We start from the raw sequence: 57671 nt of genomic DNA, 5'->3' as shown, positions 1-57671 counted from the left end.
TGGCGGCCTGAACGGCCACCGGCACTGGGGTACCTTGCACGGCCCCATTTCGAACGAAGGACACTATCATGCGTCATAAAATCAAAGGTCGGAAACTTCAGCGCAAGACCGGTCACCGTAATGCGATGCTTCGCAACATGGCTGCTTCGCTGATCAAGCACGAACAGATCCTGACCACGTTGCCCAAGGCCAAGGAAATGCGGCCCTATGTCGAAAAGCTGATCACGCTGGCAAAGCGTGGGGGCCTGTCGAACCGCCGTCTGGCCATGAGCCGCCTGGGTGACGAAACGCAGCTGAAGAAGTTGTTCGACATTCTGGCCGAACGCTACAGCGACCGGGAAGGTGGCTACAGCCGCGTGATCAAGGCTGGCTACCGCGGCAGCGACGCAGCGCAGATGGGCATCATCGAGCTGGTCGAACGCGACGTTGATGCCAAGGGCCAGGATTCGGGCCCGGTCATGAGCGAAGAGATGGATTACGAAGAAGCATAAGCGTTTCCAAGCGAACCATGCCAAACGGGGCCGGGGGGAAACTTCCGGCCCCTTTTGTTTGACTGGCGCAATCCGCGTGGCAAGGTTGCGGGCATGATCCGTTACACCCTCGCAGTTTTCACGCTGCTCACCGCCGTTCCACTCTTTGCGCAAAGCCAGCAAGAGGCTTTGGACACCCGTCACGACCGCGCATTGGCTGCGGGTTACAAGGCGCTCATGGTTTGCGGGGCCGTGAAGAATGCCGAGGCGCTGCGGAGCGAGCGCAATCTGCAAAGCGTGGAAAAAAACGAGCTGGTCGGGACCTATTCCGCGTTCGATCCAATTATTCCCACTCTGGAAACGAAAATCGAACATGGCCGGGTCAGCGTGGCTTTTGCAGACGATATGCCGCCGCGCATTGCGGTATCGGGTTTGGAGGGCGGTTGCAGCCTGCTGCCGATCGGTGCCAATACGGGAAGCCCGCCCAATCTGGTTTTGACCACATACGAAAATCGCCCTCCGGAAACCATGCCTTGGCCAGAAGGCAATGCGGTAGTGCCTATCGGAGGTAGTGCAGGATTACGGGCGCTTATCAGCCGAGCTTTCGATAAGCATTTCGGTGACGATACGAACACCACAGCAGTGGTGATCCTGCGCGACGGCAAGTTGCTTGTGGAACGTTACAAGCCGGGGTTCGGGCCGTTGGTGCCGCAGCGGACTTGGTCGGTGGCCAAGAGCATCGCGGCAACGCTGGTGGGTGCATCCGCCCAGCGCGGCGAGGTGCAGGTGGACAGTTCTGCGGGGCTTGGACTGGCCGAGAACGATGCGCGCCGGGCAATCACATTGGATCATCTCCTGCGCATGGCTTCGGGACGGTATTCGGACACTCCCGGCAACCGGACAGACCCGCTCTATATCGGCGGCGCTACGGTTGAAGAGTCAGCCGCGAACTGGCCGCTGATTTATCAGCCAGGCAGCGTCTTTCGCTATGCGAATAACGATACACTGATGGCCGTTGCAGCGATCAAGGACAGTTTTGACGAGCATTCGCCGCGCAGACTGTTCCACACTCTGGGTATGCACTCGACCATCGCCGAAACCGATTGGCAGGGAGACTACATTCTGTCGTCCCAAGTCTGGTCCACCGCCCGCGATCTGGCGAAGCTCGGCCAGCTATATCTGCAGGACGGTGTCTGGGACGGCCAGCGCATCCTGCCGGAAGGATGGACCGAATATGTGTCCAGCCCGTCCGGGCCGCAGCCTGATGGTCCGTTCGGTTATGGAGCGGGCTTTTGGTTGTTCAACAAGAGTGACGGCATTCCCAAGGACACCATCGCGGCAATGGGCAACCGCGGGCAGTTCATAATAATAGCCCCGAGTCTGAACGCGGTGATCGTTCGGAGGGGTGAAGATCCTGCCGGGTCGCGCTTCGACATTGCTCGCTTTACAAGAGATGTGCTTGAATCTCTTACAAAATGATCATTCACAAAAATAGCCACTTTTCTGAATATCGCCTGTAAACGTAATTCAGCGTCACCTCAGGGCGGATCGCCTAGAAAGCTCTCAACGCCGAGGCAATCCCGCCCCGGTACAAATGAGGAGAGCCTCAAATGACCAAGACAATCACAGGATTTGCGAAGGGTGGGATCGCAACCGCAGCCGTAGCCGCAATGGCACTGGCCGGAGCAACGCCGGCATCGGCAGGCGAGCGCGACCGCTATCGTGACCGCGACGGAATTTCCATCGGCGACATTATTGCAGGCGCAGTCATCATCGGCGGCATTGCTGCCGTGGCCAGCGCGGGTAATCGCAACCGCGGCTATGACTATCGCGACGGCCGTTATCGTGGCAGCGATGGCTATAACGGCCAGGATCGCTACGGCTATCGCGGCAATCCGCGCAGCGCGGTCAGCCAGTGCGTGAATGTGGCGCGCAGCCAGGCCCAGCGCTCAGGATATCGCTATGCACAGGTGACCGACATCCGTGATGTCGACAACACGCGCTATGGCTGGAAGGTGAAAGGCCGCATCATGGTCGATGGACGCTACAGCGGCGGACGTTACAACCGCAGCGGCTATTATGATCGCAACAACCGCTACAATAGCTGGAATAACCGCGATAGCGGCAAGTTCACTTGCTACATCGAACGCGGCCGGGTCGCCGGAATTGACTTCGACGGCATTCGCGGACTGCGTTGATCCAACACTCGCCGCAAGGCACCTCTCGGGCGGTTCAGGCTTCATTTAGCCTGGGCCGCCTAGCTGTATGAGATTGAGAAACGCGCGGCGGGTGGGGCCGTGTTTCAGGGGTAATTGCACAATGACCACTTTTGCCGAATTCGCCGCTGCTCCGGCCATGCTTGCCGCGCTGTCGCTTGGGGCGGGTCCAGTCTCCGCCGCAGACCTTCCGGTCGCGCCAGCATCATCCAGCTATGTCGCAGCGCCGCTGTGGGATGCAGCATCGGATAGCTCAGAATATCACCGCCGCTATCGCTATCGCCGCAACCGCGTTGACGCGGGTGACGTGTTGGCGGGCGTGTTGATCATTGGCGGAATTGCCGCTGTCGCCAGCGCGGCCAACCGTGGCCGTGACGACCGCTATCGTGACCGCAACCGTGACTATCGCAATACCCGCATGCCGCGCCGCAATGATACGCGCTATGACAATACGCGCGGGATCGACCGCGCGGTCAAAATGTGCGTCGACGCGATCGAGCGTGATGCGCGGGTGAACACAGTCGACAATGTCGCGCGCTCGGCACAGGGCTGGCGTGTCACCGGATCGCTCTACAATGGCGAGGGTTTCACCTGCTCGCTGGGTGCGAACGGCCGGATCGAGGCTATCGATTACGGGGCACGGACCAGCGGCCAGACGCAGCCGTATCGCTCGGGTCAGGGCGATTATGATGGCGCTGATTATCAGGCACCCGAAGACCAGCAGTATGACGACAACCGCTATCGCCAGGCATGGAATGATGTCGATAATGCTCCGGCAGATACGCAGGCTCAGACTCAGGCGCAGGCGCAGGCGCAGGGTCAGCCTGCCTATCCAGGCGGCCCGCTACCCGGCGATGCGCCGGTTGATCAGGCCGATAATGGCGATGTCGAATATGGCACCGCATATCCCGGCGCCATCTGAGGTCAGCCTATTCGCGATAGGAGGGTAGCGAAAGCTGCCAGCCTATCGCCGCCAGGCGGAGCGCAAATCCGGCCAGCGCGGCCACGATCCACACCACAACGCGCTCAAGCGTCAGCAGCTCGCCAAGCACCGTCAGGCTGGCCGAGAGCGCGGCTGCCGTCACGTAGAGTTCTGGCCGCATCAGGATCGATGGTCGCCCAGCGATCACATCACGCACAATACCGCCCACGCACCCGGTGATCACGCCCATCAGGAATGACGGGATCGGCGGCACACCATAGGACAGCGCCTTGGCTGTGCCGAGAACCGCATAGGCGGTCAGGCCCACGCCGTCGGCAATCGCCAGAAAGCGGCCCTCCCACCAGCGGGTCGGGGTGAACCAGGCGAGCAGCGCGATGCCCAGACATACGGCGGCTACCCAGCCGTCATGGATCCAGAATACCGGCGCGCCGATAAACAGATCGCGCATCGTGCCGCCGCCTAATCCGGTGATCAGCGCGAAGAACGCCATCGTCACAAAAGTCTGCTTTTCACGCGCCGCCACCAGCGCGCCGGTCAGCGCGAAGATCGCCACGCCTGCCAGATCGAGCCAGTCGAGCAGCGGTGTCAGTACCGCGGGGTTCATGCGGCGGGTCCGGGCCGGGCCTTGCGCCGCCGGAACATCAGGATGCAGCCAAGCAGCGACCCCAGTACCGACAGAATGGCGAAGGCGATCAGGGTGGGGTGGTGCGTGTCCTCACGCTCCTGCAAATCCATGATGTGCAGCCCCCAGACGAAATCGAAAACCCGCCACCAGCGGGTGCGGACCGCCTCGATGGCGCCGGTCTCAGTTCCGACATAAACATGGGTGCCATCGGCCAGCGCGACTTGCCACACGGGCTCGGGCCGGCGGAAGTCGAGCGGCACCTCGTCGGCGGCAAAATGGTTGGTCTCTGTGACCTGATCCCCGCCCGCAATCCGCTCGGCCACCAGCAGCCGTGCTTCGATATCGGTCAGCGGCGACATCCGCCCGCCATCGGCGCGAAAGCGGTCGGAGGTGCCGTCCATATAGGCAATGCGCGTCACGGTTTCGCCGCGCTCCACCTGGGTGGTTACAGCGCGCACGGGCTTGGTGCTGTCCGCTGGCAAGGTAATCGCGATCTGGGTGTCGGACGGTAAGGCCTGTTCGGTCACATCCTTGCGCAAATGATTGCCCCGCACTTCCTCGATGGGTTTGGCAACCATGACCAGCCCGGTTACGGTCCACATCAAGATCGGCACGCCGACCAGCCAGGCCAGCCAGATGTGCCATTTTGCGAAGCTACGCATCATCCGCTGACCTGCCATCATCATCCTCGCTTTGATGCGTAATACGGCCCCATGACCGTGCGGCTTCAGGAGTGCAACACTTGTCCGATCTGCGCCGCCGCCGCGATACAGTCATAGTCCGCCCAGCGCGGTCCGATCACCTGCAAGCCGCAGGGCAGGCCGCTGCTTTCGCCAATGGGCAGGACAGTGGAGGGCAGATTCGGAAAGCTGGCAAGTCCGGCAAAGGCCAGCGCCTTGCCCGCAGAGACTTCTGCCCCGTCAACGCTCACCGTGCCATCGAACACGCGGCCTTCGCGGTGCGGCACGGCCAGGACCGGGGCGGGCGGGGCGAGCACGAAGTCGTAATCCGCGAACACTTCCTCCCAAGCCATTTCGCAGCGCGCCTGCTCGTCGAGCAAATCAAACCAATTGGCCGCACTTGCCCGCTTCCCATCAGGGCCGGGCGCACCGCGCGCCATCGCGATGTTGAGCATCCGCATATAGCCCGATTGCTGGGCTGACAGGTTGGAGAGGCGGTCGGAGTGCCGGTCGATGCGAACTCCGGCATTCTCCAGCGCCTGAGCCGCCGCTTCGGTGGGCCCGCGAACCGCAGCATCGACCGGGCAATCGGGGTGATCGACCAGCAGCAGCATCCGGCAATCCTTCAGCGGCTTGTCCCGGCGTTGCAGCGGGATATTTGCTGTGACCGCAAGCAGTGCGGCCAGATCCTCGGCATTGCGGGCCAGTGGTCCGGCAATCGACAGCGCGCCGTCATGCGCAGCGCGCTCCGCCAGCAGCGGGTGATCATGACCCTGCTTGGATACCAGCCCCCAGCTCGTCTTATGCCCCCAGATACCGCAGAAATGCGCTGGCACCCGCACCGATCCGCCGATGTCAGTGCCATAATCGCAGGCGACCATCCCGCTGGCCACCGCCGCCGCTGCGCCGCCGGATGATCCGCCCGGACTGCGTGTGTGGTCGTGCGGATTGTTGGTGCGACCATAGACGGGGTTGTTGGATTGCCAGTCGGCCAGATCGGGCGGGACATTGGTTTTGCCGACCAAAATCGCCCCGGCGGCCTTGATCTGGCGAACCACCTTGGCATCGTGCTTCGCGATATTGCCGGTGAATTTCTGGTGGCCCCAGCAGCTGGGCAGACCCGCAATGTCGAAGCTTTCCTTGATCGTCATCGGCACGCCGAACAGCGGCTGGTTTTCACCTGCATTAGTGCCTGTCATCGCCTTGGCGGTATCACGCGCGCGGTCGAAATCGCACACCACCACAGCGTTGATATGAGCGTCGAGCTTCTCGATCCTGGCAATCGCGTGATCGACTGCTTCGACCGGTGACAGTGCTCCGGCGCGGATCTTCGCCGCCAATTCGACCGCACCCGCGCGCTCGGTCAGTTTCAGATAGCTCATCCCCGTCTCCCTCGTGCAGCGTGTTAGGTGGTGATCGGCGGCGCGGTCAATCGCGATGGGAGACATTGGCGCACGCCTGCGTTAAACCGACAGGCAATAAAGACAATTTTCCGGAGATGATCCCATGCGCAAAGCCATCCTGCCGTTTCTGCTGGCCACCGCCGCTTGCACCCCCGCCATGACCGAGACCGGCGCTGTCACCACCGTTCCTGCAGCCACCCACGATGGATACGATCTGCGCGCGCAATATGCCAAGCTGGCCGAGATCAGGATGGCGCCCGACACCAGCTACCTCAATGCCGAGGAACGTGATGTCGTTAATCTGCTGATCGAAGCATCCGATTTGATGAGCGAGATTTACCTGCGCCAGCGCTTCGCCCAAAACCCGGAAGTCCGCAGCGCCATTGCGCGCAGCCGTCATGGTGATCGCGATCTGTTGCTGACCATGTTTGACCGCTATTTCGGACCGTGGGACGATCTTGAAGAAGCTCATCCGTTCTGGGGCAGCGAGGCGATGCCCGAGGGGGCAGGGTTCTATCCCGCTGACCTGACGCGGGCCGAATTTGACGCCTATCTGGTGGCCAATCCCGGCGAGAAGGCGGCGCTGCTCAACCCCTATACTGTGGTCAAGCGGCAGGGCGCGCGGCTGGTTACGGTGCCGTACTCGGTCGAATATCGCGAATGGCTGGTGCCTGCTGCGGCGCTGCTCGAACGGGCGGCGGCGCGGACGTCCAATCCCAGCCTCAAGCGGTTTCTTGGCCTCCGCGCCAAGTCATTCCTCTCGGACGATTATTACGAGAGCGAGATGGCATGGATGGATTTGAAGGACACGCCCATCGAAGTCGCGATTGGCCCGTATGAGGTCTATACCGACCGGCTTTATGGCACCAAGACAGCCTTTGAGAGCTTCGTCACACTGCGCAATCCCGAAGCCAGCGCCGCAGTCGCGAAATACAAGAATTACCTGCGCGATATGGAGGGCAACCTCCCCATTGAAGATCGCTACAAGAACTTCACGCGCGGATTTGAAAGCCCCATCGCGGTTGCGGATCAGGTGCATGGCGGGGGTGACAATGTGCCCGGCGTGCAGACCATCGCCTTCAACCTCCCCAATGACGAGCGCGTGCGTGAGGCGAAGGGGGCCAAGAAGGTGATCCTCGCCAATGTACTGGGCGCCAAATATGATCGCATCCTGGCGCCCATCGGTGCGGTTGTGCTCAAGCCTGCACAGGCGGATCTGGTGGCCAAGAAATATATGGAGCTCAGCACGCTGTTCCACGAATTGTCGCACAGCCTGGGGCCCGGCTCGATCACTGTGGGCGGTCGCCAGACCACGGTGAACGAGGAGTTGAAAGAGCAGTATTCAGCGCTGGAGGAATCCAAGGCTGACGTGATGGGGATCTGGAACCTGCTCTATATGATGGAGCGCAACGAGATCCCGGCCTCCGAAAAGCCGCAACTGTGGTCGACTTACATGGCGGGCCTGTTCCGTTCGATGCGCTTCGGGATTGACGAGGCACACGGCAAGGGTGCGGCGCTGCAATATGGCTATCTGAAGGAACACGGCGCGTTTCGCTGGGATGCCTCCGCCAATCGGTACGAGGTGGATTACGCAAGGATGGAAAGCGGGCTGAAAGCGCTGCTAACCGACCAGCTGATGTTGCAGGCGACTGGCGATTATGCGGGTACCAAGGCATATTTCGCGCGCTATGGCGTGCTCGACGATGCGGCGCGTCAGGCAATCGCGGCGATGGATGCCATCCCGGTCGATATTCGCCCGATCTATCCTGACGGCGTGTAATCGGGTCTAGCGGGGGGCCAGTTCCACCGATGCGGTGCCGGTCCCCCAAACGGGCAGGTAAAGCCCCTGTCCGGCGGCCTTTACCTCGCCTGTTTTGACATCTTCGATGCTGGCGCGGATCAGCACATCGCCTTGGCGTGTGGTGTCGATGGCGTCTTCGATCTTGGCCATCAGCACGTCGTAATCGCTCTCGAAATTCTGCGCGAGGGCGGCGGCGATGGTCTGCGAGAATCCGGGCGACGCGGCGATCTTGAACAGCAGATCGACGCCGCTGCGATCGCTGTCGCCAGTGATTTGCAAGTCCTGGAATGTGACCTTGCGTGATCCGGCATTGGTGACGGGGGTGGCGGTCAGCCAGACCTGACCATTGACCTCGCCAAACTTGCGATCATCGCGCCGGGCGCGGAACGTCACACCCACAGCCACACGGCCACCGGTGGTGCCATAGACCTCTACACCCGCAAACCGCGCAATGACCGGTCCGATCCGGGGTACTTCAAAAGGCCGTTTCGAACGATTGACGAGCGCCTGCGCGATGACCGGCTCCAACTCGTCATAGTCGGCGATCACCGGGATGAAGAACAGCATCTTGCCTGGTTTTTCGGCAAGATTCGCCAGTGGAGGCAATGGTTTGCGCTCCGGGTTGGCTGGGCGATCACCCACAAAAGTTTCGGTCTGCGCCTTCATCCCCAGACGCAATTCCAGACGCTTGCCGCGCAAACTATAGCCGCCATATTGCAGCTGCTCGGGCGTAACCCGCATCCACACCGTCGGGTTCGATTCGTTGAGCTGGAGCGAGGTAAAGGCCTGACCCCACAGCCGCTCGATATCGCGTTTCAGATTGAGCTTGGCCAATTCGCGGGGGAGGGTGCGTTCCAACTGCGCGACCACGGCTTTCAGCTTGCCGTCCGCCCTGTCGGTAAACTCGATGCGTTGGCCAAGCAGGTCGACATGCGGTTTGTCGGTCCAGTCATATTTGATGTCGACCTTGGCCTTCGGGTTCCATTGGCTATCCAGCGACAGGCGCACCACTGCGCGAACGCGGGCGTTGCCAGTGGCGGTTTCCTGTTTGAAAATCCCGGCAATATCCTTGGCGCGCACCACTGCCCGGATCGGCATGGTCACGATAATATCGCGTCCGCGCCCGTCGATAGTCATTTTGCCACGGGTGACGGTGCCGACGATGTCGCATTTCACCTTCGGCGTCTTCAGCTTGACGAAGGCGACCTTGATCTTTTCCGAGGCGATGCAGGTCTGGCCCTTGCGGTTGATTGTCCACAGCGTGCGCGGCACTTCGCGCGCCAATTGCGCCGCCAGTCCCGATAGATCGGCAGTCACTGGCACTGCGATGATCGAACTTTGCGGCGCGACCTTAATGGCCTCATCGGCGCGCGGCGGCGGGGCAAACGGCGGTTGCTGCTGGCAGCCGGACAGGCCCAGCCCCGCAAGTGCTGCAACCGCCAGAAATCCGATTTTGCCCATTCTCATGCTGCGTAATGCCCCCTGATCGCGGATTACACGACAAGGGCGCGCATTGCACAGCTTTGCTGCAAGATCAGATGTGGATCGGCTTGCCCTGAACGCCCATCGCCGCTTCCTTGATCGCTTCGGAATGCGTCGGGTGGGCGTGGCAGGTATAGGCGATATCTTCGCTGGTCGCGCCGAATTCCATCGCTATCCCGGCCTCGGCAATCATGGTGCCGGCAACGCTCGCAATCGCCCACACGCCCAGCACGCGGTCGGTTTCGGCATCGGCAATGATCTTCACAAAACCATCAGGCTCGTGATTGGTCTTGGCGCGGCTGTTGGCCATCATCGGGAATTTCCCGACCTTGATCTTTGTCTTGTCACCGCCAGCCTTTTCCACGGACTCTTCCTGCGTAAGTCCGACACCGGCAAATTCGGGGAGGGTATAAACGACACCGGGGATCACATCGTGGTTCACAATGCCGGTCTGGCCCGCGATGTTCTCGGCGCAGGCGATGCCTTCGTCTTCGGCTTTATGCGCCAGCATCGGGCCGGGGATCACGTCGCCGATGGCCCAGACACCATCCACCGCAGTGCGGAAATCATGGTCGGTTTCAATCTGGCCGCGCTTGTTCAGTTCAAGCCCGATAGCGTCGAGGCCCAGCCCGTCAGTATTGGGACGGCGACCGATGGATACCAGCACGCAATCAGCCTCCATCGTCTCGCTGTCGCCGCCAGCGGCAGGTTCCAACGTCAGTGTGGCTGTCTTGCCCTTGATGCTGACGCCCGTGACCTTGGTCGACATCTTCAGCGTCATGCCCTGTTTCTTGAAGATCTTGGCAGCTTCCTTGCGCACATCGCCATCCATGCCGGGCAGCAACTGGTCCAGATATTCGACCACGGTGACATCGGCACCCAAGCGATTCCACACCGAGCCAAGCTCCAGCCCGATCACGCCGCCGCCGATGACGACCATCTTTTCCGGCACCTTTGCAAGTTCCAATGCGCCAGTGGAATCGACCAGGATCTGCGCATCGTTATCGACGTCAACGCCGGGCAGGGGAGTGACCGAGGAGCCGGTGGCAATAATCACATTCTTGGCGGTGACCGTCTCGTCACCGACCTTGACCGTATGCGCATCCTGAAAGGTGGCGTGGCCCTTTTTCCAGTCGATCTTGTTCTTCTTGAACAGAAATTCGATCCCGCCGGTCAGGCCCTTCACCGCATCGCGGCGCTGGGCGTGCATCTTGTCGAGATTGAGCTTGGGCGTCACATCGATACCCATTTCGGCCATCGTGCCATTGGCGGCCGCATCGAAGTATTCCGAGGCATGGAGCATCGCCTTGGACGGAATGCAGCCGACATTGAGGCAAGTCCCGCCCAGCGTCTCGCGGCTTTCCGCACAGGCGGTTTTCAGGCCCAGCTGCGCCGCACGGATCGCCGCGACATAGCCGCCGGGGCCGGAGCCAATGACAAGGACGTCGTAATCGTAATCAGCCATTCAATTGTCATCCCGGCGCAGGCCGGAATCTCCCTCGGTTAAGCCGTGCCTTGTGGCACGCTGCCCCAGCTTTCGCCGAGGCGACGGAAAGTTAAAGATCGATCAGCATCCGGGTTGGATCTTCGATCGCTTCCTTGATAATTTTGAGTGCGGTCACCGCTTCGCGGCCATCGATCAGGCGGTGGTCATAGGACAGCGCGATGTACATCATCGGGCGGATCACGATCTCGCCATTTACCACTACAGCTCGGTCTTCGATCCGGTGCAATCCGAGCACGGCGCTCTGCGGCGGGTTGATGATCGGGGTGCTCATCAGCGATCCGAACACGCCGCCATTGGAGATGGTGAAGGTGCCGCCCTTCATATCATCCATCGTCAGCGAGCCTTCCTTAGCGCGCTTCCCATAATCGGCGATGTCCTGTTCAATCCGCGCAAAGCCCTTTTGGTCTGCATCACGGATAACCGGAACCACCAGCCCATTGGGCGCACTGACGGCGACCGAGATATCAACGAAATCGTGATAAACAATCTCGTCGCCTTCGATATAGGCATTGACAGAGGGGACGTCTTTCAGCGCCAGGCAGGCGGCCTTGGCGAAGAAGCCCATGAAGCCGAGCCGGATGTCGTGCTTTTTGGCGAACAGGTCCTTGTACTTCGTGCGCGCCTCGATCACCGCCGACATATCGACATCGTTGAACGTCGTCAGCAGCGCGGCATTTTCCTGCGCACCTTTGAGGCGTTTGGCGATGGTCTGGCGCATTCGCGTCATCTTGACGCGTTCCTCGCGGCGTTCGCCAGCGGGCACCGCCGAAGCAGCGGCGACGGCGGGTGCGGGCGAGGGCTTAGCAGCGGGCGCATCGCCCTTCGCCTTGGCCGCGGCGATCACGTCTTCCTTGGTCAGTCGGCCATCCTTGCCGCTGCCCTTGATGGTCGAGGGGTCGACCCCGTGTTCCAGCACCGCACGGCGCACTGCCGGGCTGAGGGTTTGTGTCGCATCGCTGCCAGCATCCTTGGCCGCAGCGGGCGCTGCATCCTTGGCCTGTTCGGCAGGGGCCTCGGAGGGATTTTCGCGCGGCTTGGTGGTTTCAGGACCGGCCTGCGCAACCCCGTCTTCTATCGTTGCGATCAGCGCGCCAACTTCGACCGTATCGCCGACGGCAACAGCCTGTTCGCCCATGACGCCCGCCACGGGGGAGGGCACTTCAATCGCGACCTTGTCGGTTTCCAGACTGGCAATCGGCTCATCCACAGCGACCGGATCGCCGGGGTTCTTGAGCCATTCGCCGATGGTCGCTTCGGTCACCGATTCGCCCAGCGTGGGGACTTTGACTTCACTAGCCATAATAGTTCCTCAGGCCTTCTTGTTGGATTTGTTGGATTTCAGATTGCGTGCGGCGGCACCGCCATCGGACAGGCCCAGTGCTATAGACACCAGCCCCTCCTGCTGAACCTTGTGGCGGCTCGCAAACCCTGTGGCGGGCGAAGCCGCAACTTCGCGCCCGGCATAGAAGGGACGCATGCCGTCTTTGCCCGCTGCTCTGGCCGCGTCTTCGATCAGCCGGTCGACAAAGAACCATGAACCGTTGTTCTTGGGTTCTTCCTGACACCAGACGATGTCCTGCAGATTGGTCATGCGCTTCAAACGGATGGCAAGCGGTTCGCCCGGGAAGGGATAGATCTGCTCGATCCGCACGACCGACACATCATCCAACCCGGCCTCGTCCCGCGCCTGCATCAGGTCATAAGCGACCTTGCCGCTGCATAGTACCAGACGCCGGACCTTCTCATCGGCGATTTCTGTCACGTCGGACTTGATCCGCATGAAATGCGTCTCGCCCTGAAACTCTTCCGCAGTGGATTTCGCCAGTGGGTGCCGCAGCAGGCTCTTGGGCGTCATGATCACCAGCGGCTTGCGGAAGGAACGCAGCATCTGGCGGCGCAGCACGTGGAAATAATTGGCCGGCGTGGTGATATTGCAGACTTGGATATTGTCGTTCGCACACAATTGCAGAAACCGTTCAAGCCGCGCGGAGCTGTGTTCCGGGCCCTGACCTTCATAGCCATGCGGCAGCAGCAGGACGAGGCCGTTGGCCCGCAGCCATTTGACTTCGCCGCTGGCGATGAACTGGTCGATCATGATCTGCGCGCCATTGCCGAAATCGCCGAACTGCGCTTCCCACATCACCAGGCTTTTGGGATCTGCCATGGCGAAACCATATTCGAAACCCAGCACGCCATATTCGGACAGCGGGCTATCATAAACCTCGAACTTGCCGTGCGGCAGGGTTGTCAGCGGGATGTATTTGCGTTCGTCCTTCTGGTCGACCCAGACGGCATGACGCTGGCTAAAAGTGCCGCGTCCGGAATCCTGACCCGACAGGCGAACGCCGTAACCTTCGCTGACCAGACTGCCGAAAGCGAGTGCCTCCGCAGTGGCCCAGTCGAAGCCCACGCCGCTTTCGAACATGTCCGACTTTGCCTTGAGCACGCGGCCCAGCGTCTTGTGGATCGCCAGATCGTCCGGCACCGCCGTCAACGTGCGACCAAGGCTGTCGAACAATTTGCCGCCAATCGCGGTTTCGACATTGCGGCGCGCGGTTTCCGGATCGGCGGGCTTGTTAAGCCCGGCCCAGCGGCCACCGAACCAGTCGGCCTCGTTGGGCTTGTAGGTCTTGGACGCCGTGAATTCGTCTTCGAGATGCGTGTTGAACTCGCTGCACACCGAGTCGGCGTATTTCTCGTCGATCACGCCTTCTTCGCGCAGCCGCGCAGCGAAGATTTCGCTGACCTTGGGATGCGCGCGGATCTTGTCATACATCAGCGGCTGGGTGAATTTGGGCTCGTCGCCCTCGTTATGGCCGAAGCGGCGATAGCACCACATGTCGATCACGATATCGCGGCCAAAGGCGTGACGGTATTCGATGGCCAGCTTGCAGGCGAAGGTCACCGCTTCGGGATCATCGCCGTTGACGTGCAAGATCGGCGCCTGGACACCCTTGGCCACATCGGAGGGATAGGGGCTGGAGCGCGCGAATTGCGGGCTGGTGGTGAACCCGATCTGGTTGTTGATCACAAAGTGGATGCAGCCGCCGGTATTGTACCCGCGAATGCCGGAGAAGCCGAGGCATTCCCAGACGATACCCTGACCCGCAAATGCTGCATCGCCGTGGATCAGCACGGGCAAAACCTGCTCGTGCTTTTTCAGATCGTCACGAATGGCCTGCTGCGCGCGCGCCTTGCCCAGCACGACCGGATCAACCGCCTCGAGATGGCTGGGGTTGGGAACCAGGCTCATATGGACGGAGATATCGTCAAAGCTGCGGTCGGTGCTAGTGCCGAGGTGATACTTCACGTCGCCCGAGCCGCCCACGTCATCGGGGTTGGCGCTGCCACCCGAAAATTCGTGAAAGATCACCTTGTAAGGCTTGCCCATGACATTCGCGAGCACGTTGAGACGCCCGCGGTGTGCCATGCCGTAAATGATCTCGCGCACGCCCAGCTGGCCGCCATATTTGATCATGGCCTCCAGCGCGGGGATCATGCTTTCGCCCCCGTCGAGGCCGAAGCGCTTGGTGCCGACATATTTCTTGCCGAGGAATTTCTCGTACTGCTCGCCGCGGATCACTGCGCCCAGAATGGCGCGTTTGCCTTCGTCGGTAAACTGGATGACTTGCTCGGGGCCTTCGAGCCGTTCCTGCAGGAATCGGCGTTCCTCCACATCGGAAATGTGCATGTATTCGAGGCCTACCTTGCCGCAATAATTGGCCTTCAGCGTCTCATACAATTTGCCGACGGTAACCCAGTCGAAACCCAGCGCGCCGCCAACGAAGACCTCGCGGTCTTCCTGACCGTCGAAGCCGTGCCATTCCAGCGTCAGATCCTTGGGCGTTTCGCGGTGCGACAGGCCCAGCGGATCGAGATCGGCCGCCAGATGGCCGCGTACGCGAAAGATGCGGATCAGCAGCATGGCGCGGATGGAATCGTCCGCCGCCTGCTCGATTGCCTTGGGATCGGCAGGCTTGCCAGCCTTGTCGGCAGCGTTGGCTACCGCCAGTTTCATGGTCGTGGGATCAAGCGCCTGTGTCAGATCGGCATCGGCATCGGCCACCTCTGCCAGCCATTTGGGATTTCCCCAGCTGGGGCCGGGCTGCGGGCCTTCCTGATCGGAAAGCTCGGGCAGGAAATTCTGGCTCTCGTTACCCATGCGGGTCACCTTTCGCACCGATCCGTGTGTCGGCTCATGATGGCAATGCCTCAGCAGCGCGGATGGTCCCCAAAAAGGCTATCCGCGCGCTGAGTCAGACCAGTTCCTTCAGCAATGCGTCGAGCGTGGTGCCCAGTTCCGATGGCGAGGGGGAGACGCGGATGCCCGCCTTCTCCATCGCCGCAATCTTGTCGTCCGCGCCGCCCTGGCCGCCCGAAACGATGGCACCGGCATGGCCCATACGGCGGCCCGGAGGTGCCGTCTTGCCCGCGATAAAGCCGACCATCGGCTTGCTGCGGCCCTTCTTGGCCTGATGCGCGATGAACTCGGCGGCTTCTTCTTCGGCCGAACCGCCGATTTCGCCGATCATGATCATCGATTTGGTTTCGTCATCGGACAGGAACAGGTCCAGCACGTCGATGAAATTGGTGCCATTGACCGGATCGCCGCCAATGCCGACTGCAGTGGTCTGGCCCAGACCTACCATCGTAGTCTGATGTACGGCTTCGTAAGTCAGCGTGCCAGAACGCGACACAACGCCGACCGAGCCCTTCTTGAAGATCGAGCCGGGCATGATGCCAATCTTGCATTCGCCGGGTGTCAGAACGCCGGGGCAGTTGGGGCCGATCAGACGTGACTTGGAGCCCACCAGCGCGCGTTTGACACGCACCATGTCGAGCACCGGAATGCCTTCGGTGATCGCCACGATCAGCTCGATCTCGGCATCGATGGCTTCAAGGATCGAATCCGCAGCAAACGGCGGCGGCACATAGATGCAGCTGGCCGTCGCGCCGGTCGCGTGCCTGGCTTCGGCTACGGTGTTGTACACCGGCAGACCAATATGCTCGCTGCCGCCCTTACCCGGCGTCACGCCCGCAACCATCTTGGTCCCATAATCGAGCGCCTGCTGCGTGTGGAACGTGCCGGTATCACCGGTCATGCCTTGGGTGATGACCTTGGTGTCTTTGTTTACGAGGATAGACATAAATTTGACTCTCGTTTTGTCTAAGTGGTGCGCCTATCGGCGCTGAAATAAATGGTGAGGCCCAAGGCCAAAAGGCTTATCGCAATGGTGGGGATGGCATAAATAGAAATTACTGTGACTCGTTCCCACCATACGCCGAACACTTCAAGTATGCCAAAAAACGGCAGCAGACCGAGGAAAGTAAGGCTAAGTGAGGCAGCGATCGCATAGCGCTTGCGGCCAGACAGAAATAGCGCGAGCCAGCCACCCGCAAACATAACTGCAACAGCCAGATAAGCCTCAATTATTGTCATGCCAGCGAGCTATCCAGCCCTTTGCACGCATCAAGCAGTTCATTCACTGCATCAACGCTGACCTGGAAGCCCTTCTGGGCCTCGTCGTCCAAAGCAATTTCGACGATCCGTTCCACGCCATTAGCGCCGATGACCACGGGGACGCCGACATACAGGCCATCAACGCCGTATTGGCCGGTCAGATGCGCGGCGCAGGGCAGGACGCGCTTCTTGTCCTTGAGATAGCTTTCGGCCATCTGGATCGCAGCTGTCGCGGGGGCGTAATAGGCGCTGCCGTTGCCCAGCAGTCCAACGATCTCGCCGCCGCCGCCGCGGGTGCGCTTGACAATAGCGTCCATCTTTTCCTGCGTCGACCAGCCCATCTTGATGAGGTCGGGCACAGGAATGCCCGCAACTGTCGAATATTCGAGGATTGGGACCATCGTATCGCCGTGACCGCCCAGCACAAAGGCGGTGACGTCTTCCATGCTGACGTCGAATTCAGTGGCGAGGAAATGGCGGAAACGCGCGCTGTCGAGCACGCCTGCCATGCCGACAACCTTGTTGTGAGGCAGGCCGGAAAATTCACGCAAGGCCCACACCATCGCGTCCAGCGGGTTGGTGATGCAGATCACGAACGCGTCGGGACAATTGTTCTTGATGCCTTCGCCAACCGCCTTCATCACTTTAAGGTTGATGCCCAGCAGATCGTCGCGGCTCATGCCCGGCTTGCGCGGCACACCGGCGGTGACGATCACCACATCCGCGCCCGCAATATCGGCGTAATCACTGGTGCCCTTGAGATTGGCGTCGAAGCCTTCGACCGGGCCAGCCTGGCTCAGGTCCAGCGCCTTGCCTGCAGGCATCCCTTCGGCGATGTCGAACAGGACGACGTCGCCCATTTCCTTCATCGCTGCGAGGTGTGCGAGCGTACCGCCGATCATGCCGGAGCCGACGAGCGCTATCTTGGTGCGTGCCATGGTGGGGGAGGGTCCTTTCCTGCCGCGCGGGACAACGATGGATCAGGACCGTGTTCGGTGCGCCCATATCGTCCCGCGACAGGCAGGCAGCACCCGGTCAATTGCGAATGCGACCTAGGCCCGCACTGCGGCGATTGCAACCGCCAATAGAGACGCTGCCAAACATAATTTGCGATTAGTTCTCAATAGCAAATTGCGATTGTCCGGGCAGTCGCGCTTTGCCTGAATGACGGTCCGGAACGTGCTTCGTTCCCCGGCGTCTCACCCGGCCAGTCGGTCGCCCCAATCACCGGGGGCCGTGCCGCGTTCTTCGGCCAGCAGCAGGGCCGCCTGATAATCGGGCACGGCGCGGCTGAAATGGAAGCCTTGGCCCAGCGTACAGCCCGCATCGCGGACGGCGCGCACCTGATCGATGGTCTCCAGCCCTTCGGCGACGATCTCGATCCCCAGCGATTTGCCCATCTGCGAAACCGCGCGGATAATCGCATCGCTTTTGCGGCCCGCCTGCGGCCCCGAGACGAAGCTGCGGTCAACCTTGATCTTCGAAAACGGCCATTGGTTGATATAGCCCAGCGACGAATAGCCGGTGCCGAAATCGTCGAGCGCAAAGCGTACACTGGCAGCGGACAGCTCTTCGATGAACAATTCGATTGCGGGACTGTCTTCGAGGAACAGGTTTTCGGTAACTTCGAGTTCAAGCCGTTCAGGTGGCAGCTGCGCGTCCTTGAGCGCGCTTAAAATGCCCAGCGCCGCACCGGGAGCCTTGATCTGCATGGGCGACAGATTGACCGCCAGCTGGACATCATCGGGCCAGTTGGCGGCGACGCGTGCGGCGTGTCCGGTCAGCCAATTGCCCAGCGTGACGATGGCCCCGCATTCCTCGGCAATCGGGATAAACTCGTCTGGCGTGATCTCGCCGCGCTCAGGGTGGAACCAGCGCACCAGAGCCTCGAAACAACGGACCCTGCCAGTCGACAAATCGACAATCGGCTGGAAGTACACCGACAGCTCGTCGCGCCGCAAAGCCATGCGCAATTCGCTTTCCATATCACGGCGGTGCGCCAGCGCGCGGGTCATCGCCGGATCGAAAAAGCGCATCTGGCGGCGACCGTCGGCCTTGGCATGGAACAGCGCGATATCCGCGTGCTGCATCAGAGTTTCGGTGTCGGTGCCATCATCGGGGCTGGTGGCGATGCCGATCGACCCTTCGACTTCAAGCCGCAATCCGTCTGTGCGAATGGGCCGGGTCATCTCGCGCATAATCGCGCTGGCGAGCATGCTGGCCTCGCGGGGGTCCGAAAGCGGGCGGGCGATGACAAATTCATCCCCGGCAAAGCGCGCCACGATGCCGCGATCACCCAACAGGGCGGCAATCCGAATGCCCATTTCGTGCAGCACGGCATCGCCTGTGTGGTGACCGTGAAGGTCGTTGATTTCCTTGAACCGGTCGAGATCGATCCAGAACAGGCCAAGCTTCTGACCATCAGCCAGGCTGGCAAACATCGGGCCAATTTTCGCATCAAGACCGACCCGGTTGTCGAGACCCGTAACCGGATCCGTGAGCGCCAGCGTTTCCATCTTGTGCGCCATCTCGTCGCTGCGCTGCGCAGCGGTAATCGATTTGTTCAGCGTGCGGAAAATCGAGAATGTGATGCCGATCATGGCCGGGATCAGGCAGAACAGATTGATCGCCAGCAGGATCGATGCCGGAGTGCCCAGCGACACAGCCGCCGCCACGATAGGCAGGGTGGCCAGCAACAATTGCCCCAGTGCAATCCGCGGCCGTGCGGCATTGTGCGCGCTGATCCCGATGCCGTAGCCTATAGCGTTGGAGATCATCAGCACTTGCAGCAGCGGCGACAGATTCAACGTCATCGTCAGGCCGGCGAAAACACCCAGCGTCGCGGCATAGCTGAAAGCGCCGAAACGATAGGCAAACTCCAGCTTCCCGGTGGAAATGTCGTCAGGCTTATCGGCCATATGTATCGCATTGACGACACGCAGGATCGCGATGGAGCACATCAGGAAGGCAAGCGAACACAGCAGCGAATTGCCGGAGAGAAATGCCACCAGCGCGCCAGAGGCGACACCGTTAAAGGCTGCAATGGCGAGAGTTCGTGGCCGCGCGTAAAGCGAACGCACCAGCACGGTACGGGTTTGTTCGCTTAAAGCATTGCCATGCCCAAATAGAGCGGTAAGCCTATGGCTGAAAGGAAGAGACGGCGACGACCCCATACAATTGGAATATGCGGGAAACCCTCAGTTTTCAGTTAACGTCCGGGCACTTATCTTACAGGTGATCAATGGATCAGCGCACCAGCCGGATCAATTGCCCGTTCCAGACGGATGGCAAGCCCGCGATCAAGCGTTCGGCACACGCCCAGCCACCAGTCATATCCTTGGCTGTCACCGGCGAAATGGGCCTGCTCGGCCATGGCGCGCGCTTCTTGGGCAGCGCCCAGTCCGTGCTGCGCGAAATGCTTCAGCGCCGCGCGCATCATGACATCGAATGAGCTATCCGGGGCAGCAACATCGCCATTATCATTGGCAGCGCGGCCCAGCGCCTTGCGCGCCAGAGCGCGGGCAATCGGCGAATGCGCGGTGGAACGTGCGGCAGCGAAATGGACTGGCATGGTGAAAAGCTCCCGAAACCCTTGCAGGCAAGTGGCAGCGTATTAGCGGGCGCGAGCTAAGCTTGTGTTCCGCAGCATGCTTATGAAGACGTAAACTTTCTGCCGGAAGCCGCTGGCGTCACTCGGCTTTCTTGCCCGGCTCGGAAATCCAGCGGCCACTGCGCTGGTATTCGGCTTTCACATCGCCAGCCTTGGGCAGATTGTCCTGCGGCTGCGCGGCGGGTGAGGCCGGAGCACCGCCGACCGGCTTGTCGGGCGCCTTGGTCATGCCAAGTGCCGAATTGGGAGTCGGAACTGCCAAAGTGGTGACGGGACTGACGGTAGTATCAGCACCGCGCCGCGCGCTGGGGGCGGCCACAGGCTCACCGCCAAGATAGCTGGTCGAAAACGCCCCTGCCTGACCGGCGCGGCCTTTCCAGACATAGAAGCGATGCGCGCCAATTCTGCCGATATAGTCGAGGCTCGCCGCCCAATAGGGATTAACGTAATTAGTGTGATAATGCGTCGCCAGCCCGACTGTCGTCTGGACCTCTCCGGCCAGCGCGGCCAGACCAACCGACTGCGCACGTGCCCATGCCTGGCGCGAGGGGTGGCGCGCCATCGAACCATCGCAGGTGAAAGAGAACTGGCAGCCAGTTTTGCGTTCCGATCCCTGAAACACCACGCCGCAAACGCTGCTGGGGAAAGCAGGATGCGCGACCCGGTTCAGCACCACCTGCGCCACCGCCTGCTGACCGGTATAGCTTTCGCTCGCGGCTTCATAATAGACGGCCATCGACAGGCATTGCAGCGCGCGTGCCTTGTCCAGTCCGCTACCGGCGGAACGGAACGCGCGGGCGGTTGCCTCGGCCCCGTGGCTTTCGGTAAATTCCAGCGTTTCGTAGCTGCCCTCTGCGGCGCGCAATTCGGACAGGTCGCCGGCCAGACGCGGCGCATCTTCCAGATAATAGAACGCCGATCCGGGAAAGCTGAGGCCTGCGGTTTCAAACGGCATGGCAACGGGCTCGACGCGTTCATCAGCCAGGCCAACAGCCCGCGCGATCTCGGCCCATTCGCCTTGCGCGGCCACCGCCGGGATCAGCATGGCAGCGGCCAGCGCACCCCCGCGCAGCAGCATCTGGCGGCGGCGCAGGCGGCGTTGCTCGCGGCGCAGCGCAGCACGCGGCAGAGCGCGCCCCGCACCCTCGCTCGTCTCCGCCACTATCGCACTTAACGCGTTCATGTCTGCTCCTGTTGCCCCCTTATACGCCAAGCAGCCGCACACCCGAAGACCCCGAGTGGCGGCGTCCACCAGCGGGACAATGTGCGCCCCATAGCACGTTTTCCTTAATGAAGATGCTCTTGTGCGCCGCAGCATTCCTGCGTATAAATCGCTGCGTGTCATGGGTTGGCCCGCGCAATCGGGCCGGAAGAGGGAAGGGGGTGCCAATCCCCCGCTGCCCCCGCAACTGTGACCGGGGAGGTCTGCCTCAATTGCCACTGGGAAACCGGGAAGGCGGGGCACGACCATTGATCCGGGAGCCAGGAGACCTGCCTGTGACCGTCGTTCCGCAGCCGGGCGGGGTGTTCCGGGTGTAACGGGGATGGGCGCGATCCTGCGTCTTTCTCGTCATGGGCGGCATCACGTTCATGATGGAGGCCCCATGTATAAATTTCTGTTGTTTCTCACCGCGTCCGCATTGCCCGGCGTCGCTGCCGCGCAATCGGCCGATTCTGATCCTGCTGAGGCCGCGCTCGCTGAAATTGTCGAGCGGCAGGATGCGGCGCGGCAGCCTGTGGAACTGCCCGATGGCCGGGCTACGCAGCCCGTCACCTTGGACGCGGCCACGATTACCGTGACAGCCACAGGGCTTGGCACAACCATCCAGAGCACCGGCCAAGCAGTGGTCGTGATCGACCGTAAAGAAATCGAGCAGGTGCAGGGCGCTGATATTACCCGCGTGCTGCAACGCACACCGGGCCTCAGCCTGTCGCGCAATGGCGGCGCGGGCAGCTTTACCGGCGTGAACTTGCGCGGGGCGAATGCCGAGCAATTGCTGGTGCTGGTCGATGGCGTTCGGGTCGCGGACCCGGCCTCGCCTTCGGGCGGTTTCGACTTCGGCAATCTGCTCACCGGGACTGTCGGCAAGCTCGACTTGCTGCGCGGTTCCAACAGCACGATCTGGGGGTCTGACGCGATTGGCGGCGTGCTCGATATTGCGACATGCGGCGGCAGCGGCGTACAGGGAAGCTTCGAATATGGCGCGCGCGATACGCGCTTTGCACAGGCGGCGGGCGGGCTGGAAACAGGCGCTTTGGCGCTTGGCCTTACAGGATCGTGGTTCGCCACTGATGGCTTCTCCGCAGCGGCCAATGGCACCGAGCCGGATGGCTTTGAACAATTCGCGCTGGGCGGCAGTGTCTTTGCCGATGTCACCGACCAGCTCGAAGTGTTCGCTCATGCCAATTGGAGTGAAGGCACTCTCGACATCGACGGTTTTGCCGCGCCAAGTTTCACGCTGGGCGACACCGCCGAGACACAGGACACCCGCCGCCTGTGGGGCGATGTGGGCTTTGCATATTACGGCAATGACCTGACGCTGCGCGCTGCCTATTCGATGGCCGATACCGAGCGTGACAATTTCGACCCCGCCGCCGGTAGCGCACCGACTTTCGCCAGCGACGGTCATTCCGAGCGGGTGCAATTACGCGGAGAATACCGTGTGCTGGGCGGATTGTCGGTGGCGTTCGGCGGCGAGCGGGAATGGACGGCCTATTCCACCAGCTTCAACGCGCGTGAGGAAACCGGGATCAGCGGTGCCTATGTCCAGCTTGGCTGGGTGATGGGCCGGCTGGCCGCACACATCGGTTCGCGGATCGATGATCACGATATCTTCGGTACCAAGACCAGCTTTGGCGCGGATGTCAGCTATGGGCTGGGCAGCGATTGGCGGGTGCGCGCCAGTGTCGGTGAGGGGTTCAAGGCCCCGACACTGTTTCAGCTGCTGTCCGATTTCGGCAATCCGCGTCTCCGTCCCGAAGAAAGCACCAGCTTCGATATCGGAATTGAACAGGGGCAGCGTGGCCGCGGCACCCATCTTGCCCTCACTGCATTCCGGCGTGACAGCGCCGATCTGATAGCCTTCGTGTCGTGCTTCGGCGCGACCGGCGGGCTGTGCACCGATCGTCCGTTCGGCACCTATGCCAACACCGCCAGCGCCCGCGCGCAAGGTATCGAGGCCGAGGCTGGCATCGCAGTTGCCGAGGGCTTCCGGCTGTCTGCAGTGTATAGCCTGATTGATGCCGAAGACCGTATTTCCGGCAATGAACTTGCCCGCAGGCCGCGCCATAGCGCCACGCTGTTCGCGGATTACGAGGCTGCTTTCGGACTGCGACTGGGCGCTGATCTGCGGCTGGTATCGGACAGTTTCGACAATGCCGCCAATTCGATCCGGCTGGACAATTATGCCGTATTCGACCTGCGCGCCGCCATGCCTGTCAGCGACGTTTTCGAAGTGTTTGGCCGGGTCGAGAACCTGTTCGCCGAGAATTACCAGACCGCTGCGGGCTATGCCTCGCCGGGCCGCGGGGCGTTTATCGGGGTGAGGGCGGCAATGTGATGCGCCGCTGCGCCGGGGCCTTGCTGGCAGGAGCACTGCTTCTGTCCGGTTGCAGCGCCCCGGCATCCGCTCCGCCTGCCAATCCGGCGCAGCCCACCATCGTCAGCCTCAACCCGTGCACCGATGCGATATTGGCGGAGGTGGCGGCGCCGGGGCAATTGCTGGCAATTTCGCATTACAGCAAGGACCCGCGCTCAACCTCAATGGAGGCGCGGGTTGCGCAGGGCTTTGCCGCTACGGGCGGTACGGTCGAGGAAGTGCTGGCGCTGGCCCCCGATGTGGTGGTGGCGGGCAGTTTCATCCCCCCGGCAACGCGCGCGGCGTTGGAGAATCTTGGCATCCGCGTGGTCACATTTGGCATGGCAGGAACAGTCGCGGAGAGCGAGGCGCAAGTGCGCGAGCTTGCCGCGCTGGCGGGCGATGCCGCGGCCGGTGAGCGGCTGGTTGGACGGATCGAAGCGGCGCTGAAAGCTGCGGGTAGCGCGGGCGGGCCACCGGTGTCGGCTGTGCTGTGGCAGCCCGGCGGAATTGTGCCGGGCGAAGCTGCGCTGGTCAGCGAATTGCTGGAGCGCACGGGTTTTTCCAGCCTCAGTATGATGCGCGGCATGGCGCAGGCCGATTTTCTGGCGCTGGAGCAAGTGGCCGCCGATCCGCCGCAAGTGCTGCTGGTCGCGGGAAGCGAGGCAGGGCAGCGCCATCCAGTGTTGGACAAATTGCCGCAGGTGCGGCGCGAGCATTTCGATACGCAACTGCTCTATTGCGGCGGGCCGACCATCATCCGCGCGGCGCACCGGCTGGCGGCAATCCGGCAGTCTGTATCATGAGCCGCGCAGTGCTGATCCTGCTGGCGCTGCTGGCGCTGGCCTTCCCGCTGTCGCTTCTGGCGGGCCGCGTCTGGCTCGATCCCGCGAGCACGCCCAACGCCGCGCTGATCCTGGCCCAATTGCGTCTGCCGCGTAGTGTGCTGGCGCTGATCGTGGGTGCGGGGCTGGGGGCGAGCGGGGCGGCGATGCAAGGCTATCTGCGCAATCCGCTGGCCGATCCGGGTCTGTTCGGCATCGCACCCGGCGCAGCCTTGGGGGCGGTGGTGGCGCTGTGGTTTGGCTTCACTGCCAGCCCATGGTTGCTGCCTCTCTTCGCGCTGATCGGAGCGGGCGGGGCAATGGCTTTGCTGGCGGCGATAGCGGGCCGGACTGGAGGCATCGCGCTGTTCACTCTGGCCGGCCTGATGGTGGCCAGCCTTGCCGGAGCGCTCACCGCGCTGGCGATTTCGATGGCACCCAACGCCTTTGCGATGAGCGAGATTGTGATGTGGCTGAACGGCGCACTGACCGATCGCAGCTGGCGCGAAGTGTGGCTGGCCGCGCCGCTGGTACTGGCAGGGATCGTCCTGCTGTGGCGCAGCGGAAAATCGCTCGACGCCTTGACGCTGGGCGAACCCGTTGCGCGGTCATTGGGGGTGGAGCCGGGGCGCTTGTTGTGGCTGCTGATCATGGGCGTGGGTCTGACCGTGGGGGCCAGCGTGGCAGTGGCAGGGATCATCGGCTTTGTCGGACTGATCGTGCCGCATTTGGTCCGCCCGCTCACTGATCGCCGACCATCGCAGCTGATAGTGCCGAGCGCTTTGGCAGGCGCATTGCTGGTGCTGGTGGCGGATAGCGCAGTACGCGTGTTGCCGCTGGTCACTGAATTGCGGCTGGGCATCGGATTAAGCCTGCTGGGCGCGCCGTTCTTCCTGTGGTTGCTGCTGCGTATGCGCCGGGGGCTGACATGATGCTGACTGCCAAAAACCTGTCGGTGGCAGGCCGCCTGAATGATGTCACTTCGGCGCTTGAGCCGAGCCGCATCACTGCGATTTGCGGGCCTAATGGAGCAGGCAAATCAACGCTGCTTGATCTGCTGGCCGGACTTGAGAAACCCGACACAGGCAAGGTTCTGCTTGGCGAGACACCGCTGGCAACATTGTCCCCGCATGAGCGCGGGCGGCGGCTGGGCTATTTGCCGCAGACCGCGCAAATCGCTTGGGATGTACCCGTACGCAGCCTGGTAGAGCTGGGGCGGATGCCGCATGGCGATAACAATCGCGCGCCGGTTGATGACGCCATGACGGCGCTCGACATCACCGCGCTGGCTGACCGCCGTGCGCAATCGCTGTCGGGCGGGGAGACTGCGCGCGTGCTGCTGGCGCGGGTGCTGGCGGGGGAGCCGGAGTGGATCCTTGCCGACGAACCGCTCGCCGCACTGGATCTTGCGCATCAGCTTGCCCTGCTGCGCCATCTGCGCGCTGCGGCCGATGGCGGGACCGGCGTGGTGCTGGTGCTGCACGACCTCGCATTGGCGATGAACCATGCCGACCATGTGGTGGTGCTCGACCGTGGCCGGATTGCTGCCAACGGCACATGTAAAGACGCGCTCGACACACAGATTATCGAGCGCGTCTGGAAAGTTGCGGCCCATTGGATCGGCGAACCGGGCCAGCGGGCCTTGGTGACTTAAATCAGTTTGGCGCGCCGGCACCGCCGCCATCATCAGAAGTGCCATCGATCGCATCGGCATTCCCGATCAGGCCGCGAGCTTCCAGCATCGGCGTGACATCGGGCTGGCGACCGGCGAAATTCTGGAACATCTTGAAATAGTCCATCGTCCCGCCCGTGCTCAGCACGGTCTTGCGATAATGATCGCCATTGGCGCGGGTCAGCCCGCCATTGTCCATGAACCATTTGCGGCTGTCACGGTCCAGCATCTCGGTCCACAGATAGCTGTAATAGCCCGAGCTGTAGCCGGTCGGGTTGCTGAAGATGTGGTTGAAATAGCTGCTGCGATAACGCGGCGGCACCAGATCGATTTCCAGCCCCAGATCGGTCAGCGACTTGCGCTCGAACGCATCCACTTCCTCAGGCGTGTCGATGGCGGCGGCCTGCTGCGGTGACAGCGCGTGCCACTTCATATCGAGCAGTGCGGCTTCGACAACTTCGCCAAAATCATAGCCCTGGTTGAACTTGCCCGCCGCTTCCATCTTGTCGATCAGCGCCTGCGGGATGGTTTCGCCAGTCTCATGGTGCTTGGCGTAATTCGACAGCACCTCGGGATAGGTCGCCCACATCTCGTTCACCTGGCTGGGATATTCGACAAAGTCGCGCGCAACTGCCGTGCCAGAGAGGCTTTCATATTGCTGATTGGCGAAGAAGCCGTGCAGCGCGTGGCCAAATTCGTGGAACAGCGTGCCCACATTGTCGAAGCTGACCAGCTGGACCTCGCCCTCGGGCGCTTTGGGAATGTTGAGCACATTGTAGATCACCGGCTTGGTGTTCCACAATTTGCTCTGGTCGACGAAATTCGACATCCATGCGCCGCCGCGCTTTGACGGGCGCTGGTAGGGGTCGAAATAGAACAGGCCCAGCTCCGAACCATCACGGTCGAACACGGTATAGGTCCACACATCGGGGTGATAGACTGGCAGATCAGTTCGGCGCTGGAAGCGCAGGCCGTACAGTTTGCCCGCCGCGTAGAACACGCCGTCTTCCAGCACCTTGTCGAGCTGGAAATATTGCATCACCTCATTGTCATCGAGCTGATAGCGCTGCTGCTTCACCTTGTCGGCATAGCGATACCAATCCCACGGCTTGACCGCGAAATCGCCGCCATCGGCCTTGATCGCCTGATTAAGCATGGCAGCCTCGCGCCGCTGCGTTGCGGCGAGCGCGGGGACCATCTGGCCCATGAAATCGAGCGCGGTCTTGGGATTTTCCGCCATCCGGTCCCACATCGCATAGGTCGCCCAGTCCGGGGCACCGAACAGTGCGGCCTTTTCGGCGCGCAGCGTGGCGATCTTGGCCAGCAACACACGGGTGTCATTGGCATCGCCCTTATCCGCGCGGTGATAGCTGTTCATGAACAGCTGTTCGCGCACTTCGCGGTTTTCCAGGCTGGGCAGCAGCGGTTGCTGCGTGGTGTTCTGCAGTGCCAGCGCAAACTTGCCCGGCATCCCCTTTTCCGCCGCCAGATCGGCTGCGCTCTGGATCTCGCCAGCGGACAATCCGGCCAGCTGCGCGCGGCTATCGACGATCAGCGCGCCATCGACAGTGGCGTCGCGAACCTGCTGGCTGAAGCTGGTGGTGAGCGTGGAGAGCTGCGAATTGATCGCCTTCACCCGCTCACGCTGATTGTCGTTCAGCATTGCGCCGGCGTGGACCATGCCTTCGTATGTGTCTTCCAGCAAAGTGGCGTCTTCGACCGTCATCGCCATTGCGGCGCGGTTGTCATAGACCGCCTTCACACGGGCGAAGAGCGCCGGGTTAAGCGTTATGAAGTCGCCATGCGCAGTCAGCTTTGGGCTGATTTCCTCGTCAATGGCGTCAAGCCGGTCGGTCGTGTTCTGACCCGTCAGCGCATAAAACACGCGGCTGACACGGCCGAGCATCCGCCCGGATTTTTCCAGTGCGACAATGGTGTTGGAGAATGTCGGAGCAGCCGGATTGTCGATGATCGCCTGTATTTCGGCCTTTTGGATCGCCATGCCCTGTTCGAAGGCGGGCGTGTAATCATCTTCGCTGATCTTGCTGAAATCGGGTGTCTTGAACGGCAGGGTGCTGTCGCTGGCGAAATAGCCGGTGCCCTGTGGTATCGCAGCAGCGCTGGCGACTTCGGCCATCGGTTCGCCGCCGGGAGTGGTGGTGCACCCGGCCAGCAGGGCGGTGCCCAGTACGAGCGGGGCGGTGGTCGCCAGAATTCGCGATTTCATATTCTCTCCAGTCAGACTTTTTGCGTCAGGCGGCCAAGCGGCTGCCAGCGCGGGGAATAGCTTATGTGTGGCGCATGAAGACCGGATCGGCGCGCGTTGCAAGCCGCGCCGTGCCGCCCGTCGGGCCAGCTCTACTGTTTATCGAACGGTATGACTTCGCCGCGGTTCCGCTCAGCCTGTCGGCGCGCAGCTTTTGCCGCGTCTCCAAGCGCCTGCCGGTTGACCGTTACAAGCCGAGGGCGGCCGCCGTGTTCATCCACCACCAGCCACACTGTGCCCAGCGCGAAAAAGCCGCCCTGTTCGTTAACGGTCATGTCTGCCAGATCAAGGCGCGAGAGCACTTCGATCATCGCCGGATCGAAAATCTCGTCAAAAATCGCCTCGACAGTCTCGGGATCTTCAAGTTCGCGCCGGTCACCATTACCATCGATATATAGCAGCGGAATGCCCATTTCCTGCAGGATACGCGCCTTGTCACCGCGCTGCGCCGCCTCGCGCAAGGATGTGATCGCGGCGGCAAACTGGCTGGGGCTGGTGCCCGTGGCGCAGGATATTGCGCCGCCCTCCACCTGATCATGCGCGCGGTCAAATTCGACATCGCGCTCTGTCTGGTCGGACCAGACCATCAGCAGGCAATCCTCGGCCCGGCCTTCCGCAAGCGCTTGTGCTGGGGGCTGCTCGGTGACCTGCTCCGCCTTGGACTGGTCCACAGGGGAACACGCAGCCGCCATCAAGAGGATGGTCGGCAGCAGCAGCGGAAGGAAAGGAGGGTTGGGCATGGTCACTCGGTTGCACGATAGACCCGAACCAGCTCGTATTGCGAACCGCCGGGATGAAGATGGCTTTCATACAGAATATAGGAATCCGCACGCCATGCGCCAAGCGATTGCCCCATTGTTCGTGCACAAAACGGGGCCACCGGACCACTTGTGGCATTCAGCCGTGCCAGCGTGACATGCGGCGCATATTTGCGCGTCTCCGGCGGCAGTCCGGCGCGGATGCAGCAGCGTTCGGCCCGGCTTTGCAGCGCCAGCAGCTGCGGGGACGGAAATACGCCCGCCCACAAGGTGTGCGTGATGCCCTTGCGCTCAAAACACCCGGTGCCGGTCAGAGCGATATCAAGCGGGGCAAATCGCAGGTGCACAAAGGCGTCAACCAGATCTTCCGCTACGTCGATATCCACCTCGCCAAGATAACGCAGGGTCAGATGCAATTGCGCATCATCCTGCCAGCGTGCGCCCGCAACTCCGCCCATGATGGCGAGCAAGCCTTCCCGCACTTCGGGCGGGGGACGCAGGGCAAGGAACAGGCGCGGGTTCATTGGCCCGCTCTACCGCAAGAGATGTGGCCGCGCATCCCTTGCGAGCGCGGTCAGGCAGCGTGGGCGCGCACCTGGTTGCGGCCGCTGGATTTGGCACGATACATCGCGGCATCGGCACGGCTGAAAACATCGTCGATACGCTCTCCCTGATCAAAGTGGGTGAGCCCGATTGAGGCGGTGGTCTTGGCGCCCTGCAATCCGATCCGCCCCGCCACCAGCGCCACCATGAAACGGATCCGTTCGGCCAGCACGCGCGCCTGTTCTTCGCTGCCCACGGAAAGGACGATGGCGAATTCCTCGCCCCCCAGCCGCACGGCGAAGTGTCCTTTGCCGGGCAGCCTGTGCAGGATAGCGCGAAAAGTCTCGGCCACGCCCACCAGAACCCGGTCGCCCGTGACATGGCCAAACTGGTCATTGAGTTGCTTGAAATGGTCAAGATCGACCAGCAGCGCATATTTGCGGCGGCTGTCTTCGGGATCGATCAGATTGGTTTCGAACAGCGCGCGCCGGTTATAAAGGCCGGTCAGCGGATCATGTTTGGACAGATATTCCGCGCGATCCAGCGAACTTTGCAGCCTTTCACCAAGACGCCGGTTCTGGATCAGCATTTCGGCAGCATTCCACCGTTGGCGAGAGGCCGACTTGGCATAGAAGACAATTGCCGCACACATCCCCGCCAGCCCGGTGCCCGTTTGCAGGCCGATCGACGTCGGAGAATGCATCAGAGCTACCGCCAACGTGGCTAAAAACCCGGTCAGGAAAGCAAAGGATTGCGTTTTGAGCGAACCGACCATCGACAGCACCAGGCTGACCGCAACAAAGCTGCCGCCGCCCACCACAATCACTGCGGGATGCAATGTCGGCTCGTGGATCAAGGGCGCAATCTGAAACGCCCAGCTCGCGCCGCCCAGCGCTAATGCTCCGCTCAGCAGATGCAGCGCGAGGCGTTTCGCACGTTCATCATGCAGCGACTTGGCTAGATGCCGGAATGCCGCTGTGTTCAGACACAGTGCAATCAGGCGACCAATGACCGGAAGCACGAAAGCATCGGCATTTGGCATCGCAAAGGCGGCAATCGCAATGAAGAACCACGCGACGATATTGGCGACAAAGGCGCCATGCTCGGTCGCGACGACGGATGCCAGAATGACGTTGCGGCGCTCGGCCCGCCAGGCCTCGTCGCGCTTGTCGGGTCTCCCCAATTTGCCCATTCGCATAAAAAACGCTCCATCCAGAAAACCCTGAATGGAGCGTCGGTAGTTATGGGGCAGTTTGTGTCAGCTTGGTGGAACTACCTAAGCGTCAGCTTCGCGTGTCCTCGTAATTGGCTTCCATGAAGATGTTAGCGCGGCGATCACTGCGGTGTTCCAGCCCCTTTGCAACCTTGCCGGCCGCATGTTTGTAGGTCAGCTCTGCGGCAATGCCCTCATAGTCTCCGGCATCGATAGCCGCATTGAGGCGCGGGCTTTCGCGCTCGGAAACATTGCCGATGCCGACATTATAGACGAGGTCGAGCAGCGCATCGAATTCGTGCTGATGCAGCGGTAGATTACCGGCCAATTGGCGAACACCGCGCTCGGCTTCCTCGAGATCGCTCTCAAGGAACTGGATCACCTGGTCCTCGTCGATGCGGTCACCCACGGACAGATTGTCACCAGCGTCGATCAGATGGCCGACGCCAACGGTGGGGTAACCAGCGACATCGCGATAAACTGTATAACGAACGCCTTCTTCCTCGACCAAGGCACCTTTGAAGTCGTCGCTGGCCTTCAGCAGCGCAGCGGGCATTCGCACGCCGACATCGCTCTCCACCATTTCCATCATGGACTGATTGACAGGCGTGTCACGCTTGAGCGGCGGGCCGGTAAAGGCCGCCAATCCAACTGCGCCGGTAGAAAGCATCAGCGTTGCGCGCTTACGCGTTGAAAGGCGGGGCTTGACGTTGAAAGCAGTCTGCGCCGCCATACGAGCACGCTTCAGCTCACGGCGGTGCTGACGCTCACGGCGCAACGATCGCAGAAATCGCTTAACCGGCGAGCCTTGCTCCGGCTTGAGCGAAGTGTGCTTCCAATCAACCGTATCGAGAGGCCGGTTAAGGTCCTCCAGCAAAGCTTCAAGATTGGCAGTTTTTGGCTTGGAAGCAGGGTTGCGGGCGGCGGGCGTTGTCGGATCGTGCTGACTGTTCGCTGTTATTGCAGGCATAAGGTGGAAACTTCCGTATTATTTCAGGGTGTTCCAAAAGTTTTGGTAAACTGCCCCTGCGCAGATTGCGCACGGTCGCCAAAGTGGAACTGGTTACCTGATCAACGGATGAGGGGGGCTATTCGGTCCACGTTCTGCCGTCCCACGGCAACGCTTGGTGGCCCATTTGCGTGTTCAAGCGGCCTTTTTGACCTGATTGCGACCGCGGCCCTTCGCTTCGAAACAGGCATTATCGGCACGCAGCAGGGCATCATCCAATTTCTCGCTGAAACGCCATTCGGCAAGCCCGATCGAAGCGGTGATCTGCAGGTCGGGATAGTCTGTCATCTCACTCCCGATGGCAGCCAGCCGGAATCGCAAGGCTTCCGCAGCCAACGCTGCCGAAGTGTCGTCCAATCCCTTGGCGATCACCAGGAATTCTTCGCCGCCAAGCCGAAATGCGAGATGATCGTCGCGGGGCAAGTCATCCATCCACGCGCGCAAGGCATCAGCAGTCGCAATCAACGCATGGTCGCCCGCCGCATGGCCAAACTGATCATTGATCGTCTTGAACTTGTCGAGATCGATCATCAGCAGATAGCGCGGCGTAACCGAGCGCTCTGCCTGGGTCACTTCGAACAGCTTACGGCGGTTGAACAATCCGGTCAGCGGATCGCGCCAGCTGAGGAACTCGGCATGGGCCAGTGCTTCGGCCAGCTCTTCACTCAACTGACGATTTTCGACAGTTATCGTGGCGGCGCTCAGGATGTGGTGGCCGGTATTGGCACTGTAAGTGCGTACGCCGATCACCAGCATGGTGACGACCGCCACCAGTCCCGTAGAGGCTTCCGGCGTCAGCATCACAATCGCGCAGGCGGTCAGCCAGAAACACACCAGCATCGCATCGCGGGAGCGGGGCAGGGCCGCCAGCGTTACGGCGATTAGTGTAACCGCCACCAGCACGACAAGTTGAATCGCTGCGACCGCAGCAGGTGGAGCGGCGTGGGACTGTGGCACGAGCAGCAAGCCAAGCGTGATGCCGGTAAATGCCATTGCGACAAACAGAATGCCCCGTGCGCGCATCAGCGGCTGGTTAGCTTTCACCTTGCGCTCCAGCCTGCTGGCTGCATGGCGCGTAAACAGGAAAGATGCGGTACGCGCGGCCAACAGGCCAGCCATCATCAGTGGATCAGGAAGAAAGGCAATCGCGGCGGCAAGAAGAGACAGCGCCAGCAGGCTGGAGGTCAGTGCCCGTCGCTCCCGCTCAAGCATGGCAATCACGATCTCTCGCTGGACAGCATAATCATCCGCCACCGATGTCAGATCGGCACCGTCATATGTGTCAAAATCTGTACGCTCGCTTGGCACGGCGGGAGGATAATCCAATTCTTGTTCAGGTTACACGCCGTAATGTAGCTACAATTCGTTAACAAAATCAGGCCTGATGGTAATCATTTCCGGGGGCGCGCAAGTTACCGGACCAGCGCCTGTTACAAGCGCTGGTCCGGCCAATCTGTTCCTAAGATTACCAAATTCGCGCGCGGTCCGCTGGGGCGATATACATCGGATCGTCCCTGGTAACGCCGAACGCCTCGTACCAGGCATCGACATTGCGTAGCGGCGCGATGGTGCGATAGCGCGCGGGGCTGTGCGGATCTGTGGTGACCTGGTTGCGCAGGGAATCCTCGCGCGCCTTGCTGCGCCAGACCTGCGCATAGGCCAGGAAGAAGCGCTGATCGCCGGTCAGCCCGTCAATCACCGGAGCCTCCCTGCCGCCAAGCGATTTCTTATAGGCGTCATAGGCAACCAGCACCCCGGCCAGATCGGCGATGTTCTCGCCCATTGTCAGATCGGGATTGATGAAGCTGCCGGGCACCACTTCGAAAGCGGCATATTGCGCGCCGAACTTGGCGGCTTCAGCCTCGAACCGCTCCGCATCCTGCGCCGTCCACCAGTCACGCACTGCGCCATCGGCGTCGATTTTGCGGCCCTGATCATCGAAGCCGTGGCTGATTTCATGGCCGATCACCACGCCAATTGCACCGTAATTGACCGCCGCATCGGCATTGGGATCGAAGAACGGCGCCTGCAGAATCCCGGCGGGGAACACCATCTTGTTCTCAAGCCCGCCATTATAGGCGTTCACCGTCTGCGGGTTCATCCCCCACAGCTTGCGATCGACCGGCTTGCCCAGAAAGCTCATCTGGTAATCGGCGTTGAACTTGGTGGCGTTGACGGCGTTTTCATAAAGGCTGGCCGGGGTCATCGCCAGCGAGCTGTAATCGCGCCATTCGTCGGGATAGCCGACCATGACATCCATCCGCGTCAGCTTTTCCAGCGCGGCATCCTGAGTCTTGGCGCTCATCCACTCGCTGCCGCGAATGCGGTCGGCCATTGCCAGCTTCACGTTCTTCACCAGATCGTTCATCTTGGCCTTGGCGACCGGCGGGAAGTATTCGGCCACATAAGCCTCGCCCACCACTTCGCCAAGCGAGCTATCAACGGTGTCCACTGCGCGCTTCCACCGGGCGCGCTGTTCGCTGACGCCCGACAGCGTGCTGGTGAACGCAAAGCGGCTGTCGACCATCGCCTTGTTCAGATAGGGCGCCGCCTGATGCGCGACATGGAACTGCTGCCACAGCTTCAAAGTCTCCAGATCGGTCGCGTCATACAATCCGGCCAGTGCGCGGATCGCAGTGTTTTCGTTCACGATCATGCGCTGCTGGTCTGGCACGCCATAACCGCCGAAGAACGCTGCCCAGTCGAAACCGGGGGCATAGGTCTTCAACTGCGCAGTCGACATCGGGTTGTTGATCTTGGCGATGTCGCGCTGGTCATCGGCATTCCAGCTGAGTTCCGCGACATAGGTTTCAAAGGTCATCACCCGGCTGGCGGATTCGCGCGGATTGCTGACGCCCAGCATTCGGAACGTGCGCTCGATATAATCCATGTAAGCGCCGCGCTGCTTGGCGTAATCGTCCTTGAAGTAATAATCCTTCTGCGGCAGCCCCAGGCCGCTCTGGCCCAGCCACATGACATTCATGGTTGGGTCGTCGGTATCGGCATAGGGCGATCCACCAAACAGTGTGATGCCAAAGCTGTCATAGGTGCCGCCCATAAAGCGCGCGAATTCGCTCTTGTCCGAAATGCCGCGCACTTCGGCCAGATCGCGCTTCAGCGGGGCCAGGCCGACCCTCTCGATCGCGCGTTCGTCCATATATGACGTGTACAGCGCGCCATATTGCGTACCTGCGGGCGCGCCGGTGATCAGTCCCTTGACCTCTTCCTGCACCGCCTCGCGCAGGTTGTAGAACGACCCGACAGACGGCCGGTCGCCGGGAATTTCGGTCCGGTCGATCCACGCGCCCGAGGCATAGCGTTCGAAGTCGGTGCCCGGATCGGCAGTAAGATCGCGCGCGGTCAGGTCCAGGCCGTATTCGCCAATCTTGGCCTGCCCGGTGACGACAATAGTTTCACCGTTCTCGCTGGTCGCAGCAGCCTGCTGCGCCATGGCAGGCGCGGCGGCCAGCCCGATAATAAGCGCGAGCGCCGATACGGCCCCGCGGCCTGTGCTGACCTTGCGGATGGGCGTGTTCAATAAACTCATGATGCAATTCCCCTGCAATGAAGTTGCACCCGTCTACCATCTCCCCCGCGCGATGGGAGGAAATTCGGTAAACGGGTGAGCAGGGTCGGCGGGGGACTACGTATCCGCTGTGTGTCTGACCTAAAACGCGAACTCGTGCATCACGATAGCGGCGTCCGGCTCAAACCGGATCATCTCGAAATCCTTCGGAGCCGCATTGGCCGCGCCGCTAGCTGAGGCGCCGATGAAATCGCTTTCAGTGAGGTCGATCTCGCCCGTCAGGCGGAGCGTCATATCGCTCACGCTGTCGCCATCGACATCCATCCGGATGATGGTGTTGCCATTGCCATCGAAGGAGTAACGCAGCTCTCCCGCGGTGCCGCTGAAGGCAGCGTCGCCGATGAAAGTGAAGTCATCATTGGCACCGCCAGCAATCGCATCGATCTGGAACAGCTGGATGCGGTCACCATCCACTCGGCTGAAGTCGGTGATTGTATCGGCGTTCTGAAAGCCGACCGTGCTGTCACCCAGATCAGTGAAGATAAAGCGGTCCGCTCCGACATTGCCGGTCAGCGTGTCGGTCCCGACACCGCCCACCAGCAGATCATTGCCCGCACCGCCGATCAAGGTGTCATGACCGCCATTGCCGCGCAGATTGTCGTCGCCTGCCAGACCTCTCAGAACATTGTCGAGGTTTGATCCGGCAATTGTATTGTCGAGCGCATTGCCGGTACCATCATTGGCCCCGGCAAACAGCCGCAGCGTCTCCAGATTGTCGCCCAGTGTAAAGCTGGTGCCAACGGCACGAACCTCATCGATACCGCCACCGGCATCCTCGATGATGATATCATTCATATCCCGCATGAAATACAGATCGTCATCAGCGCCGCCGACCAATGTATCAATGCCCACCCCGCCGCGAAGCGTGTCATTGCCCTCGTCACCGGAGAGGTAACCATCACCGCTGCCGCCGTTCAGCGTGTCGTCGCCAAATCGGCCAAGGATTTCATCATTCCCCGATCCGCCGCGCAGATCATCCGCGCCGCCACCGCCGTCAAGGATGTCATCGCCAGCATTGCCAAACAGCGTATCGTCGCCAAGCATACCCCTCAGGACATTGTTATCGCCATCACCAACCAACGTATCATCGTAAGAGGATCCTGTCAGGTTTTCTATCGATACAAGGGTGCCGAAACCCAGCGCTCCGGTGTCTTGCGATGATCCCTGGAGCAGCAGCGAAACGGTGACGCCGGAACTGGCATCTTCATACGTCGCGGTGTCGATGCCGTCCCCGCCATCGATATAGTCGGACTCCTCGCCGCCTGCGAGGAGGTCATTTCCGCCAAGACCGTAGATCGTGTCATGGCCTCCAAGACCGACTATGAAATTGGCATTGTCGTCTCCGATCAAATAATCGCCGTTAAACGCATCGCTGCCGAAGATATTCTCGATATTTTCCAAAGTGTTTTGAAAATTGGTAGAAGTCAGGGAGTAAGCGAGGCCGTCTATCAGCGATACATAGATTTCCTCGTCGTAAAATCCGAAATTGTCGTAGAACGAAACGGTGTCGGTTCCTGCTCCACCATCAATCGTGTTCTGTCCGAAAACATCATAAAGGAAATCGTCACCCGTTCCGCCGGACAGGTCGTCATCGCCTTCTCCACCTTCAAGAGCATCATTGCCCTGACCGCCCAACAGGACGTCATTCCCGGTTCCGCCATACAGCGCGTCATCCCCGCGGTCTCCGAAAATGAAATCATTACCCCCGTCGCCAAACAGAATATCATTCCCGAACTGATTCAGCCCCGGGTCCTGAAAAGCACTAACATCGCCGTAAATGAAATCGTCGCCGTCACCTGCGGAAACAATATCGTCGCCCCAGCCGGCGTGGAAATATTCGGACGCATCGCCACCTATCAGATAATCATTTCCGGCCGCCAGATAAACGATAACCGGATCACCGCCATGGTAATACGCATCCGCCGAAATGGCAGGAAGGGTTATGGTATCATCCCCATCTGACAAATAGATCGTGTTGAATAACCACTCGACATCGCTCATCGTGCCATCGCCAAGGATGGATATGAAACTTGGATTAAACCTGTTCAACCCCGTGAAATCTGCAGTCAATCCATCGACCGAACCAAGCATATCCAACACCAACGTGTCGATACCGAGCCCGCCATCCACATTTGCCCCGCGTGAGCTTCGCAGGAAAATGAAGTCACCCCCCATGCCGTCTCGGCAGCAGACGTTGCGCAAATGCCTTTGCGTTACCACTTGAATTTCGCAGAAGGCCATGCTGGCCATCGGCCTTGACACCCTCCGCTTGACTTTGGCGAACGAAACCGGAACACCGCTCCATCATGGCACTTACCAAAATCTCCGTCCGCGGTGCGCGGGAACACAATCTCAAGGGTATCGATATCGATCTGCCGCGTGATGCGTTGATCGTGATCACCGGGCTGTCGGGGTCGGGCAAATCGAGCCTGGCGTTCGACACCATCTATGCCGAGGGGCAGCGCCGCTATGTCGAGAGCCTGAGCGCCTATGCGCGGCAGTTTCTGGAGATGATGCAGAAGCCCGATGTCGAGCATATCGACGGGTTGTCTCCTGCGATCTCGATCGAGCAGAAGACCACCAGCCGCAATCCGCGTTCGACCGTGGCGACGGTGACGGAGATTTACGATTACATGCGGCTGCTGTGGGCGCGGGTGGGGGTGCCGTATTCGCCCGCCACTGGCCTGCCGATCGAGGCGCAGACGGTCTCCAACATGGTCGACCGGGTGATGGAATTGCCTGAGGGAACCCGGCTCTATCTGCTGGCCCCCGTGGTGCGCGGGCGCAAGGGCGAATACCGGCGCGAACTGGCCGAATGGCAGAAGGCCGGGTTCACCCGCGTGCGCATTGATGGCGAGATCTATCCGATCGAGGAAGCGCCAGCGCTCGACAAGAAGTATAAACATGACATCGAAGTGGTGGTGGACCGGCTGGCGGTGAAGCCGGGGCTGGAAACGCGGCTCGCCGACAGTTTCGAACAGGCACTCAAGCTGGCCGAGGGATTGACCTATGTCGATCTGGCCGAAGGCGTGGTGCCCGGGCGCGAGAGCGAGGCGGAAAGCGGCGGCGCGATGAAGGGCGCAGGACTGCCCGCCAATCGCATCGTATTCTCCGAGAAATACGCCTGCCCGGTCAGCGGCTTCACGCTGGAGGATATCGAGCCGCGGCTGTTCAGCTTCAACGCGCCTCAGGGGGCGTGCTCGACCTGTGACGGGCTGGGCGAGAAGCAGCTGTTCGATCCGCAGCTGGTCGTGCCGAACGCGGCGCTGACGCTGAAGAAGGGCGCGGTGGTCCCGTGGGCCAAGTCGAACCCGCCGTCGCCCTATTACATGCAGGTGCTGGGCAGTCTGGCCAAGGAGTTCGGCTTCGACCTCACCACCCCGTGGGAAGAACTGGCGGCGGAGCATCGCGATGCGATCCTGTACGGAACCAAGGGCAAGGCGATCCCGCTCACCTTCAAGGACGGGCGCAAGCAATATACCGTGCGCAAGAGCTTCGAGGGGGTGATCGGCAATCTGGGCCGCCGCCTGATGCAGACCGAAAGCACCTGGATGCGCGAGGAGCTGGCCAAGTACCAGACTGCGCAGCCATGCGAGACCTGCGGCGGAGCGCGGCTCAACGACAAGGCGCGCAGCGTCAAGATCCCCAGTGCCACTGGCCCCACCGACATCAGCGGCCCCACCCGGATGAGCGTGTCCGATGCCAAGGCGTGGTTCCTGGGGCTGGAGGCGCAGCTGAGCCCCACGCAGCAGCAGATCGCCCGCGCCATCCTGAAAGAGATTAACGAGCGGCTGGGCTTCCTCGACAATGTCGGGCTGGACTATCTCAACCTCGACCGCACCAGCGGCACGTTGAGCGGGGGCGAGAGCCAGCGCATCCGCCTCGCCTCGCAGATCGGCAGCGGGCTGTCGGGCGTGCTCTATGTGCTCGACGAACCCAGCATCGGCCTGCACCAGCGTGACAACGACCGGCTGCTGGAAACGCTCAAACGCCTGCGCGATCTGGGCAATACGGTAATCGTGGTGGAGCATGACGAGGACGCCATCCGCCAGGCGGACCATGTCGTCGATCTCGGCCCCGGTGCGGGCGTCCACGGGGGAGAGGTGGTGGCGCAGGGCACGCTGAAACAGGTGCTCAAATCCAGGCGCAGCCTGACCGCCGCCTATCTCAACGGCACGCGCGAAATCGCCATCCCGGCCAAGCGGCGCAAGGGCAATGGCCACCAGCTGACCGTCCACGGCGCGCGCGCCAACAATTTGCAGAACGTCACCGCATCGATCCCGCTGGGCACCTTCACCTGCATCACCGGCGTATCGGGCAGCGGCAAGTCGTCCTTCACCATCGACACGCTCTATGCCTCCGCCGCGCGCTCGCTGAACGGCGCGCGCATTATCGCCGGGCCGCATGACAAGGTGACCGGGCTGGAATATTGCGACAAGGTGATCGAGATCGACCAGTCGCCCATCGGCCGCACCCCGCGCAGCAACCCGGCGACCTATACCGGCGCCTTCACCAATATCCGGGACTGGTTCGCGGGCCTGCCCGAAAGCCAGATGCGCGGGTACAAGCCGGGCCGCTTCAGCTTCAACGTCAAGGGCGGCCGGTGCGAGGCGTGCCAGGGCGACGGGCTGATCAAGATCGAAATGCACTTCCTGCCCGATGTCTATGTGACGTGCGAGGAATGCGGCGGCAAACGCTACAACCGCGAAACGCTGGAGGTGAAGTTCAAGGGCCACTCCATCGCCGATGTGCTGGACATGACGATCGAGGATGCGGAGGGCTTCTTCAAGGCCGTGCCCCCCATCCGTGACAAGATGCACATGCTGAACGAGGTGGGGCTGGGCTATGTCAAGGTCGGCCAGCAGGCGACCACGCTATCGGGGGGCGAGGCGCAGCGGGTCAAACTCGCCAAGGAACTCAGCCGCCGCAGCACCGGGCAAACGCTCTATATCCTCGACGAGCCGACCACCGGCCTGCATTTCGAAGACGTCCGCAAACTGCTGGAGGTGCTGCAACGGTTGGTGGACCAGGGCAATTCGGTGGTGGTGATCGAGCACAATCTCGACGTGATCAAGGTGGCGGACTGGGTGCTGGACCTTGGGCCGGGCGGCGGTGTGCGGGGCGGGGAGGTTGTTGCGCAGGGGACGCCGGAGGCGGTGGCTGCGGTCAAGGCGAGTTATACTGGCGGGTATCTCAAGGCTATGTTGGGGAAGTGAGGGGACGGTCAGGACGGCCAACTTGATCGAAAAAGCCTTGGTTTCACGTTACCGAAAAGATGGAATGGAAGGGAGTTGGGCTACCTCTAGAAATTTCCCATTCGTCGCATTTCTTCCAAATTTAGCTTGAAAGGTGTTAAGAGAAAACTTAACAATATACGCCAATGAGTGATTCGGATGACTTCTCGGAGATCGAATGTGAGTTCGTGCGTGACGGCACGGAGGGTCGCGTGTTGATGTCCAGAAAGATCATTGATGAGTTTATGGCGTTGGAGAGCCGTAAGCAGGCTCAGTTGCTTTCGAGGCTACAGCTTTGGGGCAACGGAGTTAAGCTCACGCGCGAGCAATTCAACGGAAATGAAGGACGATGTGGTGGTGAGGATGACCGCATGTTGGTCGCGGTCAAAACGAACAAGGCGATGAAGACGAGACTGTATGGTTTCGTTCGTCATTACCGAGAGAAGCGCACTCTCCTCCTAGTCGCTATGGATACTGCGAAGAAGCAAGACAAAGCGAATCCTCGAATACTTAAGAGGGCTAAAGCAGAAGCGGTGTCTCTTGATGAAAGATGTGGTGAACACGATGAGCAATAAATTTTCTGATCTCTTTAAGTCCGACGAATTCAAAGAAGAATTTTTTGTGGCGGAGGCTCAGGCTCGTCTTCAAATGCTCCTTGAAGATCGAGGAGTAACTAGAGCCGAACTGTCACGGAAACTTGGCGTTTCGCGAGCTCGCGTAACTCAGATTTTTTCGGATGATGCGAAAAATCTTACCCTCCGATTGCTTGCGCGCAGTTTTATTGCGCTTGGCGAAGAACCGGTCGTTTTGGAAAAAAGCGAATACGAGAGGCTGGTTCGTTGTGCTGAGGAAGAAAAATCTAACCGCAAGGTGCGCCATCGAACGTGCACTGATGGTCAAGAAGATGTGCTTACAGCTTCCTTGATAGCGGAAGCGTTACGCAGTTCTGAGCAACTACATTCTAGTGAGGGCGACAAGCTATCCCGCAGAAGTAGTACCGCTAAGACGTGGGCAGAATATGGAAGCAATGTTGTTCCTATGAGGAGGGCAGCGAATGGGTAAACCGTCTATCAATGGCCCTGACAACACATTGAAAACTCTTGATGAAGGCCTGAAGGTCGACCCTGATGCCTACAACTTGGTTGCAAAGAGCGCACGCTTACTTGGCATTCAACTTATCGAATCAAATTTTTCAATCTCACCACTGTATTTTGAAGAAACGTCTGGGAAAGCCCCCTCTATCGAAATCTCTGATGTTCATGAATCCTTTGATTTCGAAAAAGGGGTGGCAACCTGCATATTTCAATTCGAAACATTTGAGAAGCGTGGGCGCAAAAAGGCTTTTTCACTCAAGGATAAATTTGTTGTCTACTATCGAATTGATTGTGATTGCGATGAATTGCACGCCACTTCGTTTGCCAGGAGAACTGGCTTGATGGCGGTCTATCCATACTTTCGAGCGCACCTTGCGCAGACGTCCTCGCTTGCCAATGCGGATGTGCCGATTTTGCCTACAATCGCCTCAATGCCCTTAAAACCAAAAAGGAAAAATTGAAATGTTTGCATTCCGATTATGAGGGCATCCAGCCCCTAAGGAAGTAGAAGATGAGTACTTGTGTTGATGCAAATGGCGACCGTTGGGAAATTTACTCCACCGTTCAAGGCTGGCGCTGGCGACGAACTGCTAGCAACGGAAGGATTGTTGGAGCCTCGACTGAAGCGTATCACAATCGTTCTGATTGCGAGGCAAATGCAAAGCGCAACGGAATGAAGTGCACTCCGCGGTGAATGTTGCTTCAAGGGCGACGGCAATGCCGTCGCCCTTTTTTTGACAACAGAAGACCCCAAGCGAGTGCGTGCCGCCTCTTCTTTGGTGAATTTCGCTTACCTACACCCCCCAATCCATGCCTCGCTACGCGGTTCTCTTCAGCCAGCAGCGAGTCCGCCCATGTGTCTCACAGAACCGCACCACGAATTCCGGGGACGCCACGAATTCCGGGGACACTATATCTAATCCCCCAAACTTGCGGAAGCAGTGCATTCCGTCTCCCCTCCCCCGCTCCCGTTACCCTAACAGCCCACCCAACTCATCATTTTCCTACACGCCCCAATCCCGCTAGCTGGGCCGGTTCACACAAATCCATGAGGTGAACCATGAACGCCCACACCGCCATTTCCCCCAATCTCCCCGCGCTGATCTCCGCCATTCCCGGGGACCACACCCGCGCGCCGCAGACTGAATTCGTCCGCGCGCGGCAGGTGGTGTTTATCGATCGGCTTTCGGTCACCGGCTCGGTCCGCGCGGCGGCGCGGGCGGCGGGGGTCAGCCACCAGAGCGCTTACCGCGCGCGGCGGTCCTGCGCGCAGTTCCGGCTCGCCTGGAACGCGGCGCTGGTGGCGGCGCGGCGGTGTGCGGAGGACCCTCTGGCCGCGCGCGCGATCGACGGGGTGGAGGAACAGGTGTTCTATCACGGCGAGGTGATTGCCACGCGCCGCCGCTATTGCAGCCGCCTGCTGCTGGCGCATCTGGCGCGGCTGGACAAATTGGCGGGGGACGATGCCGCCATCGCCTTTGCCGAGGATTGGGACGCGGCCATGGCGCGCTTTGCCGCGGGGGAGGAGGCGGTGCCCGCCGCTCCGGACGAGCCGGCGGAAAAACATTCCCCTAGACCGTGTAACACGTGGTCCATGTCTCCCGGCGCTGAACCGGAATCCGTCCCTGAGGAGGAGGAAACCGAGGAGGAACTGGCGGAGGCGATGGCGCAGGAGCGTCCGGCGCACGCCCCGCCGCCCGAATTGCTGGGCGATCCCGCTGCGGTGGCGGCGTGCCAGCGCGAAGTCTTTGCCCTCGGCGAAGAGGAGTGGTGGTGTTACGGGGAGAATTACGGCTTCTTCCAGCCGGGGCCCGATGGCATCTGGCGCGCCGAGGAAGAGGGCGGCGAGGGGCCGGATGATGGCGGGGCGGCGGCCTAGTCGAGCAGGGCGAGTTCCACCGTGCCGTGGCCGCGGGCGATCATGCCCAGCTGCGTCGCGGCGGCGCGGCTGACGTCCAGCACAAGGTTGCCGTGGAACGGGCCGCGGTCATTGATGCGGACCACCACCGACTTGCCATTGCGCGGGTTGGTGACGCGGACCATCGTGCCAAACGGCAGCGTGCGGTGCGCGGCGGTCATCGCGTTCATGTCGAACCGTTCGCCATTGGCGGTGCGGCGGCCATGAAACCGGCGCCCGTAATAGGAGGCTACGCCGCCGCTGATCGCGGTGGTTGCGGGTTCTTGCTCGACCTCGACCGGCGGCTCGAAGCTGCCCAGATCGACCACATGCGCGGCCGGGGCAGGGGCCAGCGGCACCGCCTCGAAACGCGCGAAGCTGGCGGCGAAATCGGCGGAGGTCGCGGCGGCGTTCGGGGCGCGGTCCTGCGTATGCGCAGCGGTGCTGGGCAGGGCCAGGGCTGCAAGAAAGAGCATGCTGCGAAGCGCGCGATTGGTTGTCATGTGAAGTTCCCGTTCGATGCCCGCCTGATAGCGGCCAGCACGCCGGGAGTCGTTAACGCCGCGGTTGTCTGCCCCATTCCGGCCACCATTCGTCGTGGATGGAGGAACCAACGGGACGAACCGAAAATGCGGGGGGAGAGGGGTGCGAAATGGGGCGGAACCGGGCGCGAAAAAGAAATGGGGCCGGCATTGCTGCCGACCCCACTCTTACCGATACGTGGTCACTCCCGAAGGAGAGAACTTGGCATCCGGTGTTTTCCCGTCCTTCCACCGAAGTGGATCTCAGGTGCTGTCACCAGCGCTCGCATCGGCATCCGGAGCTACCCTCCGTTCGGTCTGGTCCGGTGCGCTGTGGTCCGAAGACCCTTCGCTTTCCTTTCCCGGCCGATCTTCAACGGGCGGTTCCGCGGTCGGACTATGCCGGTGATCGAAGCCTCAGGCGGCTGCGGGTTTCCGGTCCGAAGACCTTCCATCGCTTCCTCGGCGCTCGATCGGGCTGGCCCAACCCGTTTCGGAACTGTGTCGCGTGTCCTTCAACAACCGACCTTGCGCCAGACCGAAGTCCTTTGCATGGCGATCTCGAGACCCGCGTGGAACAGGTTCCGTCACGTCTTCCCGGTTTGGAATTTCCCTTGTCTTTCCAGTCGTTAGACCTTCGAGAGGCTGGCAAACCCGCGCCGTTCCGATGACCTGAAGCTGCGCCTGACGAACCGATTCTTCAAGCTTGCAAGGGGCGACTTATCCACTTTCCCCGCAATTCCCTGTGGACACGGGTGGATAAGTCAACGGTCCGCCGCAATTCGCCCGAAAAGCTCAGCGATCGCGTTTGGCGAGCAGCCGCAAGCGCAGCGCGTTGAGTTTGATGAAGCCCTCGGCATCCTTCTGGTCATAGGCCCCGGCATCATCCTCGAAGGTCACATGCGCCTCGGAATAGAGCGAATGGGGCGAGCGCCGTCCGACCACGCTGGCATTGCCCTTGTACAGCTTGAGCCGGACAGTGCCGCTGACCTTTTGCTGGCTGAGGTCGACCGCTGCCTGCAACATCTCGCGTTCGGGGCTGAACCACAGGCCATTGTACACCAGTTCGGCATAGCGCGGCATCAGCTCGTCCTTGAGATGCGCCGCACCGCGGTCCAGCGTGATCTGTTCGATACCGCGATGTGCGCGCGCATAGATTTCGCCGCCGGGGGTTTCGTACATGCCGCGGCTCTTCATGCCGACAAAGCGGTTTTCGACCAGATCAAGGCGGCCGATGCCATGCTTGCGGCCGAGCTCGTTGAGCGCGGTCAGCAGGCTGGCAGGGCTCATCGCAGTGCCGTTCAGCGCGGCGCCGTCACCCGAGGCAAAGTCGATGGTGATGTACTCGGGCGTGTCGGGGGCATCCTCGGGATGGTCGGTGCGCGAATAGACATAGTCGGGCGTTTCCTCCCACGGGTCCTCCAGAACCTTGCCCTCCGAAGAGGTGTGCAGCAGGTTCGCATCGGTCGAGAAGGGACTGTCGCCGCGTTTGTCTTTGGGCACTGCAATCTGGTGCGCCTCGGCCCAGGCGATCAGCGCGGTGCGGCTGGTCAAATCCCATTCGCGCCACGGGGCGATCACCTTGATGTCGGGGTCCAGAGCGTAAGCGGAAAGCTCGAAACGGACCTGGTCATTGCCTTTGCCGGTGGCCCCATGCGCGATGGCGTCGGCGCCGGTTTCGTGTGCGATTTCGACCAGCCGCTTGGAAATCAGCGGGCGGGCGATAGATGTGCCGAGCAGGTAATCGCCTTCATAGCGGGCATTGGCGCGCATCATCGGGAAGACGAAATCGCGAACGAATTCTTCGCGCAGATCCTCGATGAAGATGTGATCGTCGGGGATGCCCATCGCCTGAGCCTTGGTGCGTGCAGGTTCGATTTCCTCGCCCTGTCCCAGATCGGCAGTGAAGGTGACGACTTCGCAGCCGCGCTCCACCTCAAGCCATTTGGCGATGACGCTGGTGTCGAGACCGCCGGAATAGGCGAGAACCACACGTTTGATGTCGGACATTGCAGGCACCTTTCACTGTAGCGCGCGCCGGTATCAGCAGGCGGGGCAGGCGGCAACGCCAACTCACCTTTGGACAGCGTTAAAGCAGCTTTGCCAGCTCTTCGGGAGGCATCGGCCGACCCGTCAGATATCCCTGGAACAGCGAGCAGCCGACTTGCATCAGCAACCGCTTTTCATCCTCGGTTTCGACCCCTTCAGCGATCACGGAGAGGTCCAGCGCGTGCGCGAGGCGGACGATGGTGTCGACCAGCGCTGTTGCCTGCGGTTCCTTGCCCAAGCGCGAGACGAAAGAGATGTCGATCTTCACCTTGTCGATGGGATAGAGGTGCAGATAGCTGAGGCCGCAATATCCGGTTCCGAAATCATCCAGCGCGATTTGGAAACCCATTGCCCGCAGCCGGTTGAGCGTGTCGAGCGTGTGCGTATCCTGCCCCATCAGCAAGCCCTCGGTGATCTCAAGCTCGAAGCGCGCCGGGTCGGCATTATGCTCACCCACCAGATGCTCAATGGTGCCCACAAAGTCACTCGCCCGAACTTGTGCCGCCGAAACATTGATGGCTACTGTCAGGCCCGGCCATGCCGCCGTATCGGCAAAGGCCCGCGCCAGTGTGAATTGACCGAGTGCGTCGATCAATCCGGTCTCTTCCGCAGCGCGCACGAAGGTTGCGGTGGATATGCCTTTGGCCTCTGCGGCTGGCCAGCGCGCCAGGGCTTCTGCGCCAATGATCGCGCCATCGGCATCGACCTGAGGCTGGTAATGCAACGTCAGGTCGCCAGCGGCGAGTGCCTGATGCAGATCGCTTTGTAATCCCTGCCGAGCACGGGCCACCTCGTCAAGCATAGGCTCGAAGAAGGTATACTGGCTGCGGCCCAATTCCTTGGCCCGATACATGGCGAGATCGGCACGACGAAATGCCTCCGGCCCGTCAAGCAAGCCATCGGCATCGACGATAACAACACCAACCGATGCCCCGACAAAAACGCGGCCCGGCTCAAGATCGACCGGAGTAGACAATTCATCGACGATAGCCTGAGCAAGTTCAGCGGCGTCCTTTGGATTACTGTCAGCCTGCAAAATGCAGAATTCGTCGCCGCCAAGACGCCCGATGATATCCCCCTCCACAACCAGCTCGCGCAGGCTTGCTGCAACACGGGTGAGCAGGACATCGCCGACCGGGTGGCCGTATGTATCGTTGACGGCCTTAAAATTGTCGATGTCGATGCAGAGCACAGCGAAGGGAACGCCATTGACCTGATGGGTGCGGCGAAATGCTGCAAACCGGTCATCCAGCGCAACACGATTGGGTAGTGCGGTCAGCTTGTCATTATAGGCGAGATGCGATGCACGCGCCTCGCTGGCATAAAGGTCGAGCGTTATCCGGCGGCCGCTGCGCATCACCAGCCAGACTGCCAGCGCCAACAGCAATGCAAATATCGCCAGAGCAGGTGCTGTTTTGCGGACCAACGCATCGCCGGGTCGGTTAGGCCGCCATTCCACCGCAGCGATCACGTTGCGTTCTTTGTCAAACAATCTGGCTTGCGCAAAGCCGGGTTCTGCCTCCGCATCGCCCAAGCGTAGCTGTGGCTGATCGACCAGGAAACGGGCAGCAATCCCTGCGATTACTTCGTCGTCAATTTCTTTGGCCAGCAGGATAATTGCTGAGCGATCTGTGAGCGGCATCGCATCGGAATCGGGCTGCACCAGTGTCGCCGAAACAACATAAATTCTATCGCCAATACGGCTCATCGATTCCGCTGCTATTGGGAGCAGCGCCTGCTGGTCCTTGTCCGACCAGCGCGAATAGGATGTCCGTTTGCGCCAGTCTTTCTGCTGTTGATCTTCACCCACATCCATCGGCGGATCGCTGTCAAAGCGAGGGAATTGGCGCGTGCCGCCAAGCTCATCAAGCGATGGGATGGGGCCGCGTTTTTCCTCTGCCATTCTCACTTCGGCGATCAGGGGCTGCGCAGTGGTCATTAGCGGCGCAAGCGCGGAAAAATCGGCATCCTGTCCGCCGACCATCGCGAATCGCAATTTGTCGTCGCGGTCGAGAATCGCGATTTTATCGAACCGTTCGGTTTGCCAGAAATACACACCGATGAATTCCCGCGCCCATGCCGGGTCGAACCGGTTGTCCAGATTGCGCACCGCGTCGTCCCAATAGGCTTGGGGAAACGGTTTCTCGCTTAAGGTGCGAGCGTAATTGACGATACCATTCCCGACGACCTTCTCCCGCCGCTCGCGATAATCCCGGTCGATCTCGTAAGAGGAGTACAACTGGATCGCGACCACGGCTGCGATGCTGGCCACAACAAAGATGGCGGCTGTCCACAGGAACAGTTTGTCGAGAGCATGCTGGTGCCGCTGTTGGGCCATTTTTCTCGGTTTACCCCCAGGGACATCATGTCCCCACCATACGTATCGCGACCCGTTTGTGGCTGCGCCCCAAAGGCCGCAGTTTGGCATTCTGCACGTGCGGCGAGAGTGACACAAGCGAACCGCACAAGAAAATCTGTCCAGGCTGTGGTGCCCGGGATTCCTACGTATCAGGCTGGCTTACAGCCCGCTGCTTGGGCGGTATCAAGGATCGCGGAAACAAAGCCCTCTGGATCGTCTTCCTGGATGAAATGCCCGCCCTTCAGCGTGCGGTGCATATCGTGCCTGGCGCCGGGCACGCGGTCCTTGAAGGTGCGTTCGCCGCCCTTGGTGATCGGGTCCCCGTCTGAGAACGCGCAGGTGAAGGGCTTGTCGAATTGCTCCAAAACTTTCCATGCGGCCTGCTGGTCGGGAACCGCCTCGTTCTCGCCCAGCGGCACCAATGCGGGGAAGACCCGCGCGGCGGCCTTGCTGCCACGGGTGGGGAAGGGCGCGTCATAGGCGGCAACTTCCGCTTCTGAGAGCTCGGTGGTGGTGGCGCGTTGTATCAGCCCGCCGATGGGAAACACCGGGCTGGTCTTGGCGAACAATCGCCATGCGGCAAAGGCGGCGGGCGGGTCCTGCCCCTCGGGCAAGCCGCCATTGGACAGCACCACTCCGGCAAACCGCTCGGGCATTTCGGCAAGCAGTCGCAGTCCGATCAGCGATCCCCAATCCTGACAGGCCAGGATTACATTGGTCAGATCCAGCGCCTCCAGCCACTCACGCATCCAGGCGACGTGCCCGGCATAAGTGAACACCGCTTTGTTGGTCGGCTTGTCCGAACGGCCAAAGCCGATCAGGTCGGGCGCAACCACACGGTAGCCCGCGCGCACCACGGGCGGGATTATCTTGCGATAGAGATAGCACCAGCTTGGCTCGCCATGCATCATCAACACGGTGGGCGCGCCCCGCGGGCCCTCATCGAGATAGTGCACCCGCAATTCTTCGCGCAGCTCGTGATAATGCGGGTCGAACGGGAAGTCGGGCAGGGCGCTGAAGTTCTCGTCAGGCGTGCGAAAGACGTCGGACATACTGCTATCTCCATCAAGCGACTTGGCGCGCACAATGGCAGCTGATCAGCTGGCGGGCCAGTACCTTTACATGTGGTCGGGTTTACTCCGCCGCCTCACGGTTTCCCGCACCCAGACTCCACACCGGGGCTTCCTCCACCGAGCGCAGGCGTTCGGCTTCTTCCAGCATATAATCGCGGGTCATCGGGATGGCGGCGCGGTCTTTAACATAGAGGACTTGCCAATTGACCATGCTGCCGTGGCGGAAGCTCTGTTCGGCGCCGGCGAGGTAGAACAGCCACATGCGATAGAATTGCTCGTCATAAAGCTCGGTGATTTCCTCGCGGTGTTTCACCGTGCGCTTGTACCACTCCTCCAGCGTATGGGCGTAGTGGAAGCGCATCGCCTCGACATCGGCGACCTGCCAGCCGTGCTTTTCGCTTTGCGTCACCAACTCGCTAAGCGCAGGGATATAGCCGCCGGGGAAAATGTATTTGCGGGTCCATGCATCGGTGTGTCCGGGCGGGCCAGAGCGGCCGCAGCAATGGCTGAACATCACGCCATCGCCCTTGAGCAGGCGGTTGGTGTGCGCGAAAAATTCCGGATAATGCGGGGTGCCGACGTGTTCCAGCAGCCCTACTGAACTGATCCGGTCAAAAGTGCCGGTCACATCGCGATAATCGGTCAGCTGGAATTTGACCTTGTCGGCCACCCCCGCTTCCTCGGCGCGTTCCTGACAGAATGCGATTTGATCGGGGGCGAGCGCCACGCCCAGCACCTCGACATCGTAATTGCGCGCCAGATACAGCGCAAAGCCGCCCCAGCCGCAGCCGATGTCGAGTATGCGCATGCCCGGCTGGATATACATCTTGGCCGCGATATGGGCTTTCTTGTCCAGCTGAGCCTGTTCCAGTGTCCGGTTCGTGTCGCGGAAATAGGCCATGGTGTATTGCCGGTCTTCGTCGAGAAACAGCTCGTACAGGCGGCGGGTGAGGTTATATGTATGCTCTGCATTGCGGCGCGCCTTGCCCTTGGGATTGATGCTGTCGGCAGCGGCCAGCGCGCGTTCGGCCAGTTTCTTCAGCGGCCCCTGTGCCTGAATCGCCTTGTCGCCCTGCTGCTTGGAATTCATTGTGAAGAACAGCACCAGATCGCGGATATCGTATGGTGGGTCGATCACCAGCCAGCTCCACATGAACGCCTCACCCGCGCCGACCTGCGGATGGCGGGCGATATGGCTGGAGGCCTTGCGATTGGTCAGACGGATTTTCAGCGGCGGCTCGCCCCCTTCGCTGGCACCGTACTCGTAGATTTTGCCGTCATGGTCGGTCACGATCATGTGACCGCGACGGATCACCGATGTCAGCAATTTATCGAGCAGCCACATAGCGCGTTTTCCCCTGTCCAATCCCGATCCGCAGTTTGACACGTGCTTGCAGCGAGTCAATCGGGTGCTATCCTGCGGGCATGGCAGAGGCAAAGACGACGATCACCGATATTGACCCAGCAGAGTTCCTCGCCGCGGTCGAACCCGAGCGCAAGCGTGAGGAAGCGCAGAAGCTGGACGCGCTGTTCCGGCAGGTGACGGGCGAGCAGCCCAGGATGTGGGGGCCGGCCATGCTGGGCTATGGCGATTATCGCACCACTTATGCCAGCGGCCGCGATGTGCACTGGATGCGCACCGGGTTCAGCCCGCGCAAGGCGCGCCATTCGCTATATCTGATGGGCGGTTATTGTGACGCCGAGACCGGCCAGAGGCGCGATGCGCAACTGGCGCGGCTGGGCAAATATGCGCGGGGCAAGAGCTGTCTTTACATCAACAAGCTGGCTGATGTGGATATGGCCGTGCTCGAAGTAATCCTGACCGAGGATTGGGCGACAATGAACCGGCTGTATCCTCCCGGCTGATCAGATCCCGGCATACCATTGGTAATCGGCGCGATCTTCCCAATAGCCGCCTTTGCCATCACCGATGCCGTCCAGGCTGGCGACCGCTTCGATCCCGGTAAGGTATTTGGCGTGCTTGTAACCCAGCTGCCGCTCGATCCGCATCCGCAGCGGCGCACCGTTCTTGATCGGTAGCGGGTCGCCATTGAGGCGGTGCGCGACAATGGTCTGCGGGTGATAGGCGTCTTCCAGATCGACGCTTTCGTAATAGGCGCTACCGCCCAGCTCGTCAGCACAGCGGAAGATGATGAAGCGCGCCTGATCCTGAACCCTTGCGGCGTCGAGCAGCAAGGACAGTTGCGGTCCGGTCCATTCGCCAATCGCGCTCCACCCCTCAACGCAATCATGCCGTGTAATCTGCGTGCGCTGCGGCAGCTTGCGGATATTGTCGAGCGTGAGCGTCAGCGGATTGTCGACCAGCCCGCCAACCTCAAGCTGCCAATTGGCAAAGCTTTCGGTCACATGGCGCGGGTAATCGCCATTCTTCGGATCGACCGACCCATTGCCGCGAAAATAGGGCGAGACTGCACTGCGGGGGTATTCGGGGGCGAGCGCATCGCGGCTGGTCAGCAGCCGGTGTGCGCCCTTGTGCCAGCGCTCTGCTGCGTCGAACATTCCCTGCCCGAAATCGCTGTCTGCAACTTTGTTGCAGCCTGCTACAAAGGCGGCACCAGCAGCGACGAGGAAGTTCCGGCGTTTCATGCTGTGCCCCCTGTAATCATGTCGCGGATTTGCCTGAGCGGCTTTGACAGCAAAACCAGAGCTACATGGACGATGAAGAAGCCGAACAGCGCAAAAGCGAACAGGAAGTGGAAGCTGCGCGCCGATTGGCGGCCGCCCAGCAGATCGACCAGCCAGCCAAAGCTGGGCTCCATCCCCGGACTGATCGCAATGCCGGTGAACACCATCATCGGCAGAAACACACCGAGCACGAGGCCGTAAGCGAGCTTTTGCAGGAAATTGTACTTGCCCGCGCCGTGATCGAAATCGAGTCGCAGATGCGCGGCTATGTCACGCTTGATCTGCGCCGGACGCCATTCCTTGCGGTTGGTGGCGATATCGCGTTTGAAGTGCCGGTTTGCCAGCATCGCGGCCCAGCCGAACAGCAATCCCAGCGCGAAGGGCCACGCCATCAAAGTATGCCAGTCACGCGCCACCGCCAGACTGTAATGGCCGGGGATAGTCATCCAGTCGGGGAAGCGGGGAACGGCGAGCCATTCAGTGCCCGCCGCAAAGCCCCAATCGCCCCAATACAGCCGCCGGTGACCATTCGAAATGGTCAGCCCCGACATGAACAGCACGACCACGCAGATCAGGTTCAGCCAGTGCCAGATCCGGGTGGAAATCGCGTGGCGCTTCATGCCGATGCGCCTTCTCTGGCAAGGAATATGACGTCGCGGTCCTGCGCCAGCAAATGCTGCCCGCTGTCGACGAACAGGGTCTGTCCGGTGGCAAGCACGCCGTCAGCCAGAAACAGCGCTGCTTCGGCGACTTCTTCAGGGGCGGTCTTGCGGCGCAGCAGATTGAGGCGGTGCGAAATCTCGGTCTCGGCCTCGGATTGGTCATGGCTGGGCAATATCGCACCGGGTGCCAGCGCATAGACACGGTCATCCGACCCGGCAGCGCCCATTGCCAGCATCGGCACCGTCGCCCCCAGCGCGTGCTTGCTCATGGTGTAGCTAAAGAAATCGGGGTTGGGATTGGCCAGTTTCTGGTCGGTGACCATGATAACGCGCCGCCCATTGTCTGCGCGCGCGTGCTGCAGATAGGCCTGCGCCATGCGGGCGGGAGAGCGGGCATTGATCTGCATTGCCCGTGTATTCGTATCGGGATCGAGCGCGGTTACAGCGTCGGGTTGAAATATCCCGGCGCAATTGATCAGGGCGCTCCAATCCTTAAGCCGCGCCGCCAGCGCAGCGATCATTGCTGCGGAAGCATCGCCATCGGCAAGATCGCAAACGACCGTTTCGGCACTGTCCAATTGTGCGGCGAGCGCCTCGGCCTCCGCAGAGGAGCGGTGGTAGTGTATTACGACGTGCCAACCCGCCGCCCCAAATGCGCGCGCGATGGCCGCGCCAACGCGTTTTGCGCCCCCTGTAACGAGCACTGAAGGTCTGTGTACGGCCATCTGCTGGCGACCATAGCGGCTGGCCGCGCAAAGAAAAGCGCGCCGCCACCCGAAGGTGACGGCGCGCCCTGCGACACCGAAGGGCTGTTACCCCTCGTTGTGTTTTAGCGGCACTGCATATCGCCGCGATCGATCGAGCGGCCAAGCAGACCGCCCGCCGCCGCACCGAGCAGCGCGCCCAGCGTCTTGTCACCGCGGCCGGCAAGTTCATGACCCGCCAGCGCGCCGACACCAGCACCGATCAGCAGACCCGTGGTCCCGTTGTCGCGGCGGCAGTAATAGCGGTTGTCGCGGCCACGCCAGACATAGGAGGACCGGCTGACGCGGCGCGGCTGGACGTAATATCCGCGGTCATCATAGACGCGAACCACACGGACCTGGCGTGCCGGAGCGCGGTAATAGCTGCGGTGATGCTTGGCCTTGTGCTTGTAACGCTTGCCGCGTTTGGAATGCTTCTTGTGCTTGCCATGCGCCTGCGCCCAATGCGGCGGATCCGCTAGCGCGGGGGCGGCTGTGCCAAGACCGGTCAATGCCAGCGCTGCGGCGGCGAAAGAAAGTGCAATTTTCTTCATGGCGACCCCATATCCTGTCTGTAATTTTTCTGCTGGAGCATGGGTGCAACCTGCCATTACAACGCACGCTGAACGAACGCTGTTAAGCCGAAATTAGCGATAAATTGACTGTTATGATGCGATGAAGCGAGCGGTCTAGCGGCGCTTTGCTGTGCATTTCGCCTGCCATTTCGGGCCAAGTGCGGGAAGCGCGAGCAAATCCTGCGCATCGCCCGGCGTGCGTTTGAATTTCGGATCGAACAGCAGGGCAAAGGCGCGATCCACGCTCCAGCGCTCTTGCGGTCGTCCAACCAGCGAGAACGTGTCACCAGCCTGCGCGGCGCCTTCTTCAAGCACACGGTAATACCACCCGCAGCGGTGATTTGCGATGATCCGCCGCACCATATCATCGCGCGCAAAGTGGCGTTGCAGCGTGTTGCATGGCTGGCGGCCCATGCTGACCTCCAGCAGGGCTGAGCCAAGGCGATAGCGGTCGCCGATATAGACATCGGGTTCGGTCAGGCCGCTGGCGTGCAGGTTTTCGCCAAACGCGCCTGGATTGGTCAGAGGATCAACGCCCGGCAATTGCTCACGCCAATAGGGATAATGGTCGGCTGCATAATGATGCACCGCCATATGTTCACCGCCGTGATAGCGCTTGTCGACCTGCGTATCGCCTGCCAGCCCCATAGTCCCAATGTGGACGCTGCCTTCGATGGGGCGCTTGTCGATTGCGCTTTTCTTGCCACCGGCAAGCGGCTGCGGCTGGCCCACGCACAGGGCGAGAAGGGTGGCTGAGCCGGTCATGCTTTACGCAGCGTCATGGCTATCCAGTCACGCTGCGTGCCGTCAGCGCCCTGACCGGGATAGCTCTCCGTTTCGACAATTTCGAAGCCAGCAGCGAAATAGGCCGCGGTAAGCCATTCGGCTGAGGGGAAATTGTGCAGCCTGCCCAGCAAATCGCGCCCTTCGCCATCCCCCAATTTGTAATTGGCGAAATGCCAACCGCCTGGCCGCAGCGCACGGTTTATGGCCGCCAGCACAGCGGGGAAATCGGCACGTGCGACATGGATCAGGCAGGCATGCGCCCATACCGCGTCATATTCAGAGTCAGCACAAAGGTCATCGAAACGCATCTGGCGCGCTGCTATCCCGAACCGTTCCTGAGCCTTGCGAACCATCGCTGCGGCGGCATCGGTGGCATCTACAACGAAGCCATGCTCGATCATCCGCGCCGCATCGCGCCCCGCGCCGCAGCCCAGTTCGAGAACGTGAGCGCCGTCAGCCAGGCGGGTTAGAAAGGGGTCGAGATGCCGGTGATGCATCTGGGCCGTGCTGGCGGTGTATTGCGGCGCCTGCTGTTCATAGAACGCCAGTGTCGCCGGGTCGCTCACTGCGCCAGAGCTGCCGCCGCCTCACGGTCAAGCTGGGCGCGGCTCTTCTTCTCGGCTGCAGTTTTCAGCTGACCACAGGCAGCATCGATATCGCGACCACGCGGGGTGCGGATCGGCGCGGAAATGCCGTGCTCGAACACGATGTTGGAGAACGAGCGAATGCGGGTGGGTTCGGAGCATTCATAGACTGCGCCGGGCCACGGATTGAACGGGATCAGATTGACCTTGGCGGGCAGGCCATACTGTTTGATCAGCCGGACCAGCTCATGCGCGTCATCGTCGCTGTCGTTCTTATCCTTCAGCATGACATATTCGAAGGTGATACGCCGGGCATTGCTGGCGCCGGGGTATGCGGCGCAGGCGGAGAGCAATTCTTCGATGCCGTATTTGCGGTTGATCGGAACGATCTCGTCGCGCACTTCCTTGGTCACGGCGTGCAGGCTGACCGCCAGATTGACACCGATTTCTTCGCCGCATTTCGCCATCATCGGCACGACGCCGCTGGTTGACAGCGTGATGCGGCGCTTCGACAGGGCCAGACCCTCGCCGTCCATCACCAGCTTCAGCGCATCACGGACATTGTCGAAATTATACAGCGGCTCGCCCATGCCCATCATCACGATGTTGGTGAGCAGGCGGCCATCGGCGCGGTATTCGGTTTCGTCCGCATCCTCGGCGAAATCCATCTTGCCCTTGGGCCATTCGCCCAGCGCATCGCGTGCCAGCATAACCTGACCGACGATCTCGCCCGGCGTCAGATTGCGCACCAGCCGCATCGTGCCGGTGTGACAGAATGTGCAGTTCAGCGTACAGCCGACCTGGCTGGAGACACACAGAGTGCCGCGATCCTCGTCGGGGATGAACACCATCTCGAACTCGTGACCGTCATCGGTTCTCAGCAGCCATTTGCGCGTGCCATCGACTGAATGCTGCGCCTCGACCACTTCGGGCCGCCCGACGATGAAATGCTCGGTCAGCCACGGGCGCATGGTCTTTGCGATGTCGGTCATCGCGGCGAATTCGGTCACGCCGCGGTGGTACAGCCAGTGATACACCTGTTTGGCGCGCAGCTTAGCCTGTTTGGCGTCGAGCCCGGCCTGTTCGAACAGCTCGCGAATGCGGGCCTTGGGCAGCCCGAGCAAGTCGGTGCGGCCATCGGCGCGCGGGGTTATGTCGCGCGCGACGGGAACCGGGTCAATTTGCCCGGGGATGCTCATCAGATTGGTGTCGGCCATGAGAACCGCGCATATAGGCGCTTGGCCGCGCAAAGCAAAGCACCTGTGCGCGCCGCGCGCAAACACGCATCGATGCGGCGGGTTCCCGCTTTTCGTCGCGCAATTATGGCGCTTTGTCGACGGTGATTGGCAAGCTGCAGTTCGTCGGCGGAAATCCACCATTTGTCGGTAAAGTTGTGGCTTTAAAACAACGTTTTTCTGTTGTGCAGGGTTAATGAAACTCTCTGCCGTATCCTCCGTTTGATTGGTCCACGCGGCACGAAAGCTGCGGGACAAACAAGAAAGAAACGGAGTACATCATGAACAAGGCAACAGCCCTTCTCGTCGCAGGAACCATGCTTGCCGCTGCAACCCCCGCCATGGCGCAGGATACAGATAGCACTTTCACCGGCTTTCGAGCAGGTGTTACCGCTGGCTATGACGCCGTCCAGGCTGGCAGCAGCGTCGATGCGGATAACGAGCGCAACAATAACGACCAGTCGATCGACGGTGTCGCTTACGGTGTAGTCGCCGGATACGATGTCGATCTCGGCGGTGCAGTGGTCGGTATCGAAGGCGAATATGCGGATTCGACAGCCAAGACC

The 57671-nt window shown here is 61.0% G+C and carries 49 protein-coding genes and 1 riboswitch (1 of these 50 cut by a window edge); of the genes, 16 read left to right on the top strand and 33 right to left on the bottom strand.

The window, feature by feature from the left end:
* The first annotated feature begins 68 nt into the window (after positions 1-68).
* The 4 genes from rplQ (at position 69) to FEV51_RS03270 (ending at position 3608) form a co-directional block, all read left to right on the top strand.
* Positions 69-491 carry a 50S ribosomal protein L17 gene (gene rplQ / locus FEV51_RS03285; protein ID WP_138615829.1) on the top strand — a complete coding sequence of 141 codons (423 nt, stop codon included), beginning with the start codon at positions 69-71 and terminating at the stop codon, positions 489-491.
* Between the two features lie 93 nt (positions 492-584).
* Complete coding sequence (locus FEV51_RS03280) at positions 585-1949, top strand: serine hydrolase domain-containing protein (RefSeq protein WP_138615827.1); 1365 nt, start codon at positions 585-587, stop codon at positions 1947-1949.
* A 131-nt stretch (positions 1950-2080) separates the two neighbouring features.
* Positions 2081-2668, top strand: coding sequence for a hypothetical protein (locus FEV51_RS03275; protein ID WP_138615826.1), 588 nt, complete (start codon positions 2081-2083; stop codon positions 2666-2668).
* Positions 2669-2789: 121 nt separating this feature from the next.
* Positions 2790-3608, top strand: coding sequence for a hypothetical protein (locus FEV51_RS03270; RefSeq protein ID WP_138615824.1), 819 nt, complete (start codon positions 2790-2792; stop codon positions 3606-3608).
* A 7-nt stretch (positions 3609-3615) separates the two neighbouring features.
* Here the strand turns inward: FEV51_RS03270 and FEV51_RS03265 are convergent, their stop codons facing one another.
* The 3 genes from FEV51_RS03265 to FEV51_RS03255 form a co-directional block, all read right to left on the bottom strand.
* A complete protein-coding gene (locus tag FEV51_RS03265; protein WP_138615822.1) occupies positions 3616-4233 on the bottom strand; it encodes a trimeric intracellular cation channel family protein in 618 nt (205 codons plus the stop codon).
* The gene (locus FEV51_RS03260; RefSeq protein ID WP_246034412.1) at positions 4230-4919 is read right to left on the bottom strand and encodes a PepSY domain-containing protein; all 690 of its coding nucleotides are present in this window, start codon (positions 4917-4919) and stop codon (positions 4230-4232) included. Before FEV51_RS03260 ends, FEV51_RS03265 begins: the two co-directional genes overlap by 4 nt.
* A gap of 62 nt (positions 4920-4981) precedes the next feature.
* Complete coding sequence (locus FEV51_RS03255) at positions 4982-6316, bottom strand: amidase family protein (RefSeq protein ID WP_138615820.1); 1335 nt, start codon at positions 6314-6316, stop codon at positions 4982-4984.
* 124 nt (positions 6317-6440) lie between these two features.
* On the opposite strand from FEV51_RS03255, the gene FEV51_RS03250 reads away from it, so the two are divergent.
* A complete protein-coding gene (locus FEV51_RS03250; protein ID WP_138615818.1) occupies positions 6441-8117 on the top strand; it encodes a dipeptidyl-peptidase 3 family protein in 1677 nt (558 codons plus the stop codon).
* Positions 8118-8123: 6 nt separating this feature from the next.
* On the opposite strand, the gene FEV51_RS03245 is transcribed toward FEV51_RS03250, so the two are convergent.
* The 10 genes from FEV51_RS03245 to FEV51_RS03200 all read right to left on the bottom strand — a co-directional run bounded on the left by FEV51_RS03245 (position 8124) and on the right by FEV51_RS03200 (position 21381).
* Positions 8124-9605: a DUF4403 family protein gene (locus tag FEV51_RS03245; RefSeq protein ID WP_246034411.1), complete on the bottom strand. Its 1482-nt coding sequence runs from the start codon at positions 9603-9605 to the stop codon at positions 8124-8126.
* 67 nt (positions 9606-9672) lie between these two features.
* Positions 9673-11085, bottom strand: coding sequence for a dihydrolipoyl dehydrogenase (gene lpdA / locus FEV51_RS03240; RefSeq protein WP_138615816.1), 1413 nt, complete (start codon positions 11083-11085; stop codon positions 9673-9675).
* Between the two features lie 91 nt (positions 11086-11176).
* Positions 11177-12427 (bottom strand): 2-oxoglutarate dehydrogenase complex dihydrolipoyllysine-residue succinyltransferase, encoded by a 1251-nt coding sequence (gene odhB, locus FEV51_RS03235; RefSeq protein WP_138615815.1) that lies wholly within the window; start codon positions 12425-12427, stop codon positions 11177-11179.
* Between the two features lie 9 nt (positions 12428-12436).
* A complete protein-coding gene (locus tag FEV51_RS03230; RefSeq protein ID WP_138615813.1) occupies positions 12437-15289 on the bottom strand; it encodes a 2-oxoglutarate dehydrogenase E1 component in 2853 nt (950 codons plus the stop codon).
* A 94-nt stretch (positions 15290-15383) separates the two neighbouring features.
* A complete protein-coding gene (sucD, locus tag FEV51_RS03225) occupies positions 15384-16274 on the bottom strand; it encodes a succinate--CoA ligase subunit alpha (protein ID WP_138615811.1) in 891 nt (296 codons plus the stop codon).
* Positions 16275-16294: 20 nt separating this feature from the next.
* Positions 16295-16567 carry a hypothetical protein gene (locus tag FEV51_RS03220; RefSeq protein WP_138615809.1) on the bottom strand — a complete coding sequence of 91 codons (273 nt, stop codon included), beginning with the start codon at positions 16565-16567 and terminating at the stop codon, positions 16295-16297.
* The gene (gene mdh / locus FEV51_RS03215) at positions 16564-17526 is read right to left on the bottom strand and encodes a malate dehydrogenase (RefSeq protein WP_138615807.1); all 963 of its coding nucleotides are present in this window, start codon (positions 17524-17526) and stop codon (positions 16564-16566) included. The genes FEV51_RS03220 and mdh overlap by 4 nt, the downstream gene beginning before the upstream one ends.
* Positions 17527-17787: 261 nt before the next feature.
* On the bottom strand, positions 17788-19674 hold the full coding sequence (locus FEV51_RS03210) for a putative bifunctional diguanylate cyclase/phosphodiesterase (RefSeq protein ID WP_246034410.1): 1887 nt from the start codon (positions 19672-19674) through the stop codon (positions 17788-17790).
* Positions 19675-19826: 152 nt separating this feature from the next.
* Positions 19827-20159 (bottom strand): hypothetical protein, encoded by a 333-nt coding sequence (locus FEV51_RS03205; protein ID WP_138615803.1) that lies wholly within the window; start codon positions 20157-20159, stop codon positions 19827-19829.
* 118 nt (positions 20160-20277) lie between these two features.
* Positions 20278-21381, bottom strand: coding sequence for a cell wall hydrolase (locus FEV51_RS03200; protein WP_246034409.1), 1104 nt, complete (start codon positions 21379-21381; stop codon positions 20278-20280).
* A 145-nt stretch (positions 21382-21526) separates the two neighbouring features.
* Positions 21527-21711, top strand: a riboswitch (cobalamin riboswitch).
* A gap of 91 nt (positions 21712-21802) precedes the next feature.
* On the opposite strand from FEV51_RS03200, the gene FEV51_RS03195 reads away from it, so the two are divergent.
* From FEV51_RS03195 to FEV51_RS03180, 4 genes are read left to right on the top strand one after another with little or no spacing between them, the layout of a single operon-like run.
* Positions 21803-23758: a TonB-dependent receptor plug domain-containing protein gene (locus FEV51_RS03195; protein ID WP_138615802.1), complete on the top strand. Its 1956-nt coding sequence runs from the start codon at positions 21803-21805 to the stop codon at positions 23756-23758.
* Positions 23758-24582: an ABC transporter substrate-binding protein gene (locus FEV51_RS03190; RefSeq protein WP_138616375.1), complete on the top strand. Its 825-nt coding sequence runs from the start codon at positions 23758-23760 to the stop codon at positions 24580-24582. Before FEV51_RS03195 ends, FEV51_RS03190 begins: the two co-directional genes overlap by 1 nt.
* Complete coding sequence (locus tag FEV51_RS03185; RefSeq protein ID WP_171033020.1) at positions 24579-25532, top strand: FecCD family ABC transporter permease; 954 nt, start codon at positions 24579-24581, stop codon at positions 25530-25532. Before FEV51_RS03190 ends, FEV51_RS03185 begins: the two co-directional genes overlap by 4 nt.
* A complete protein-coding gene (locus FEV51_RS03180) occupies positions 25529-26254 on the top strand; it encodes an ABC transporter ATP-binding protein (RefSeq protein WP_246034408.1) in 726 nt (241 codons plus the stop codon). The genes FEV51_RS03185 and FEV51_RS03180 overlap by 4 nt, the downstream gene beginning before the upstream one ends.
* Position 26255: 1 nt before the next feature.
* On the opposite strand, the gene FEV51_RS03175 is transcribed toward FEV51_RS03180, so the two are convergent.
* From FEV51_RS03175 to FEV51_RS03140, 8 genes are all read right to left on the bottom strand, one after another.
* The gene (locus tag FEV51_RS03175; protein WP_138615800.1) at positions 26256-28499 is read right to left on the bottom strand and encodes a M3 family metallopeptidase; all 2244 of its coding nucleotides are present in this window, start codon (positions 28497-28499) and stop codon (positions 26256-26258) included.
* 131 nt (positions 28500-28630) lie between these two features.
* Entirely contained in the window at positions 28631-29278 is a 648-nt protein-coding gene (locus FEV51_RS03170) for a hypothetical protein (protein WP_138615798.1), read from the bottom strand.
* Positions 29279-29280: 2 nt separating this feature from the next.
* A complete protein-coding gene (gene thpR, locus FEV51_RS03165; RefSeq protein ID WP_138615796.1) occupies positions 29281-29820 on the bottom strand; it encodes an RNA 2',3'-cyclic phosphodiesterase in 540 nt (179 codons plus the stop codon).
* A gap of 50 nt (positions 29821-29870) precedes the next feature.
* Positions 29871-31037 carry a GGDEF domain-containing protein gene (locus FEV51_RS03160; protein ID WP_138615794.1) on the bottom strand — a complete coding sequence of 389 codons (1167 nt, stop codon included), beginning with the start codon at positions 31035-31037 and terminating at the stop codon, positions 29871-29873.
* 85 nt (positions 31038-31122) lie between these two features.
* Entirely contained in the window at positions 31123-32022 is a 900-nt protein-coding gene (locus FEV51_RS03155) for a lysozyme (protein WP_246034407.1), read from the bottom strand.
* Positions 32023-32196: 174 nt separating this feature from the next.
* Positions 32197-33387, bottom strand: a complete 1191-nt coding sequence (locus tag FEV51_RS13390) for a GGDEF domain-containing protein (RefSeq protein ID WP_138615792.1) — start codon at positions 33385-33387, stop codon at positions 32197-32199.
* A gap of 139 nt (positions 33388-33526) precedes the next feature.
* Positions 33527-35608, bottom strand: coding sequence for a M13 family metallopeptidase (locus FEV51_RS03145; protein ID WP_138615790.1), 2082 nt, complete (start codon positions 35606-35608; stop codon positions 33527-33529).
* A gap of 120 nt (positions 35609-35728) precedes the next feature.
* The gene (locus tag FEV51_RS03140) at positions 35729-37822 is read right to left on the bottom strand and encodes a calcium-binding protein (protein WP_281281591.1); all 2094 of its coding nucleotides are present in this window, start codon (positions 37820-37822) and stop codon (positions 35729-35731) included.
* A 131-nt stretch (positions 37823-37953) separates the two neighbouring features.
* Here FEV51_RS03140 and uvrA point away from each other — a divergent pair, with 131 nt between their 5' ends.
* From uvrA to FEV51_RS03110, 5 genes are all read left to right on the top strand, one after another.
* On the top strand, positions 37954-40863 hold the full coding sequence (gene uvrA, locus FEV51_RS03135; RefSeq protein WP_138615786.1) for an excinuclease ABC subunit UvrA: 2910 nt from the start codon (positions 37954-37956) through the stop codon (positions 40861-40863).
* A gap of 164 nt (positions 40864-41027) precedes the next feature.
* A complete protein-coding gene (locus FEV51_RS03130; protein ID WP_138615784.1) occupies positions 41028-41456 on the top strand; it encodes a hypothetical protein in 429 nt (142 codons plus the stop codon).
* Positions 41425-41943: a helix-turn-helix domain-containing protein gene (locus FEV51_RS03125; RefSeq protein WP_138615782.1), complete on the top strand. Its 519-nt coding sequence runs from the start codon at positions 41425-41427 to the stop codon at positions 41941-41943. The genes FEV51_RS03130 and FEV51_RS03125 overlap by 32 nt, the downstream gene beginning before the upstream one ends.
* Positions 41936-42436, top strand: a complete 501-nt coding sequence (locus FEV51_RS03120) for a hypothetical protein (protein WP_138615780.1) — start codon at positions 41936-41938, stop codon at positions 42434-42436. Before FEV51_RS03125 ends, FEV51_RS03120 begins: the two co-directional genes overlap by 8 nt.
* 599 nt (positions 42437-43035) lie before the next feature.
* A complete protein-coding gene (locus FEV51_RS03110; protein ID WP_138615776.1) occupies positions 43036-43854 on the top strand; it encodes a hypothetical protein in 819 nt (272 codons plus the stop codon).
* Here the strand turns inward: FEV51_RS03110 and FEV51_RS03105 are convergent.
* From FEV51_RS03105 to FEV51_RS03085, 5 genes are all read right to left on the bottom strand, one after another.
* On the bottom strand, positions 43851-44375 hold the full coding sequence (locus FEV51_RS03105) for a septal ring lytic transglycosylase RlpA family protein (protein WP_138615774.1): 525 nt from the start codon (positions 44373-44375) through the stop codon (positions 43851-43853). The two genes, FEV51_RS03110 and FEV51_RS03105, sit on opposite strands and share 4 nt — an antisense overlap.
* Before the next feature lie 813 nt (positions 44376-45188).
* Positions 45189-46403, bottom strand: coding sequence for an argininosuccinate synthase (locus tag FEV51_RS03100; protein WP_138615772.1), 1215 nt, complete (start codon positions 46401-46403; stop codon positions 45189-45191).
* Between the two features lie 79 nt (positions 46404-46482).
* Positions 46483-48780 carry a bifunctional diguanylate cyclase/phosphodiesterase gene (locus FEV51_RS03095; protein ID WP_171033019.1) on the bottom strand — a complete coding sequence of 766 codons (2298 nt, stop codon included), beginning with the start codon at positions 48778-48780 and terminating at the stop codon, positions 46483-46485.
* A 170-nt stretch (positions 48781-48950) separates the two neighbouring features.
* The gene (locus tag FEV51_RS03090) at positions 48951-49853 is read right to left on the bottom strand and encodes a haloalkane dehalogenase (protein ID WP_138615768.1); all 903 of its coding nucleotides are present in this window, start codon (positions 49851-49853) and stop codon (positions 48951-48953) included.
* Positions 49854-49935: 82 nt separating this feature from the next.
* Positions 49936-51219 carry an SAM-dependent methyltransferase gene (locus FEV51_RS03085; RefSeq protein WP_138615766.1) on the bottom strand — a complete coding sequence of 428 codons (1284 nt, stop codon included), beginning with the start codon at positions 51217-51219 and terminating at the stop codon, positions 49936-49938.
* 80 nt (positions 51220-51299) lie between these two features.
* Between FEV51_RS03085 and FEV51_RS03080 the strand changes: the two genes are divergently transcribed.
* Positions 51300-51740, top strand: coding sequence for a DUF1801 domain-containing protein (locus FEV51_RS03080; protein ID WP_138615764.1), 441 nt, complete (start codon positions 51300-51302; stop codon positions 51738-51740).
* Here FEV51_RS03080 and FEV51_RS03075 read toward each other — a convergent pair whose 3' ends face one another.
* From FEV51_RS03075 to rlmN, 7 genes are all read right to left on the bottom strand, one after another.
* Complete coding sequence (locus tag FEV51_RS03075; protein ID WP_138615762.1) at positions 51741-52481, bottom strand: molybdopterin-dependent oxidoreductase; 741 nt, start codon at positions 52479-52481, stop codon at positions 51741-51743. It lies immediately after the preceding gene.
* Positions 52478-53140 carry a cytochrome b/b6 domain-containing protein gene (locus tag FEV51_RS03070; RefSeq protein WP_138615760.1) on the bottom strand — a complete coding sequence of 221 codons (663 nt, stop codon included), beginning with the start codon at positions 53138-53140 and terminating at the stop codon, positions 52478-52480. Before FEV51_RS03070 ends, FEV51_RS03075 begins: the two co-directional genes overlap by 4 nt.
* Positions 53137-53907: an SDR family oxidoreductase gene (locus FEV51_RS03065; protein ID WP_138615757.1), complete on the bottom strand. Its 771-nt coding sequence runs from the start codon at positions 53905-53907 to the stop codon at positions 53137-53139. Before FEV51_RS03065 ends, FEV51_RS03070 begins: the two co-directional genes overlap by 4 nt.
* Positions 53908-54011: 104 nt before the next feature.
* Positions 54012-54479: a glycine zipper 2TM domain-containing protein gene (locus FEV51_RS03060; RefSeq protein WP_138615755.1), complete on the bottom strand. Its 468-nt coding sequence runs from the start codon at positions 54477-54479 to the stop codon at positions 54012-54014.
* Positions 54480-54614: 135 nt separating this feature from the next.
* Positions 54615-55265, bottom strand: a complete 651-nt coding sequence (locus tag FEV51_RS03055; protein WP_138615753.1) for an MOSC domain-containing protein — start codon at positions 55263-55265, stop codon at positions 54615-54617.
* Positions 55262-55852, bottom strand: coding sequence for a class I SAM-dependent methyltransferase (locus FEV51_RS03050; RefSeq protein ID WP_138615751.1), 591 nt, complete (start codon positions 55850-55852; stop codon positions 55262-55264). Before FEV51_RS03050 ends, FEV51_RS03055 begins: the two co-directional genes overlap by 4 nt.
* A complete protein-coding gene (gene rlmN / locus FEV51_RS03045) occupies positions 55849-57087 on the bottom strand; it encodes a dual-specificity RNA methyltransferase RlmN (protein WP_138615749.1) in 1239 nt (412 codons plus the stop codon). The genes FEV51_RS03050 and rlmN overlap by 4 nt, the downstream gene beginning before the upstream one ends.
* A gap of 299 nt (positions 57088-57386) precedes the next feature.
* Between rlmN and FEV51_RS03040 the strand changes: the two genes are divergently transcribed.
* Positions 57387-57671, top strand: partial view of an outer membrane protein gene (locus FEV51_RS03040; RefSeq protein WP_138615747.1) — the start only. The gene runs 381 nt beyond the window's last position; only the first 285 of its 666 coding nucleotides appear in the window; it begins with the start codon at positions 57387-57389; its stop codon lies off the right edge, out of view.

Source organism: Qipengyuania marisflavi, from assembly GCF_005884405.1.
GTDB lineage: Bacteria > Pseudomonadota > Alphaproteobacteria > Sphingomonadales > Sphingomonadaceae > Qipengyuania > Qipengyuania marisflavi.
The sequence above is the reverse complement of the archived record's forward strand: the minus strand, read 5'-3'. Positions and strand labels throughout refer to the sequence as shown.

Excerpts from the sequence above, each read along its gene's own strand:
- rplQ (WP_138615829.1), top strand. The coding sequence starts at position 69 with ATGCGTCATAAAATCAAAGGTCGGAAACTTCAGCGCAAGACCGGTCAC.
- FEV51_RS03280 (WP_138615827.1), top strand. The coding sequence starts at position 585 with ATGATCCGTTACACCCTCGCAGTTTTCACGCTGCTCACCGCCGTTCCA.
- FEV51_RS03275 (WP_138615826.1), top strand. The coding sequence starts at position 2,081 with ATGACCAAGACAATCACAGGATTTGCGAAGGGTGGGATCGCAACCGCA.
- FEV51_RS03270 (WP_138615824.1), top strand. The coding sequence starts at position 2,790 with ATGACCACTTTTGCCGAATTCGCCGCTGCTCCGGCCATGCTTGCCGCG.
- FEV51_RS03265 (WP_138615822.1), bottom strand. The coding sequence starts at position 4,233 with ATGAACCCCGCGGTACTGACACCGCTGCTCGACTGGCTCGATCTGGCA.
- FEV51_RS03260 (WP_246034412.1), bottom strand. The coding sequence starts at position 4,919 with ATGATGCGTAGCTTCGCAAAATGGCACATCTGGCTGGCCTGGCTGGTC.
- FEV51_RS03255 (WP_138615820.1), bottom strand. The coding sequence starts at position 6,316 with ATGAGCTATCTGAAACTGACCGAGCGCGCGGGTGCGGTCGAATTGGCG.
- FEV51_RS03250 (WP_138615818.1), top strand. The coding sequence starts at position 6,441 with ATGCGCAAAGCCATCCTGCCGTTTCTGCTGGCCACCGCCGCTTGCACC.
- FEV51_RS03245 (WP_246034411.1), bottom strand. The coding sequence starts at position 9,605 with ATGAGAATGGGCAAAATCGGATTTCTGGCGGTTGCAGCACTTGCGGGG.
- lpdA (WP_138615816.1), bottom strand. The coding sequence starts at position 11,085 with ATGGCTGATTACGATTACGACGTCCTTGTCATTGGCTCCGGCCCCGGC.
- odhB (WP_138615815.1), bottom strand. The coding sequence starts at position 12,427 with ATGGCTAGTGAAGTCAAAGTCCCCACGCTGGGCGAATCGGTGACCGAA.
- FEV51_RS03230 (WP_138615813.1), bottom strand. The coding sequence starts at position 15,289 with ATGGGTAACGAGAGCCAGAATTTCCTGCCCGAGCTTTCCGATCAGGAA.
- sucD (WP_138615811.1), bottom strand. The coding sequence starts at position 16,274 with ATGTCTATCCTCGTAAACAAAGACACCAAGGTCATCACCCAAGGCATG.
- FEV51_RS03220 (WP_138615809.1), bottom strand. The coding sequence starts at position 16,567 with ATGACAATAATTGAGGCTTATCTGGCTGTTGCAGTTATGTTTGCGGGT.
- mdh (WP_138615807.1), bottom strand. The coding sequence starts at position 17,526 with ATGGCACGCACCAAGATAGCGCTCGTCGGCTCCGGCATGATCGGCGGT.
- FEV51_RS03205 (WP_138615803.1), bottom strand. The coding sequence starts at position 20,159 with ATGCCAGTCCATTTCGCTGCCGCACGTTCCACCGCGCATTCGCCGATT.
- FEV51_RS03200 (WP_246034409.1), bottom strand. The coding sequence starts at position 21,381 with ATGAACGCGTTAAGTGCGATAGTGGCGGAGACGAGCGAGGGTGCGGGG.
- FEV51_RS03195 (WP_138615802.1), top strand. The coding sequence starts at position 21,803 with ATGTATAAATTTCTGTTGTTTCTCACCGCGTCCGCATTGCCCGGCGTC.
- FEV51_RS03190 (WP_138616375.1), top strand. The coding sequence starts at position 23,758 with ATGCGCCGCTGCGCCGGGGCCTTGCTGGCAGGAGCACTGCTTCTGTCC.
- FEV51_RS03185 (WP_171033020.1), top strand. The coding sequence starts at position 24,579 with ATGAGCCGCGCAGTGCTGATCCTGCTGGCGCTGCTGGCGCTGGCCTTC.
- FEV51_RS03180 (WP_246034408.1), top strand. The coding sequence starts at position 25,529 with ATGATGCTGACTGCCAAAAACCTGTCGGTGGCAGGCCGCCTGAATGAT.
- FEV51_RS03175 (WP_138615800.1), bottom strand. The coding sequence starts at position 28,499 with ATGAAATCGCGAATTCTGGCGACCACCGCCCCGCTCGTACTGGGCACC.
- FEV51_RS03170 (WP_138615798.1), bottom strand. The coding sequence starts at position 29,278 with ATGCCCAACCCTCCTTTCCTTCCGCTGCTGCTGCCGACCATCCTCTTG.
- thpR (WP_138615796.1), bottom strand. The coding sequence starts at position 29,820 with ATGAACCCGCGCCTGTTCCTTGCCCTGCGTCCCCCGCCCGAAGTGCGG.
- FEV51_RS03160 (WP_138615794.1), bottom strand. The coding sequence starts at position 31,037 with ATGCGAATGGGCAAATTGGGGAGACCCGACAAGCGCGACGAGGCCTGG.
- FEV51_RS03155 (WP_246034407.1), bottom strand. The coding sequence starts at position 32,022 with ATGCCTGCAATAACAGCGAACAGTCAGCACGATCCGACAACGCCCGCC.
- FEV51_RS03145 (WP_138615790.1), bottom strand. The coding sequence starts at position 35,608 with ATGAGTTTATTGAACACGCCCATCCGCAAGGTCAGCACAGGCCGCGGG.
- FEV51_RS03140 (WP_281281591.1), bottom strand. The coding sequence starts at position 37,822 with ATGGGGGGTGACTTCATTTTCCTGCGAAGCTCACGCGGGGCAAATGTG.
- uvrA (WP_138615786.1), top strand. The coding sequence starts at position 37,954 with ATGGCACTTACCAAAATCTCCGTCCGCGGTGCGCGGGAACACAATCTC.
- FEV51_RS03130 (WP_138615784.1), top strand. The coding sequence starts at position 41,028 with ATGAGTGATTCGGATGACTTCTCGGAGATCGAATGTGAGTTCGTGCGT.
- FEV51_RS03125 (WP_138615782.1), top strand. The coding sequence starts at position 41,425 with ATGAAAGATGTGGTGAACACGATGAGCAATAAATTTTCTGATCTCTTT.
- FEV51_RS03120 (WP_138615780.1), top strand. The coding sequence starts at position 41,936 with ATGGGTAAACCGTCTATCAATGGCCCTGACAACACATTGAAAACTCTT.
- FEV51_RS03110 (WP_138615776.1), top strand. The coding sequence starts at position 43,036 with ATGAACGCCCACACCGCCATTTCCCCCAATCTCCCCGCGCTGATCTCC.
- FEV51_RS03105 (WP_138615774.1), bottom strand. The coding sequence starts at position 44,375 with ATGACAACCAATCGCGCGCTTCGCAGCATGCTCTTTCTTGCAGCCCTG.
- FEV51_RS03100 (WP_138615772.1), bottom strand. The coding sequence starts at position 46,403 with ATGTCCGACATCAAACGTGTGGTTCTCGCCTATTCCGGCGGTCTCGAC.
- FEV51_RS03095 (WP_171033019.1), bottom strand. The coding sequence starts at position 48,780 with ATGGCCCAACAGCGGCACCAGCATGCTCTCGACAAACTGTTCCTGTGG.
- FEV51_RS03090 (WP_138615768.1), bottom strand. The coding sequence starts at position 49,853 with ATGTCCGACGTCTTTCGCACGCCTGACGAGAACTTCAGCGCCCTGCCC.
- FEV51_RS03085 (WP_138615766.1), bottom strand. The coding sequence starts at position 51,219 with ATGTGGCTGCTCGATAAATTGCTGACATCGGTGATCCGTCGCGGTCAC.
- FEV51_RS03080 (WP_138615764.1), top strand. The coding sequence starts at position 51,300 with ATGGCAGAGGCAAAGACGACGATCACCGATATTGACCCAGCAGAGTTC.
- FEV51_RS03075 (WP_138615762.1), bottom strand. The coding sequence starts at position 52,481 with ATGAAACGCCGGAACTTCCTCGTCGCTGCTGGTGCCGCCTTTGTAGCA.
- FEV51_RS03070 (WP_138615760.1), bottom strand. The coding sequence starts at position 53,140 with ATGAAGCGCCACGCGATTTCCACCCGGATCTGGCACTGGCTGAACCTG.
- FEV51_RS03065 (WP_138615757.1), bottom strand. The coding sequence starts at position 53,907 with ATGGCCGTACACAGACCTTCAGTGCTCGTTACAGGGGGCGCAAAACGC.
- FEV51_RS03060 (WP_138615755.1), bottom strand. The coding sequence starts at position 54,479 with ATGAAGAAAATTGCACTTTCTTTCGCCGCCGCAGCGCTGGCATTGACC.
- FEV51_RS03055 (WP_138615753.1), bottom strand. The coding sequence starts at position 55,265 with ATGACCGGCTCAGCCACCCTTCTCGCCCTGTGCGTGGGCCAGCCGCAG.
- rlmN (WP_138615749.1), bottom strand. The coding sequence starts at position 57,087 with ATGGCCGACACCAATCTGATGAGCATCCCCGGGCAAATTGACCCGGTT.